Consider the following 55,457-nt stretch of genomic DNA (forward strand, 5'->3'; position numbering starts at 1 on the left):
CTGCACATGGGCCATGTCGCCCCGCATGAAATCGAAGTTATAGGTTCGCTGGCAGTCGTGTACGCGCCGGCAGATGTAATCCCAGGCGGCATAGTTGGGCCGGTCGAAGTCAAGCTCCCATTTTTCGTTATTGTCTTTCGACTCGTAGAAGCGGTACCGGGCCAGCGGACCAAACACCCTCGACATCGGCTGCGGCCGGTCGAACGCGTACTGGTACCAGCGCTGTCCGAAGTCATCGATTACGAAATCGATTGGGTCGATATGCAGGCCCCGATACGGCGGTCCCATGGTCATGGGCAGGGTTTCGTATCCCTGTGCGACCAGATGCCGGATCAGCGCCAGTCGGCGGTTCAGGCGCCCGCCATAGTCGGCCGGGTTACCAAATAGCATCCGCACCCGCTGCTCATCCGTCAGCAGCAGATGGGGTCCGTCGGGCCGGTTGGAAGCAAAGAACGCATCTTTGGCAAAGTTCAGCGGGCTACCATCAGCCGCTCCCTGATACCGCAGAAACTGCCAGATGGCTTCTTCCACGTATCGGTACACGTTACTGGTATGGTCAACGATGCGCGCCTTGTCGCGGTGTACCCACTCGAACAGCGACGGGTGGGTCAGCACCATCTCCGAAAACCGGTCGGTATGCGGAATAACGTCCATCCCCACCGTGCGCCCCGTAGCATGGAGAAGGTTAACAACGGCCTTCAGCTGTTTCTCTACCGTATTGAGCGCGGGCACATACTGGGCCAGGTCGGTATCGAAAAACTCCGGGTTGATCTGCCAGCTGACCATGCCGTACAGGCTCCCGACCACGCCCGGCTCCCAGATCGGCAGCAGGTGGATACTGTCGTGGCAGGCGGGCAGGGTCAGGGTATACTGCACCGTTTTCCAGAACGACCCGATCGTCCGGACGTTTACGCCCACCATATTGCTCTGTTTCAGCCAGCTGCCATCGGTTTCGCGGGCTACAGGGCTGGGTATGGTCTCGGCGGGGTCGAGCGCCCGACGCAGCAGGTCGGTGCCCAGCCGCTTGTGTAGCAGGTCAAGGGTCTGATAGACCGAAAACTGAACGGCGGTCTGGGGTAATAAACCGGGTATGAATGACGATCGGCCCGACAGGTAGGCGTCCGTATGGGTGGCATGTTGTTGTTGCCAGTCGGCTATCAGTTCGCTGAGGGTTGTAGGCATGGGGCAAATGTAAAACGGTTTTCACAAAACCAAATGTCAGCTTTGTTTGTCATGCTTAGTATGCAGGATGTTATCGTAATAGGCGGAGGGCTCGCCGGACTGGTCAGCGCACTGGAGCTGGCGCGGGCTGGCCATACCGTCACACTGATCGAACGAAAAACATATCCTTTCCACCGGGTTTGTGGTGAATACGTCTCCAACGAAGTCAGGGCCTACGTCGAATCGCTGGGCATCGATCTGGCGGGGCTGGGCGCGGCCGACATCCGGCGTTTCGAGATTTCGTCGCCCTCGGGTCGGCTACTCAGCAGTCCGCTCGATCTGGGCGGTTTCGGCATCAGCCGCTACACACTCGACTATGAACTCTTCCTGCGGGCGCAGGCCGCCGGGGTAACCTTCCTGCTGGGCCAGTCAGTCGAGGACGTCTCGTTTCAGGACGATGCGTTCACCGTTACCCTCAGCCACGGACAGATCCTGTCAGGCCGGCTCGTGATCGGCGCCTTTGGCAAACGGTCGCGGCTCGACAAAACCCTCGACCGCCCCTTCATGCACCAGCCTTCGCCTTACATCGGGGTGAAATACCATGTTCGGATCGATCTGCCCACCGATGTTATTGCGCTCCACAACTTTTCGGACGGCTACTGCGGCATGTCGGCCATCGAAAACGATGCGTACTGCGTCTGCTACCTCACCACCCGCGCCAACCTGCGCCGGTACGGGAACATTCCGGCTATGGAGCGGGCGGTGCTTCATCAGAACCCGCACCTGAAAGCCGTGTTCGACCGGGCCACGTTCCTGTACGCCAAACCTGAAGTGATCAACGAGATTTCGTTCGCGCCCAAACAGGCGGTTGACCAGCATCTACTGATGGCGGGCGACTCGGCCGGGCTGATAACGCCCCTCTGCGGTAATGGCATGGCCATGGCCATTCACGGGGCCAAACTCGTCAGTGAATTGTCTGACGCTTATCTGCGCGGTCAGCTCAGTCGCCCGGCGCTGGAGCATCAATACCAGCAGGCCTGGTCAGCGCAGTTTGCCCGGCGTTTGTGGGTCGGCCGAACCGTGCAGAAACTATTTGGCCGCCCCTGGCTGACCGAAGCGGGAATCCGGGCTTTTGGCGCGTTCAAACCGGCCCTGCGCACGGTTATGCGGCAAACCCACGGCCAGGTCATTGCCTGATCGGCACGCTTCATACGGGCAATTCATCCGTTCAGAACCGCTTTTATGCACTTCGTATAACGCCCTAGTCTGTAGCGGTTTAGGCCACCCTACCTTTGTTGTGTTCAAATTAAACAACAACCAGAAACTACTGAACACAACATGAAAACTGTAGCCAAATCAATTCTGCTGGGCCTGCTTCTGCTAGGTTCATTCTGTGGGCTGATTGCCCTCACGGCCAGTGCCGCCCAGGCCGGCCCGACCGACGACCACCTCGTAAAATCCGCCGTTCGTCATCGTATGTATTCGTCACCTTCGGGAGAGGTCATTAACGTAAACGTAGAGAAGCCCGCTGGTCAGCTGGTCCGCGTGTTCATCGCCGACGAAAGCGGCCGGGTGCTGGCTCACCAGACGATCGGGAAGAAAGGGGAAAAGTACCGGCTCCGCTTCAACGTGGCCGATCTGGAAGACGGCGCCTATAGCCTTCGTATCTCAGGCAAAAACACGCACGACCAGTATGACTTCAAACTAAGCACGCCTAAAGCTGAAAAGCCCGTTCGGTCGGTAAGTCTCCAATAAACTACCTATCAGCCCCCTACGGCTCGGGCGCTCTTTCAAACGACTCAGTTCACTTTACAAACCCTTCATACTTACCCCGGTCTGCTTCGGCAAGCCGGGGTTTAGTTTTGCTCCGTAACCAACAAAAACAATGACCATCAGACATACCCTGGCCCTGGCGGTACTCTCCGCTCAGGTCGCCCTCGCCCAGGACGATCCCATCCGTCCACCAGCCCGCCCACTAACGATCTCGCTCTTCTCCGAGTCGGTTAGCCTACCTACCTTCAAAGGGTTTTTGCGCCGACCCAACCTCGGCGTTCGCATCGGCACGGAGTTTTATTACCGCAACCGGCCGGGTTCGCAGCTGGTTCAGACGCTGAATGTCGGTTTTTACCACCACCGGGGCCTGCAGAACGGCCTGTACCTGAATACCGAGCTGGGGTACCGTAAATTCATAGGTGGCTTCTTTGCCGAAGGCTTTATTGGCCTGGGCGCGCTGGGACTGTCGCAGCAGCTCCGTCGATACGAACGAACCGAAACCGGCGATTTCAGGCCGGCGTCCCGCTGGATGCTGCGCGCCATGCCGTCGGTCAGCGCGGGTGTCGGCTACCAGTTCGGGCGGCAGACAACGATGCCGGTCACCCTCTTCACCCGCTACGAAGCCTTCGGCGAAACACCCTTCAGCAACCGGGGTATTCCGGTGCTTCCCCACTCAGCCCTGCACATAGGTACCCGATTTCCGGTCAATCCGTAACCCTTCCTCATCCCAATCATGAACTTATCTGCTTACTGGCCCGCTCTGCTGGGCCTGCTCATGGGCTGCGAGCCCCTGGCCGTTCCGCAACCCACCCCTCTCCCCTGCGACCTGTCGGCCTACGCCCGACACCCGCGCCACCAGACGTACCTGACCGAACTACAGCAGTACCGACAGCAATCGGTCGCGCCGGGCAGCATCCTGCTCATTCAAAAACCGGGCGAACCGCGCTGGATCGGTGCCGTCGGGAAAGCGAATCTGGAATACCAGACCGACATACTGCCCTGTAGCCAGTTCCGGGTTGGGAGTATCACCAAGATGTTTGTAGCCGTAGCGGTCCTTAAACTGGTGGAGCAGGGCAAACTCCGGCTCGACGACCGGCTGGCGACCCTGCTGCCCCATACCGCAGGCCATATCCCACAGGCCGACCAGATCACCCTGCGGCACCTGCTGTCGCATACGAGTGGTATCACCGACCCGCCCAACGAGAGCATCCGGTATCAGCTCCGCATTGTCGATAACGCGCCAGAACGGTTCAACCTGACCACCGATCAGTTGCTGGCTACCTATGTATACGGAAAACCACTGCACTTCAGGCCGGGAACCGGCTGGAGCTACAGCAATGCCAACTACTGGCTGCTGGGGAAACTACTGGAGCAGCAAACTGGCAAACCCCTCCAAAGCGTACTGAACGACTGGATTTTCAACCCACTCGCACTCAACGACACCTACCTGGAAGTACGGGACGATAGCCAGCTGGTACGCGGCTATGCCGACCTCTACGGCGATGGACGCCTGTTCGACGTCAGCCACTGGGACCGGGCCGACAGCGATGGCGAAGCCGACGGCGGTATCATCTCGACAGCGGCCGACCTGGCTACGTTTGCCGAAGCGCTCTTTGGCGGTAAGCTGCTCAGCGACACCTGGCTGACGGAGATGCTCAAGCCCACCCGGCTCCCCAGCTGCCCCGACGGCGACTGCGAGTATGGGCTGGGCGTAGAACACTGGAAAACCGGGCTGGGACTGGCCTATGGACATAACGGCGGCTCGGTAGGTATCGAAGCCAACCTGCTTTATTTTCCCCACAACCGGGGCGTATTTGTCCTGTACAAAAACAACGGCAACGGCTCCGACAAACGGCTCATGGACCGACTCATGAAATGACAGCATCCCGCTCATCGCTTCAGATCTACGCCGGTCTGATTGGCTTCTGCCTGATTACGCTCGGGCTGGGCCGCTACCTCGACAGCCAGGGCGTGGCGAATCTCCGGCAGTTTGGCTGGGATGGCGTCGGGCTGGTAGCCCTCGGCACGGTGGGCGTCTGGCTGGCACCCCGCACGGGCTTCGCCGACCTGCTCGATCGGCGCGTCACCAACTGGCAGCGCCTGGGTCGCCCCCTGGTCGTCGGGCTCATCTTCGCGCTGGCCGATGTACTGGTTTTTGTCTGGGTTATCCATCCCGAACCGGTTACCGCGCTCATGCCTTTCATGCAGCCATTTCCCTATTCGATACTGCTGTACGGATCGGGCGCGTTGTATGTCGACGTGCTGTACCGGCTCCTGCCCATTCCGGTTCTGATGTGGCTGGTTGGCCGGTACGCGCTTCACAATCCCCGGCATACGGGCCTGTTCTGGCTACTGGCAGGCCTCTCGTCATTGGTTGAACCGCTTGAGCAGCTCATCACCGACTCACCGGCCCTGATCGCGTATAGTTTTGCCAGTGGGTATCTGATGAATCTGTTGCAGGCCTATTTTTTCAGGAAGTACGGGTTTCTGGCCGGGCTCATGATCCGGCTGGGTCATTATGCGCTCTGGCACGTCGGGTTTGGGCTGTGGGTTGAGCTGAGGCTATAAAACGAACCATGAACGGACTAAACGATAAGACCCTGCGCCTGGCCGGACCGCTCATTCTGTGGGCGGTGGCCACGGTATTCTTCAACCTGTCTACGCTGGTACACGCTACCGTAAGTCCCTGGCGATTTGTGCCGTACGGAATCGTAACGCTGTACATGACCTGGTTTACGGTACGGTGGCTGGTTATGCAGGCCCAGCGCCGATATGCGGGCCTGGAGCGCACCCGGCAACGGCTGATCTGGCTGGTACTGGCTGGCTTGCCCGTAACGGCTCTGCTGGTCGGCGCCCGGATTATGCTGGCGCGCTACTGGGTTTTCGCCAACCAACCGGACTGGGATACCGGCGACGTTCCGTTCATGTTCGGCATCGGCCTGTTCAATCTGGCCATTATCGTATCGATCTATGAATCGCGCTACTTTTTCAGGCAGTGGCTTCGTACCAAGCGGGAGGCCGAAGAGCTACAGCGGGCGCAGCTCGAAATGCAGCTCAGCTCGCTCCGCAGCCAGGTGCAGCCGCATTTTCTGTTCAACAGCCTGAACACCCTGCAGGCGCTGGTGAAGGCCAACGAGAATCCGAAAGCGATGCAGTTCATCGGTGATCTGGCGCAGGTGTACCGCTACCTCCTCCAAAGCAACGACCAGCCCCTGATTTCGCTGGAGAGCGAGCTGGCCTTTACGCACGCCTACATCAACCTGCTCAAGACCCGTTTCGAAGACGGCCTCCAGCTCGATATTGCCATCAATCCGGCCTATCGCCACTACCGACTGCCTCCGCTCACCCTGCAGCTTCTGGTCGAGAATACCGTAAAGCACAATGTCGTCAGCACAACCCAGCCCCTCACGATCCGGATTTACGATCGGGACGAAGCGTTTCTGGTCGTCGAAAATAATCTGCAGCGCCGGCCCCGCTCCGATGTGGCGTCGGACAAAAAAGGGTTGCTGACCATCAGTCAGAAGTACCGGCTGCTCAACCAGCCCGATGTGGAAATTCACGAAAATGCAACCACCTTCGAGGTAAAAGTGCCGCTTATCAAGCCTCTCCAGACCCCCTGACCCAGCCCATGAACGTACTGATTATTGAAGATGAGCCACTGGCCGCCCGGCAGCTCCGGACCATGATTCAGGACTTCGATACCGCCATCAGCGTGCTTGCCGTACTCGACAGCGTGGTCGGCGCGACCCAGTGGTTCCAGACGCACCCGCAGCCCGATCTGTTACTGGCCGACATTGAGCTGGTTGACGGGCAAAGCTTCGAGATTTTCGACCAGGTGGAAGTACGATGTCCGGTCATTTTTACGACGGCTTACGATGCCTTTGCCCTCCGGGCTTTTCAGGTGCATAGCGTCGATTACCTGCTGAAACCCATCGACGAAACAGCCCTGCGCCGGAGCCTGGATAAGTTCCGCGACATGCAGCGGCTCTTCGGGGCGGCCCGCGCCAGCACCGACCTGCGCGAGCTGATCGCTAGCCTGCGCCCCGAACCGACAGCCCAGCCCGATTACCGCGACCGGTTTTTGCTCAAACAGGGATCACGGCTGCTGCCGGTCGACGTGACTGAGATGGCTTATTTTTCGACCCGCGAGCGGCTCACGTTCGTACACACCTGGGATCAGCGCGCGCTGCTCATGGATTACACCCTCGATGAACTTGAAAGCCGGCTCAACCCTAACCTGTTCTTCCGGGCGAACCGGCAGTTTATCCTGCATGCGCAGGTTATCCAGCGGGTGCATATCCACTTCAACGGCCGGCTGAAACTGGACCTCAAACTTCCCGTCGATGAAGCAATTTTTATCAGCCGCGACAAAGCCGGTGAGTTCAGAGCCTGGCTGGGCGAATAAGTCTCCGGCCTGCTAGAAAGCGCCCCGGCTCGTGAAGGTGGTGATGGAGCTGGGCGCCGTGGGGGCCGGCTCGCTGGGGGCGGGCGGGGCCGACTGTATGCCGGGCGTTGGCCGCCGGACGTTGAAGATCCGGTTGAACGAACGGGTATAGAGCACGCTCAGTCCGCCACCCGTGGTAATGGTGCTGTTGATACTCCCCTGCCCCAGTATGCTTTGCTGATTGCGGTTGTACATCTTGGCGCGCAGTCGGCCATCAGACGTAATGAAGTACTCGAGGGTCCACTCGCCGAGCAGACTGGCCGCGTTGTACTGGCTCTGGCCGTAGGTAAACCCACCGTCGCGGCTGATCCGGAGCCGGTCGTTCAGGAGCCGGTACGAGAAGCGAAGTTGCAGGTTGTTGAGCAGGTTTTCGTTCTGCTGCGTACCGAAGCCCGTAAAGCCGCCAAACGACACCCCCACATCCAGGTTCTCGTCCAGGTTGGAGGCCAGTCGGCTGATCTGGTTGGAGAGCAGTTCGCTCACGCTATTGGCCACGCCCGAGTTGACCTGGTTCTGATCGAACAGACTGGTGCCTTCGGGCAGCAGCTGGTTGAACAGGAGAACACTGCTGACCTGCCGGGTCAGTTCCTGCTCGTTGCTCTGCAGCCGCGACTCGAAGCTGGTCACCGCCTGCCGAAAATCCGACGAAGCCGGGTATTCTTTCACATCGAGGTCGTAGCTGATGGCGGGCGCACCCAGCTCGCCGTTTAGTTTGATGAGCAGATCGACCGGGTACCGACGCGACTGGTCGGCGGTTCGGTTAGTCGTGCCGTTTACCGCCAGCAGCGGGGCCAGCGAGGTATACTGGGTATAGGCCGCCGTTACGTCGAGCAGGGCCCCGTAGGGATCGCCCGTCCAGGTGATCCGGCTGTTGGGCTGTATCTGGAATCGTTTGTTGATCACGTTCTGGAAGGTGAACGTATAATCCCCTTTCTGGATCTCGTAGCTGCCCGTCATGGTGAAGTCGCCTTTGGTGTCGACTTTCATACCAAGCCGACCCTGGCCGTAGGCTTTGATGATGTCACCCGTTTGCCGGTCCAGCTGAATTTCGCAATACGCATCGGGCGTAATGTCGAAGTTGAAATCCATCTGAATCCGCGACAGGTCAACGTCGCCCGAGGCTGGTGTGGCGTCGGTAGGTTTGGCAGGCTGGCCAGCCGTCAGCGCGTTCCGGTTCACGAACCGAATCCGGTCGTCCGACGCGACCGACGTGGCTCCATCGAGCGGAATAAAAATACGCGTACCTTTATTACTGGTCGCGTTGGCCCGGATGGTGAGGTTGTTGAGCGGTCCGTAGAGTTCGGCTTTACCCGTCACGATAGCCTGACCGTAGAACAGATCGTTGTCTTTGGCCGTCGTGTTCAGGATTTTAAAGTTCCTGAAATCAGCATCGAATCCCAGGGTGAAATACCGGAATCCGTCGTGATACACCCCACCCCGCAGCTGAGCGGTATTGCCGTCGGTATCGCGCAGGGTCAGTCGGCGGGTAATGATCTCGTTCTCTCCGAAGTAGATAATATCGTCGAAGGTAAAGTCGGTTTTGAGGTAGTCGAAGCGGCCCCGGCCCCCTTTTACGGCCAGCTCTCCCTTGAAAACGGGTGCCGATGGCTGACCCGTAACGGCAATTTTACCGCTGGCCGTTCCGCCCAGGTTGGAGAAGAGGCCGGTCGTAAACGCTTCCAGCACGTGCAGATCGGCATCGTTCACACTAGCGCTGAGGGCCAGCGGACTGGCCTTCTGCTGGGGCGTGTAGTTACCCGTCAGGGTCAGCACACTGGCTCCGTTGCGGTTAACGTCGGCGTTGACGTTGAGCCGCTGGGCCGACTGATCCCAGGCCAGGCGCCCGTGTACGTCGCCGATCAGGGCGTTATCGTACGAGAGGGCGTTGACAGCCAGCTCGCTCTCGACAATGGGGGTTTCGTAGATGTCACGCAGCGACAGGCTACCGTTGAGGATCCCGCCCAGGCTGGTGAGCAGCACCGGATTCAGTGACGCCAGCCGGAAGTTCTGCGCCACCATGTCGAGATGCTGCGTGGTGTCGGGCGAAATCTGACCCGATACGCGGATGAGCTGATCCTGGTTCTGCACCGACACGTTGCGCAGGGTGTACTCGTCGCCCACCTTCCGGATCAGGCTGGCCGGATTCAGTACCCAGTCGCCGTTGAGTACGCGCAGCCGCGACGGGCGGAAGGTCAGGTCGATGGCATCGCCTTTGAACCGCAGCTCACCGTTCAGGTTGGCCCGGTTGGTGCTGCCGACCTGCTCGATACTGCTCGTAAACTCGATATGATCGACGTCCCACGAGGCTTCGGCCTGCAGCTGCCGGGTGGGCAGCAGCGAGCTAAACGTCTGCCGGTCTGAGCTTAGGACCGCCGAGGCCAGCACGGCCTGATCGTAGGTGTATTTGGAGCTGGTCAGGTCGAGTTCGCTCCGGCCAAAGGCCAGCGAGCCGAGCCGCATGGAATCCGTTTTGAGCGTAGCCGTCAGAAACGACAGGCTATCGACCGTAAACCGGCCTTCGAGCCGCGACGCGGGTGCCACGTGATAGGTCGGCGCCAGAAACGCCAGCAGCGGTCGGGTATCTTTGGCCGTAAACTGAAAATCGACGCCATAGCGCGACGCGGCAGCCTGGCCCAACCGGCGGGCGCGCAGCCGCTTCTGCTCGTAGTAGGTTTTCATCCCGGCGGCATCGCCCTCAAAATAAAGCTGGTATTCGCGCGCCAGCCGGGTCAGATCGTCGAACGTGTGCTGAAGCTGGAACGCCCCCTGCAGCCGGGCCGTCAGAAACTCCGAGTCCAGATCGAAATACCGCTGGTTGCTGACCGAATCGCGGCCGGGCAGCGCGGCTGGTGCGCTGGTCCGCTCAACCGTCGATTGCAGCGTCAGCGCGCCTACGCTCAGGTTGCGCCGGTTCAGGCTTAGTTCGGCATTCTGCAGGGCGATACTCCCGACCAGATCATCGAGCTTGTTTCCGGTCAGCTGCACATCCAGATCGGCCTGCACCACGAGCGAGTCGCTCAGATAGCCCAGTGCCCGCAGGTCGGCCTTTTTCACAGTGCCGTGCAGATCGAACCGATTGCGCGCGCCCTGCAGGTCAAACTCGCCATCAACGGCCAGTACCGCGTTGGGATCATTCAGGCCCAGCTGCCCGTGAAAAAACGCCTTTTGCAGATTGCCGCGCAGGGTCAGATTCCGGTACTCGTAGCGTTGCCAGCCGAAACGACCCAGCCGGGCGTCGACATCGACACTGGCCCGGGCCAGGTCGGTACCACGCCCTACGATGCGCCCTTCGCCGTCGAGCAGCCCAAACTGCTCGGGCTGGTCGATGAGCTGACCGAGGTTCAGCGCAGTCGCTTTCAGATTGGCGACATAGGTAGTCGGGTCGGCCTGTTTGCCGAGCTTCAGGGCCAGATCGCCCGTTACCTGACCCAGCGCCGTGCGGAAATCCCCTTTGGTTTTGAAGTCATCGAAGGCCCCCGCAAAGGTGGCGTTGAAGGCTACGGTTCCGAGCTTCTGTACGGTCTGGTTAAAAGCCGGGTCGGGGTAATACTGCCGGATGTCGGCCATGTTCACCACCGAGGGCGTGAAGGTAAAGGCCACCGTGGTGCGGTCAATATCGGGCAGTCCTTTCCAGGCCAGATCGCCCGCCAGGCGGCTCCGCCCCCCCGCTCCGAACCGCAGGTCGGTCCGGCTCAGCCGGAAATCCTCAACGGTCCCTTTAAACTGGCCCGAAAGCAGCCAGGTTTCTTCCAGGCCGCGCAGGTAATCGGAGAAAAAGCCCAGGTCTTTAGACCGCACCTGGCTGTTGCGGAAGTTGGCACGCATGGTCACCTGGCTGTTGAAATGCCCGAATGCCGACGGTTTTTTGTACTGAAAAACCAGTTCGTTGCGGATAATCGAATTGCCAATGTGTGCGTACAGCTGCGCCAGCTCCAGCTTGGTATTGCAGTACAGAAGTTTGGTATCCAGCTGCCGGATCTTCAGCCGCGAGTCACGATCGACGCCCGACAGCCCCTTGATATCGAGCGCCACGGTATCGCCCAGAATGAGCAGGTTACTGACATCGGCGTTGATGTGCTGAATCGTGAAGTGATCGTAATCGAAGCGATTCGGATTGTTGAGGAGCGGCTCGCGCGGGTCGTAGAGCGTATAGGACCCGTCGGCCAGCGTAACCCGGGCCACCGTGAACGGCACGTTCTGGTTCGGGATGCTGGGTTTGGTCGGGTCGGAGGTCAGCTCTTCGATGCGCGCAATGAAATCGTCCAGGTTGGTGTCTCCGTTGGCCGGGTTCTTGATCATCTGCACATTGGGGCGGTAAAGCACCACCTCATCCAGATGCAGATTATGCGCCGACGAGTCGATCAGGTTGCGGAGGTTGTAGTTGGCATCCAGTCGCCCGACCCGGATCATGGGCCGGTTCTGCAAATCGCGGATGCTGACATCTTCGAGGGTGATGGAGTCGAACCACTTGACCGATACGCCCCCGACGGTAACGGGAAACTTAAGTTTGTCGGACAGGTAGGTAGCGCCCTCCTGCGCCAGCCGGGTTTGTACGGCCGGAATCTGAAGCCCCAGTATAACGCCAGCCAGCAACCCTATCGCCGTGAGGAACAGATAGAGAAGTGTCTTGAGAAATATGACGAGAAACTGACGCATTCGGTCCGGAAATGCCTGATCGGGTAGTGTATGCGGGAAAAGCTATGCGTTAGACGTCTTTTTGAGGGAACGGTTTAGCCGCGACTTTCCTTATACAAGCTACAGAAAACATTATCCTTTTGTTTTTACGGTGAATATACTGGCAATTGAATCGTCCTGCGATGAAACATCGGCGGCTGTCCTATCCAACGGTCATCTTCTCTCAAACATTATTGCGACGCAGTTAATTCACGAGCAATATGGGGGTGTGGTACCTGAACTGGCCTCGCGGGCGCATCAGCAGCACATTATGCCAGTAGTGGAACGGGCCTTGCTCGACGCAAATATAGCGAAAACTGACCTGTCGGCGGTAGCGTTTACCCGGGGCCCGGGTTTGCTGGGGTCGCTCCTGGTCGGGGCTTCCTTTGCCAAGGCACTGGCGCTGGGCCTCAACATTCCACTGATCGACGTCAACCACATGCAGGCGCACGTGCTGGCGCATTTCATCGAAGCCCCTCGGCCGCCCTTTCCGTTTCTGTGCCTGACCGTAAGCGGGGGACATACCCAGCTCGTCCGCATCGACGGGCCGCTCAGCATGACCGTAATTGGGCAAACGCAGGACGATGCGGTGGGCGAAGCCTTCGACAAGTCGGCCAAGCTGCTGGGCCTGCCCTATCCTGGCGGGCCGCTTATCGATCGCTATGCCAAAGCTGGTAACCCGCTGGCGTTCCGGTTTCCGCTCGGCGAAATGCCGGGGCTCGACTATTCGTTCAGCGGCATCAAAACGGCTATTTTGTATTTCCTGCGCGACAACACGAAGACAAATCCTGATTTTATTCAGCAAAACCTCCCCGATATTTGCGCCAGTATTCAGCACACGCTGATCCAGATGCTGCTGACCAAGCTGAAACGGGCGGTTCGCGAAACGGGCATTCGGCACATCGCCATTGCCGGGGGCGTATCAGCCAACAGCGGCCTCCGGTCGGCGCTGACGCAGCTGGGCGATGAGCAGGGCTGGACGGTTTACATTCCGCGCTTCGAGTACTGTACCGACAATGCGGCCATGATTGCGATGGCTGCCCAGTTCAAGTACGAAGCCGGTATTTTTGCCGACCAGACCATCAGCCCCCTGCCGAGACTACACGTCTAGCCAGCCGTCATGGGTATGTTCCTGCTGACGTTCTGAGTACGTATCGACTAACTACCGCCCTCTATGCCAACGATTTCAGCGCTGTATCTGTACCCCATCAAATCGCTTGGCGGCATCGCCGTTCAGGAAGCGACCGTTACGCCCAGAGGCTTTCGGTACGACCGCCGGTTCATGCTGGTCGATACCCATGGCCTGTTCATCACCCAGCGGTCGAACTACCACATGGCGCTGATCGACGTCGCGATCCGCAACGACCAGCTGCTCGTCTGGCACCGCCACCGGCCCGACCAGGTACTCGAGCTGCCCCTGACGCCACCGGCCGACACCCTGATTCCGCTGCCGGTAACGATCTGGGACAGTGAGGATGTACCTGCCCTGGCCGTCAGTGGCGAAGCCGACCGCTGGTTCACCAACGCGCTGGGGAAACCGTGTCGGCTGGTTTATATGCCCGACAGCACCCATCGGTCGGTAGAACCCGGCTATGCCCGACCCGATGAAGCCGGTCGGCTGCCCGCCGTTAGTTTTGCCGACGGTTACCCGTATCTGCTCATCGGGCAGGCTTCCCTCGACGAGCTGAACCGGCGGCTGCCGGAGCCGGTGACCATGCAGCGGTTTCGCCCCAATATCGTGGTAAGCGGTAGCGAGCCGTACGACGAAGACAGCTGGAGCCAGTTCCGGGTTGGTGAACTGGACTTCTACGGCGTCAAGCCCTGCGCCCGCTGCGTTCTGACCACCATCGACCCCGCTACCGGCGAAACCGGCAAAGAACCCCTCCGGACCCTGAGCACCTTCCGCCAGTGGAAACATAAAATTCTGTTCGGCCAGAATGTACTTACAGCTACTGACGACCTTTCCGCATCAGCGCAACTAAGCGTGGGGCAGGCCGTTGAGGTAACAAGCCGTACAACGCCCTGGCTGGCCGCTCCCGCACCCCTGTCATCATCTGAAAACCTGACCGCCTGAAATCTGTTTACTGGCTACTGACTACTGCCTGTTTTGATTACACCTATCCGCAACGCCTATTACCTGAGTTTCCCCGTCGTGATGGGGGCCGTTCTGTCGAACCGAATGGCCGCCCGCCTTTCCGATGTCGATCCCGTTCACTGGGCCACGCCGATCGTGCTGGCGCTGGTGGTGTTTATCATCTATACGACAGACCGGCTGCTCGATATCCAGAAGCCTGCGCAACCCGCAACGCCCCGACACCGCTTTCATCAGCAGTATGCCCCGCTGCTCTGGCGCGTGGTGGCGGGGTCGGCGGTGCTGGCCCTGATCCTGACGTTCTTTCTGCCCGCTCCGGTGGTCAAGTTTGGGATCGTGCTGGGGGGCGTGTGTGCGGCTTATGTGCTGGCGGTGTACCGGCTCCCGTCGGCCCACCCGGCCCTCTACCTGAAAGAGCCAATGATTGCGGTGCTGTACTCCGTCGGCATCTGGGGCAGCGTCTGGGCGCAGCGGCCCACCGTTCGCGGTATCGAACTGGCCGAGTTTGGTATGTTTCTGGGTATCGCCCTGCAGAACCTGCTCCTGTTCGATGTGATGGAACAGCGCGAAGGCACGGCCCGGCCCGAGTCATCGCTGGTTACCGTGCTGGGCGCGGCCCGCTGCGATACCCTGCTGCGCTGGCTGACCTTTGGTATTGTCGTGACCGGTTTTGTGGTATGTTTCTCTACCGACGATCGGTTTGCCCAGCGGTCGGCGCTGATTCTGGCGCTGATGAGCGTGGTGCTGTACGGCATCCAGCGGTATCCGGCTTATTTTCTACGCAACGAGCGGTACCGCTGGCTGGGCGACGGCGTATTCTGGATGCCGGCTTTAGTTCTGTGAGGCTACCGGAGCCAGGGTGGTCAGCATCCCGGCTTCACCCGCGGTTTTTGGCTTAGGGACATCCCCGGCTTTCCCCACCATCGATTTGGCCTTTACGGCTTCTTTTACATCGCGCCGGGTCAGGATGTCGAGCAGAATTTCAGTCATGTATTCGCGCTTGTTGAACACGATATCGTGCCGGTTTTCGGGCAGCAGAAACTGCTTGACCCGGGCGTTGACCAGCTTCTTCTGCGCAAAATCTACATTGGTCGGGTAAACCAGTTCGTCGCGCTGGCCGTGCAGCATCGTGATACTGGCCCGGATTCTGGCCCAGTCGGGCAGGATGGCTTCGAGTGCGCGCTGGTGAGCCAGTTTTTCATCGTTGGCCAGCCGCAGCAGCGTCGGCACGCACCAGCGAATGAGCGGACTATCGGCCAGGTAGCTGATCGGATAGGTACGCTCCAGCCCGGGCCCCAGCGCCGATGATACGAACACCACGTGATCGACCAGGCCGGGGTTGTTCATCGCCAGCCGCGCCGATACCGACCCACCGTACGACGAGCCGACAATCATCAGATACGGGGCATTGCGGTATCGATCGATGAGCGGTTGCAGAAATTCAGCCTGCCGCACCACCGATGTTTCGACCCGGCCAAAGTCGGAAAAGCCATAGCCCGGCCGGTCGACCGCTACCAGCTGGGCGCGGTTCAGCAGCAGGGTGTCTTTAAAGAAAGCGTTGAAAAATGACAACGAACTTGGGGCGCCATGTACAAACAGAACCACCGGTTTTGCGACTGTATCTGACCGGTCGGCCCGGGCGGGTGTTTCCATAAACCGAATGGTTCGGGGTGTACCGTTGGGGGTGTCGATCTGGTACCGGTGTACCGTTGGACGAATGCGCTGTTCCTGAAATTCGGCGGCCAGTTCCTCATCAGACTGCCGGAAATCAACAAACCAGGCAACTGATAAGGTGCCAACTACCAGCAGCAAAAGGACAAGCAGAGACCAGCGAAAGACAATCAAAAAACGTTTCATAGCAGCAATATGTACAGTAATAACTGCAAATAATCGGCCAATAGTTTTGAAAAAACCGAAACCTGCCTGAGCGGTAAACATTTCGACAGGGAGGCCGTTCTGCCAGTAAACCAAAACCACGAAACGCTATGAAAGAACGAGCCGACGCCCCGGCGCAGGTCAGCGAGACCGACCTGGACCGCCCTAACCCGCAAAATCCCGGCGATACCGACATCAGTTCATCGGCCACGCGCCCGGAGACCCAGCAGGCGCTACAGGCCAACGACGCCGAGAAAATGACGCCCGACGACGCCAACGAACTCGACGACTCGGATTAGACGTACACCGACAAACGAAACAGCCCGGCCCTTCGCTGCCTATAGCAAAAGGACCGGGCTGTTTCATGTATCGATTTACCTACCGCTTGTTTGACGGGCGATATGGGTGCATTCTGTCGGTGCCGGACTAGGCCGCCACTTCGCTCTCTACCGCCAGAAAGTGCGTCAGCTCGTTCTGATTGTTGTAGAGAGGGTCAATATGCACCCGGCAGATATACGGTTCTCCGTTTTTCCGGTAGTTGAGCAGATCAGCCTCTACCGAGTCGGCCCGGTCGAGCGAATCGCGCACCTGTTGCAGGGTATGAGCATCGGTACCTGGCCCCTGAAGCATTTTGGGAGTCCGGCCAAGGGCTTCGGTATGGGCATAGCCGGTCATGGTCAGAAAGTTTTTGCTTGTCCACAGAATTGTTCTGGACAAATCAGTCAGCACGAGGGTATGCCCGTTCTGTAGTTTCCGCAGGTAAGCGTTGCGTTTCCGGCGGGGCAGGTCCCAGTCGAAGATATCGGCCAGTTGCCTGAACAGAGCCGCTTCTTTGTTTTTAGCTCGTTGCTGCGCCTGGCTTAGCAGAAAAACTTCATAACAGGCAACGGGATAAGGCCGGCTTCCGTCCTGTTGAGACCGGCTGTATCCCCGGTTCACTAATTCGACGTACGATTCTGACGTGAGCATGGCCATTTGGGTTATCAGGATAAATGTACTACCTGCGTCTGGTCTTTGCAACCTTCGCCGGTTAACAAATGATGAAGAGGGGCTGGCTGTCGAAAAAATTTTTTAACAGAAACCAAACTGATTGTCAGCCAATAAATCGGCATTCTGATCAGCTCCGGCAAGTTTTTTTGGGAGCCCTCTTGTGTATAACACCAAAAGCCTCTACTTTTGTGCCACGATAAAGGAAAACGACAACGGTCGGCCCTTCATCGAAAATGGTTCGGTAGTTCAGTTGGTTAGAATACCTGCCTGTCACGCAGGGGGTCGCGGGTTCGAGCCCCGTCCGGACCGCCAAGAAGTAATCGAGTATCGACACAAGGCTCTAAGCCCGCCCGTATCTAACGGCAGCGGGCTTTTTGCTTGTTTAGCCCAGCCCCGCCAGTCTACCCCGCAATTCGCTAGCCCGCCAGCGTGACACGCCACCCGCCCACCAGGGACTATTCGGGGTTTGCGATTTTCCCTTTCGCTAGCATCACCAGGGCCGGGTTCGTGGTCTCTACGCGCCGGTATAGCTTGTGAATCTGAAAGGACACGCCAGGGGTCTCACAGTTTCGGATGTAGTCGAGGCAATTATCATAACTCGAAAACTCAAGGTTGACATGACCACCTTGCGGATCAGGCTTCCACGTTACCGGGTTGTAATCGTCGCTCGGCCGCGCTTGTGGCGAGTCGTTTATCTGTGTAATCAAATAGTACTCTTGCAGCTTGAATGCTTTAGCTTCCATTTCGATACGCTGTTATTTTGTTTTCACCATAATATACACAAAACCAATGACTTACGCAAACCACAGTCAACCTTTTCGCGTGTTGCAATTCGTGTAGATACACCGTTTTGTTTAACGCGGGCTGTACAAAAATCTACCAAGCGGCCTAAGCGCTTCAACGCGAACGGGATTACCTGAGTATTTTCCGGGTCTATGATACGTCATAGAATGATGAGTAGATGAAATATGATTAATATCAGTTGCGCCCTAACTTTCTACATGTAGCTTTCGGGTCATAACTCCTCCCTATTCACGCTACTATGTCAAGAATTTTCTGGTCGCGGCTATCCCGCCAGCCGATGGATCTGTATTTCGAGTTCCGACCCGTCCGGGTCACTTCCGCCGTTCGCTTGTCCACCGCCGACGGTCAGCGCCCCTACAATGGCTACATCTACGTGCGCATCAAAATCAATAACATTTTTTACGGGGGCTACACCACCGAAATCCGCACGACCCGCGCGGCCTGGGATGGGCGCATCGCGGTCAGAAAGTCAGCCGAAGCCAAAGAGCTGATCAATCAGATAGCGGCTTACGAAGCGCTGTTGCGTGAGGCTCACGATGAGCTGAGCCGCCAGGCCAGCCAGGAGCAGAAGCTACTCGACGGTGAAGCTGTCCTCAATGCAGCCCGCTGGCTCAAGATCAACCAGGATAAAGCCGATATGGCCTTTGCCCAGGCAGCGGGCGCGCCGTCGCCCTTTGAGCTGGCGACGTTTCCGCGCTTGTACGACGAGTTTATGGCGAGCCGTAAGCGCCTGATCGAACCCGATGGCCGCAAGCGTCAGCCCGACCAGATCGGCCCCTCGACCTACGAGACGTACCCCAAGCGGTGGGCCTTGTTGTTTTCCTACCTGCAAGCGATCAAACGAACGCGCATGCCGGTGCTGAACGTAGACGCCCCGTTTGCGTACGATCTAAAGGACTGGCTGCTCGATCAGCACCAGTCGAACGGTACGCGCTACAGCATGGCGACGATCAACAAGGTACTTTCATTCCTTAAGCAACTCATGGAGTACGCCGTGCAAAAACGCTACGTGAAAGAAAACTACGTGCGGGACGTATCGTGCCGGGGTGGCAGTCCACCGAACCCCAAACCCCTATCCGAACGTCAGTTAATTCTACTGGAGGAATGCGAGCTGCCGCCCATGCTGCGCTGGGTGTGTGATAGCTGGCTGGTGGCGGGAGAGCTGTGTCTGCACTACTCCGACTACATGGAGCTGCGCACGATGCGCGTGGTGACGACCGAGAAGGGCAACCGCTTTTATACCCATGAGCGCAGCAAGCAGACGGGGCGCAGCCTGAAGCAGACGGTGAACATCACCCCGCGTGCCGAGCGGCTGATTGAGAAGTGGGGCGGGGTGCGGGGGCTGTACTTTCGCCACAGCGCCCTGTTCAGTAAGTACCTCAAGCGAATCGCTGAGGTGGCCGACCTGCGGGATAGCGACGGTAAACTGATTGGTTTGCAGTTTGGCCAGGGGCGCGATACGGGCCTGACGAGTCGGACCATTGCGGGCGCGAACGAGGTGCAGCTGATGATGATGGCGGGCTGGTCATCACCCCGCCACGCCCGGCATTATATCGACCGGGCTACCGAGGTGGTAGAGGGTTTCCTGGAAGCTCGGCCGATCGCCAAAAATGACCAATCGCCGTCAGAGCGTATCCCGCCTGATGCAGCGTAGCGAGTTGTTCGGCCGAGCCGCTAAACGAAAGCTGATCGTTGTGGTGAATGGAAAGGACCAGGTTCTTATTACGCACCTCGACGGTCAGCTTTATGCTGTCGTGTCCGGCGTTGACGTAGAACACTTGTTTATCGGGCGTTACGTCAGTTACAATCGAGACGCTTAGTTCGTCCTGGGTGTGGGTATACGTATAGGCTTGCTGGTCGGCTTCGTTGATGGTGTGCTGTGTATCGAGGGGCATGAGAGTAGGTATTTGCTGCAATGTGCGAAAAAGGCAGCATACGCGCAAATGTGTCCGGTATTTGCCATTACGTCAACGTGCAGGGGCTGGACATGTAGACGGAAATCCGGCGGATCAAGCAGCAGGGCGCGGGGTGAAGCTACGGGTGCAATCTATTTATTGTACTTAATCAAGAACTTACCACTACAAAAGAAAGAATATTGTACATAATGATTGACATTACAAATTTACCTGTTATCTTTGTTATGTCCTTAACGCAGAGGGCAACACAAACACATAACGATCATGGAAACGCTTAGCTTTAAGAATATCTCATTTTCGGCTGAAGTAGAAGACGGCGAGCCAATTGTAACCATTAGCCTGCTGATTGACGGAGAAAAACAAGGACAATTAGTGATTGCAAGGACTGGCACCTATAATCAATACGCTATTGATGGCGTTGAAATTAATCCTGCCTTCCGTGGCATGGGGTTCTATCGCCAGTTGTTAATGAATGCGCTCAATATGGTTTCGGGCTGCGATTCTCTTTTGTCTGCTGAGCGTAATATTGATTCCAACCCGGTGTACCAATACTGGACAGGGAAGGAGTTGGCAGTGTCCGATAAGGTTGAGATTTCAATTTACCGTGACACATTAGAGTTCGATGTTATTGAAGGATAGTGGCTATGAAAAAAGACCGCCCTACCAGCACCGGGGACTACCAACTAAGACCATGCAAAATACAGATAATTTCGATCCCGACGCCGACCCGATGATTCAGGCGTCAAGGCGTTCATTCCAGACCCGTAAGCGCATCGAGCAGGCCGAAGCCCTCGTTCGCTTTCAGGGCTCCCCGCTGACATGGAAGGCCCGCTACGACCGGATGAAAGCCTACTACGGCATGGCCGATCAGCAGGTGGCCGACATTACCGGGCTGTCGGCTGGTAGCATCCGTACGGTCGTTAACTCGAAAAAGCAGGATTTCCCTCGCTGGCTGAAGCTGGTTATCTGGGTGTTCGAGACTGAGACGGGCCTTAACCAGGGCGCGACGGTAAATCTATAGCCGGGTGATCCGTGCAGAAAAGGCGCACGCTATCCCCGTATCTTACGCCCACTATCAGATTTATCGGCGCAAAAGAAAGAAAATGTTGTACTTTATCAAGTATTTTACCTTGTGCTATTGACAAAGTATATACTTTATTCGTATCTTTGATGCAAGCAAACGGGAGACAAACCAACCCATGCTGACAGAAACAATGGCAAGCGCATTCATCACCAATCAACTGGCAAGCTCTTACGGTCAATACTTGGATCGTGGCATGAAACTGCAAATCCGCGAAACAGACGCAACGGGTTGGCCTAATACAAAATCTGCCGGCTATACCGACCCTCACTACAATGATGACTACAATCAACTGATTGAGTCAATCGCTCAGGTTTCCGGAAAGGATGTTGAGTTTGTAAAATCACACGTTGAACTGGTATGACCAATGCTGAAATTCTGCGCGACGAGGCCGAGAAGGCCCGTCGCGCCAACAAGTTGACCGAGTACGAAGCCAAATTTGTTTGGGACACAATCCGAAATGCAGACAAAAAGGCACTAAAACGGTTGACCTCTGCTCAGTATGATTTACTACGAATCTGCGCTGATAAAGCCCCAAAGCGCCGAGCCGGCAACACAGATAAGCCTGTAACCCAAACGGCTATACCCCTAAAGCTCGACAATGACTTGGTGGCTTGGCTTAAAGATTATGAGGGAGAAAAGCGTAATACCTTTATCAATAAGGCGGTTAAAGAGCGCATTGATCGTTTACAAGCCATGCTAGATGAATCGCAGAGATTAGAGGATTTAGACGACGATTCGATATTGTAAGAGGTCGCTGTAACCGAGCGGCTGGACCGGCTCGAGCATCTGGATGAGGACGCGCAAAACGCGGAATAATTTACCGACCGGGCTTGGTTAAGTCGTTGGTAGTAAGTATATTACGGTATGGAAACAAAGCAGATGGATTGAAACTGCAAAAGAGCAATGAAGGAATTATTCGACGCAACCCAAGTGCCTCAACGATGCTACGATTACCTGCTATTTTGGCATGACGACAACAAGGCGAGCGCGAAAAATGGCGTAGTGGTACTTGGCTATAGGTATGGCAAACAAAGCCTATCCGCACTTACAGGTGAACAGTTCTGGGATTTTTTTCATTATGCTACCCAAAAAGATGTTGAACGACATGGCTTACACTTGGTATAACTTCACAGATGAGATAACTAGGATGGAGGTCTATACAATTGACGGACACCAATTGTACGGCGATTCTGATTTTGTTGTCAGAATTTTTCGGGAGCGAGTCATAAAATATTCGTTCGGTACTCAAACCGAATATCGGTTTTTTCCCCAGATCGATAATGAGCGATTAGAGGAGCGTTGGGAAATTGGCGATGCTGTACAGGGCTACAGGAAAATCAAGGAAGCGATGAAGGCGGCAGAGGAGGAGCTTGAAAAATTAATAGCTCAATACCCAGATCATACGTGAGCCTGACTCTTCACCCAGCCAACCCTCAACTATTGATAATGCCCCGCAAAGCCAAGACCCTCCCGCCCCTGACCGACGCCGAACGGGCGCGGCAGATCGCAGAGTTTGAAGCAGTGTTTTACTTTACATCAAACCAGAACAATGAGAAAACTAACGATAGGGCAGAGAGTGGGTTACACCCCGATACCAAACGAGACGTACAAAGTGGTAGCGGTTCGTAGAGGTAACAAGCACGGTCGAAACGTAAAGATCGCTGGCGACTTTTCGGGCGGATACCAATATCCGCAAAGCGATTGGGTACGCCGGGACACCCTAACACCCGCGACTGCATGACCACGACCACACCCACCTTGTCTGCGGCCCAGCTGGGGCGGCATATCGGGCAAACTGTACAGGTTGACGCGCCGGGAACGCCTGAGCATGAGCAGCGCGGTACGCTCGCTGCTGTGCTTTTTTTGCCCGGCGATGCATCTCTCGCAACAGTCGGCTTTGGCCCTCGGTTGCTATACCGCGATTATCCCCTGTCTGCTATCCGCCCCGTGCTGCGGTTGGTAACGGACGTGACGGATGCCGAGTGGCGGGGGGTCTTTGGGGCGGACGCAAAGTTTATTCGGAGCGCAGAGCAGGTAGCTATTCGATACTACGCTGCTATTGACGTTCAGGTAGCGACCATTAATAACGATGGTGATATATGGCTGGACAATAACCACGGAGAAAGCGCACACCTGAAAGCCGCTGACCTGATCGACTACCTCGACAGCCTGGGTATCGATTCGCGGGGGCTGATTCAAAAAGGGCTCGCGGTGCGGGCTGAAAATGGCTAACCCCTTGCGTGGGGAATTATTTTTTTGTACTTTTACTTTGAAAATAAAAGTACTTTGTGTATAGAGTACCCACCGCAATATGGCAGCACATACCGGCAATACATTCGCAGAAGGCAACGACGGCGGACGACCTTCCAAATACAAGGAGGAGTACGCTGAACAGGCGTATAAGCTCTGCTTGCTCGGGGCAACCGATGAGGAGCTAGCCGATTTCTTTGGGGTTCACAAGGATACGATCTACGCGTGGCGCGCTGCTCATCAAGAGTTTTCCGACTCCATAAAGGCTGGCAAAATATCAGCCGATATGAATGTAGTTAATGGCCTGTATAACAAAGCGATAGGTGCTGAATGGGAAGAGGAGCAGGCTTTTAAGGTGAAGCGCGGGCAATTTGAGGAGGAGATAGAGATTGTCAAAGTAAAACGTGTCGCCCCTCCCGACTTTCAGGCTATCTCTTTGTGGCTCCGAAACCGACAACCTACAAAGTGGCGGGATAAGGTCGATCACGAACATTCGGGGCCGGATGGCGGGCCGATAACCTTCTTTGAATTGCCCCGCAAAGGATCGTGAGTAACCGCACCGTCATAAGGCCGCAGCATGGATACCAGCTCAAGGCGATGGCCTCTGACGCTGATATACTCATTGGTGGCGCATCGGCGGGCGTGGGCAAATCGTACGTACTATGCCTGGAAGATCTGTACCACGTCGATAACCCACAGTTCGGCTCGGTCACGTTTCGACGCACCAAGCCGCAAATACGGGCCAAAGGCGGGCTATGGGATACCTCATCGGAGATATATCCGCACCTGGGAGCAACGCCCCGGCAGAATGAACTGGAATGGGTGTTTCCCTCCGGCGCTACGGCTAAGTTTGCCTCCCTGCAATATGAGCAGGACGTACTAAACTGGCAGGGGTCGCAGATACCGTTGATCAAATTCGATGAGCTGACCCACTTTACCAAGTCGATGTTTTGGTACATGATTAGCCGGAACCGTTCGACCTGTGGCGTAAAACCCTACGTACGGGCGACCTGCAATCCCGACTCCGAGAGTTGGGTATACGAGCTGATCAAGTGGTGGATCGACCCCGAGACGGGTTACCCGATACCCGAACGGGACGGGGTGATTCGGTACCTGGTCAAGCACGGCGACGACTACATATGGGGTGACACCAAACAGGAAGTCATCGAAGCCGCCTGGTTTTTTATCGGCCCGTTGGTCGAGAAGTCGGGGCAAGCCGCCGAGGACTTCGTTAAGTCGGTTACGTTCGTTTCGGGTAGCATCTATGACAACCGGGCGCTGCTGGGTAAAGATCCCGGCTACCTGGCTAACCTGGCCGCGCAGGACGAACAGATTCGTTTACAGCTACAGGACGGGTGCTGGAAGCCCGCCCCCTCTGATTTGGATATATACGACTATGCATCGTTTTGCGGGCTGTTTGATAACCTGCGGAACGTCGATGAGGTTGGGCGATACATCACGGCTGATATTGCTGGAAAAGGCTCCAACAAGTTCATCGTCGGCGCGTGGCACGGCTGGAAGCTGGCGGATATTGCAATCCTCGACAAAAGCGACGGGCCTAAAGTAGTGGAAACGATCGGCAATATGGCCAAACTGCATAACGTCCCGAACCGGCATATTACGTTTGACGCGGACGGCATCGGCGGACTGTACGAAGGCTTCGCCCCCGGCGCTATTGCGTTTCATAACGGGGCCGCGCCTTTAGAAGCCCGCGACGATGCCGGAAAGAAGGTAAAAGAGAACTATTTCAACCTGAAAACGCAGTGCTTTTACCGCACCGCCAACCGCACCAAGCAAGGCGATATGGCTATAGCTGAACACGTCGCCAATCAGATGTACGACACTAAAATGACCGTACGCCAGCGGTTTATGCATGAGCGCAAGGTCATTAAGCGCGACAAGCCCGATAGCGACGGTAAACTGCGCGTTATCCCAAAGGATCAAATGCGCGTCAAACTAGGCGGCAACGGGGAAAGCCCTGACCTGATGGATATGTTCTGCATGCGTGAAATCTTCGACCTCAAACCAAAGGCCCGCCAATGGGCTGTCCACTGATGCTTATCCTGCTGATTCTCCTGCTGGTCCTCAACGCCGTGGTTACGGCTATCGTCACGCTGCTGTCGCTCGACAGTAAGGCCCCCGCCCAACGGCGCTATGGCCTCGCCCTGGCGGCTGTGCTGCTGCTGAATACCCTTGTCTTTCTCACCGTATACGTCTCTTACGCCCATGGGTCTCTTATCCAACATTAAGGCCGCGCTGCCTACCAGCCGCGACCGCTACCTACCCGATCCGGCCCTTATCGCCCGGCAGACGGGTATCAACCGCTTTGGCCTGACGGGCTGGGCGTCGCTCGAATTGTTCCCGGCCGAAAATCCGGTCCTGCTACAACAAGGCTACATGGAGAACCATTACGTGTTCACCATTGCTGACTGGAAAGCGCAGCGCCTGGCGATGGCTCCCCCGATTCAGTACGAGGTGAAGGATCAGAAATCCTACCGCAAGTTCAAAGCCTATACGCCCTACCAGAAGGCTAACGAGTACGTCTTACGCAGTAAGGCACTGGCTGAAGTAGAGGACGAGCGCGACGTAGTGAACCAATCGCTGGCCCAGCCCAACCCATTGCAGACGTGGGGTGAGTTGATGTACGCCTTGTCGGTATATTGGGACTTCGGGAACGCCCTGCTCTACGGCCCCCAGGTTCAGGGTGGCCCAAACGATGGCTTTGCCCGTCAGCTGTTTCTACTCCCTACGGGGCAGTACTCGGGCAAGAACGCAAGCATATCGGGCTTTGAGTATTTTGTTGACGTACTTAGCTCGACGCCACACCCGCTGTCGCAAATCGAAGGGCGGAGCGTATTGCACTTACGCCGGTTCAATCCCGATCCGACGTTGCAGGGTGGTCAGTTGTGGGGCATGAGCAAGTTAGCCCCGGCGCGTCGGCTGCTCACCAAGTCAATCAACGCCCTTGACGCCGAGGCCGAGGCCATGCAGAACCGGGGGAGCCGTTCGATCATTTTCCCTAAGTACTACGAAGGCTTTGAGCCGCCAGCGGGGTCCGAAGCCGAAAAAGCTGGGGAGGATATGCGCCGAAAGCTCAAACAGGCCGGCTCGGGCGGTATCGCTACCAACAGCATTGAACTCGGGAGTATCAACATCGGCGCTAGTCCGGTAGACCTGAACATCCTGCAAAGCAACATTGGCACCAAAGAGGAGTTTTGCGCCCTGTGGCACCTCGACGCCAATAGCGTATTTTCCTCTACTACCGAGGGTAGTTTGGGCGGCAACAAGCAGGAAGAAGCCAACAAGGCCAGCCTGCGGGGCGGAGTATTGCCCGATCAGGCGCTTATCTACCAGAAGTTATCCGAGTGGTGGCTCGGCCCGTATAATGCCCGCAACAAATACGAACGGCATATCGAAGCCAACACGGACGTATACCCCGAGTTGCAGCAAGACAAGAAAGAGCTGTTTAGCTGGCTGTCTATGGTGCCGCTGACGGGCGACGAGATGCGCGAAGCCGCCGGATACGAAGCCATCGGTACGCCGGAAATGCAGGTGCCGCTATTGGCTACCGGACGCCAGCCGATTACCGACTTTGCCCAGCCCGATCCGGCTGCTGACCCGGCATCTGACCCCGCCAACGACGGCACGTATTAACTTGCATAAGTCGTTGTTTTTGTGTATGTTACGCTAGAAACAAAACGCAAAACAGATCATGACAACACAAACCGTACTGGCCGAAATTGTGGCCATATCGAAGGACCTGGAGAAGCCGGAACTGGCCTACCAGCACGACGCCTTGTTAGCGCAACTGAGCGCCCTGAATGAATATATCGGGGCTAAACGTCTTGTGCAATGACGACGATTTATATCAACGATGTATTTAGCCTGACCATTCACCCGATTGGTATGGCTATACTCCTTGTGGTGGGGGCATACCTCGTCATTCGGCGGTATCGACGGAAAGGGCCGGGTATGCCGCCTCACTGGCTAAACACAAAGAGTAGCCGCGAGTACTACAAGGACTACAAGCGGTTGCGGCTCGAAAATAACGAAGTAAACAAAGCAGATACTCGTAAGTGATGGAATGGATAGAGCAACCGTGGCCAGCTGACGCAGAGCCATATGAGTGGTACGCGACCGCTACCGCGCAGATACCGTTCGGAACTGTTAGTATACTTCACCCTGTAGAAGCCAACGAGTTTGTAGTGCACCTAAACGGCGAATGCATTGGATGGGCTGACACGAAAGACGAATGCAAAGAGGTTGCCCGGCGCTGGATATGGGTTCGCGCTAGTCTCCTGGCACAACAGACGGCACCAGCTACGCTATGACCCCCAACCAGCGCCATACGCTCCACCAGTCGTTTTTACGCTGGCACGCCGGACAGGAACGCTACGCCAAGCGCGTAACGCTCGTCCGGCTTCGGGCTATGGCGTTGGCGGTCATTGCCCAGGTGCGGGCGGGTAGCGAGTGGGAAGAATCCGTTAGCCCCGAGGCTCACGCGGCCCTGCTCGCCGACATCTACGGCGAAGTGGGCATGCAGTCGGCGATCCGTGAGTACAGCCGGTTACTGAGCGTCAAGAGCGCGCCGGTGCTGATGCTCACCAAAGACCGCGACGGGCCTGGCTTATCCGAACCCGCCAGTGACCCCGGATTGCTGACCATTCAGCGCAGTAGCCCGACGTGGCGGCAGCGCATGATGCTGTTGGCCCGGAGCAGCGAGAGTGCCCAGCGGGTGACGCAGATGAGCGCCCACACCAAACAGTTGATTCGCGATGTGCTGACGCGCGGAGCCGAGCAGGTATGGGACATTCGCAAGATAGCCCGGCGCTTGCGTGAGGTGATAGCTGACCCGGTGCGGGCCTTGCTCATTGTCCGGACAGAAACGACCCGCGCGGCTAGTGTGGGGGCGGAAATGGGAGCCAGCGCGACGAATTTGATCCTGAACAAAGTATGGATTGCGACTAACGACGCCCGTACAAGAGCGAGCCACCGGGCCATGCTGAGGAGCAAACCCGTACCCAAAGATGGCGTGTTTATCGTGGGTGGCAAAGCGATGCGCTATCCGGGCGACCCGGCCGGCGGTCCCGCGCAGGTGTGCCGATGCCGATGCAGTGTAGTCTACGTGCCGAGCGTGAATTTGTTTGATAATTAGACAGAAAACAGAACATGAAAACAGTAATAACCCTTGTATTGACCCTCATCGTGTCCGCTTCGTTTGGGCAGGCTATTGATAATCCGGCGATGGCCGAGCGTGTGGTGCGGTTGTTTGAAAAGTACCCGCAAAAAGCAGAGATACGAGAGTCCAGCCCGGAAAGGTTGAAGCTGTTCATAAATAAGCCAAACGTTTACGCGGTTGGGTACGAAAGTGATTACAAAGTCGCTACTGTCAGTTATGCAGAAGGTGGCTACACGACTCATGTAGAGTGGTACAAGTTAACCCCAGCGCAATTTGCCAGGGTAAACCGCATCTACCTGGCTGCATACGTGAAGTTTAAGAAGTCTAAGGCGGTTAACACTCAACGGGTAGCCAAAGAACTCGACACGTTCTAATCTTGCTTAATTAACTCATTTTGTGTATATTACGGTAGAACACAGACAAATAGAATCATCATGGAAACAAAAGTAGTAGCCCGAAGAATAGCGCCCCAAATGCTATCCCAGACCACACGGCAAACCACGCTAGTATGGCTTGATTTTGCGCGGGTATGGGAAAGGGTTGTTCCAGCGGATAGTCCTTTTTATGCGCAAGGCTATCGTATCGTATCACGTTGGGAGTTAGGCGACATTCAGGTAAATATCTATACGCTGAACATTGGCGACCTGGCCGATAAAGCGGTACTGGTTGGCAGTTCGGCTCCCATCGACACGATCGGGCAATTACACGCCATTATTTACTCTGGGCAGTAGAACACAGACACGGAAAGAGATGAAAGAATTGGCAATGAAGTATGGGGCGGTATGCCGATTTAGCTTATTGGGCTATCAGGTAACGCTGAAGGATACGAGCCGTCACGCGTCGCTGTTTAGTCAGCGCAATGGTTACGGCTGTAAGCGATATGTTATAGGGAAATATCTCTTAATCGTAGCTCATAGCAAATGAAACCAGCGACAGTACGAGTATCTAGAGAATTCCACGACGCTATGGTAGCTTGGCAGGAACGGGAAGAACGCGAGTGGCGGGCTAATATTCGTTCAATGAACGCGCAGATGGACGCCCGTATGGGGGTGCCAAAGCCGCGCCCTGCGCTAACTAAACAGGATCGAGCCGACTTAGGACTGCGCCGTTTTGCTTAATAGAACACAGACACGATGAAAACGATCATAGAGCAGATTAAGAAGGCGCTGAAACGGGCAGAGGTTACTCACCCTAAGCGTATATCGTTAGAGGTTGCCAAAGAGCGGCTTCGTTGGGCGGTAGAGGGGACAAGTTTAGAGCCCCATACAGACCGAATTTACCGCGCTTTTTCGACCACATCACGGTATCTATTGGTAGAGCCTGAGCGGTTACCCGATGGCATGTTTGTGCTGTCTACAATGATTGCAGTTGGATATATTAGCCAGCATGATTTACATGCACTTGGCGACTACTTTCCCGGCGCATCACGGCTGTTTGCACTTGCCCTGAGCATGTCCAAGGAAGATTTCATTAGCGCCGTAAATAGCAACAAACTACACACCGATGATGTATTGATGTACGCAGTCGAGTACATCGAAGCCCAGACCCGCTCATGACCCCCAAAGACCTACGCGATATTGCCGCCTACTGGGGCGCTACCTGTAGCTACGAACTGCTGTGGGGTGATGAGTGGCGCGCGTTTACCGAACCCGTGGCACAGTTCCTCTGGGAAGTATACGGCAAAGAAACGCCGTTTGTCTACGGTCAGGACGTGCGGGGGTTTAGGTTGCATCTGCGTGAGTCGGTCTTAACTGAAGAGGAAAGAAACCAGGCTTTGACGTATGTTAATCTACCCCCGGAATTTGTAAAAGACTGGCATATTGGCTTGCGTTACAAAGGCGTACCCCTAACAGCAGCTACCGCAACGCTTGTCTCCTACTTGCAATCGATCGGCGTGTATGTGCCAGGAACCATAGACCCCCAATTTGTGCAGTTGAGTTAATCCCCCATTACCCACCACCGCAACGTATGAACACCGGAACTGAAGCCCCCACCATTCATCAGGCAGCGGTCGAACTGGCCCGCGAGAAGCGCAAGGCCGACCCCAAGCTGTCCATGCCCGAGACGTTCGAGGCGGTACAGGAAGCCTTTCCGCCCAAGTACGGCCTACGCTACGATTCAGCGTATCGCACGTTTTTAAATCACTATTACAGTAAACGGGCGTAATTATTGCCAAATTGGCAATGAATCCTTGCAATTCCTGCAACAATGCAAATGAGCTAATGTAGCAACTTCACGGCAACGAACCCCATCCATTCGCTGCCCGTTTCCGTGAAGTACAAACTAACCGACGCCCCCGGTCAAATTAAAGACGCTGACCCCAAGACCGGCGTCGTAACGGGCTATTTCTCCTGCTTCGGCAACAAAGACTCTGACGGCGATATTATCCGCCCCGGCGCGTTCACCAAGACCATCCTGGAGAACGGCCCCGATTCTGCCAAGCCCCGCATCAAGCATTTATTGGATCATCGCACCAATCAATCGATTGGGCGGCTCACTGTGCTCAAAGAGGACGGGTTCGGCCTGTATTACGAGTCCCAGATCGGCTCTCACGCCCTGGGTATGGACTTCCTCAAAATGGCCGAATCCGGCCTGATCACGGAGCATTCGATCGGTTACAGCGTCATTAAGGGCAATCCGACCCAGGACGCCTACGAGCTGCTCGAACTCAAGCTCTATGAGGGTTCCAGTCTCCAGTTCTACGGAGCGAACCCCAATACCCCCCTGACGGGCATCAAGTCCGAGGGGGATCTTCTGCATTACCTCCACCTCGTCGATAACCAGCTCCACAAAGGCACCCTGACCGACGAGACGTTTGCCCAGCTACAAGCCCATTACGATGCGATTTCCGCCGTTTTGAAGGCCCACAAGCCCCCCACTGAGCCGGAACCCTCCACTCAGCCGGACGCCGAAGCCGCCCGCAAAAGCGCCGAACTCATCGCCCAGTTCATCAAAGAATCATTCACGCTTTAATCCAGCCGCTGCCCACCGTAGCGGTACTCCCATGAACGAAGAAGAAGTTAAAAAAAGCATCAAAGAAGCCGCTGAGGCTATCAAAGCCAAGCAGAACGAGATCGAGACGGCCGTTGGTAAGAAAGCCTCGCAGGAAGCCGTAGACGCCCTGTTTTTGGAGCTGAAAGGCAAAATGGAAGAGTTCGAGAAGAAGTCGGACGAAGCCCAGAAGCAACTCGACGCCCTATCCACCAAGCGGCCCGGCCTGAACGGCAACGGCGAAGCCCCCAGCCTGAAGGGTGAGATTTCGCAGTTTATGACCAAAGGCCGCGTCGAAGAAATCCGCGCCGGTCAGAAAGCCTCGTTTACCGTGAAGGCTGCGGCTAACATGGTAGCCTCAAACACAAACGGCGGTGGCCGCATTCCGGTATGGGATCGGGAGCCGGGCGTAGCTAAGCAGCCCGACCGTTCGCCCTTCCTGCTCGATCTGATCTCGGTGGGCGCGCTTAATAGCGACACTATCAGCTGGGTAGAACGCACCGACCGTCAGGGTGGCGCGGCTCAAACGGCGGAGGGCGACAAGTACAGCCAGTTCTCGGCGACGTATACCGAATACAGCCGGGCTGCCGAGTACTCGACCGTCTACAGCAAGGTATCGAACAAGAACCTGGACGACATCGATTTCCTGGCCGACGAAATCGGCGGGGAGCTGGTTAACTCGCTCGAACTGCTCATCGACACGCAGCTGCTGTCGGGTACGGGTACGTCACCTCAGCACAAAGGCATACTGACCTACGCGACGACCTTCGCTAAGCCGACCGGCTTTGAGACCAAGGCGGCTCCGAAGAAATACGACGTAATGTGCGCAGCTGTCCTGCAAGTACAGAACGCCCGGTACTACCCCTCGGCTATCGTGCTGCACCCCACCGACGCGGCTAACATCATGCTTGACGTGAACACGCAGGCAGATTACCTGAAGCCGTATTTCGTGACACAGGATCAGTCGGGCGTCGTTCGCTTCATGGGTATTCCGATCATCGAAAACCTGGGCATGACGGTAGGCTCGTTCCTGGTAGCCGACTTCTCGAAGGCTAAACTGTTCCTGCGCCGGGGCATCTCGGTGAACATCTGGGATCAGAACGAAGATGATGCCGTGAAGGGCTTTAAGACCATCACCGGCACCGCCCGCGCTGCGTTCCGCGTGAAGGGCGTTGAGGCCCCGGCCTTTGTCAAAGGCGCGTTCTCAACCGCTGTTACCGCCATCACGACCGTCTAGTATGCAGCACATTAAGTTCCTGGAACCCGTTGGCCCACACGCTGCGGGTTCCAGTGCACTAGCCGATTACGATACCAGCCACGCGCTGGTTAACGGCGGAAAAGCCCTGCTGATCGGCTACGAAGACGAACTACCCGCTGGTCATGCTATCCCCACATTCGGCACTGCACCCGCGCTGGTAGAGCCGGAAGTCCCCGCCGAGCCGGATCAACCAGCTGAAGGAACTCCCGAGGTTGAAGAGGCTCCCGAAGTCGAGGAGAAGGCTGAAGACCTTGTTGAAGACGATAAGGTTGACGAAACCGCAGCCGACGAAACCACTAAAGAAGACAAGCCCGCACGAGGGCGCAGAACCAAGTAATCATGCAGACCACCGCCCCGAAAGTTACCGTCACCCGTAGCGCGCCCGACCCCAACGAGCTGGACGCGCTGCTTGACCGGCTGAAGGGGCTGCTGGCTATCGATTTTCTCAGCCACGACCCGCGCTTACAGCAGTGTCTCTCGTCAGCCCGTAGGCAAATCGAAAAACACACGGGAGTACTCGTAGACGCGGGTCAGGTTGAGGTCTTTTGGCGGGAATGCTACGATTACGTCGAGCTGCCCTATGGCCCCGTAACGGGGACTATCACAGCTACCAACGGCGCGGGAACGGCGCTTACGCTGCCCGCGCTCGGCACTGGCTTTGTCACGCTCACGGGCGATTACACCGATGGGCTGAAACTCAGCTACGCAGCGGGGTATACACCGGACACGCTGCCCGATGATCTGGCGGAGGCTATTCTGAGACTCGCGGCCAATCTGTTTGACGACGGCGTACGCAATTGGAAATCCCTGGCGCGAGCGCATTCACGCTACAGCTGGGCCATATGAGAACCGAACCGATTCAGTTTCTCGAAACCCAGCGCGTGCCGGACGGTGCGGGCGGCTTTACGGGCGCTCAGGAGGTGATGCACACCACGCACGGCACGTTCGAGCCGCTCAAGGGCTCACGCGATCTGGCAGGCAATCAGGTGCGGCTCAAACAGGCGTATAAGCTCACCATCTGGGCGAACCCCGCCTACACGGTGAAAGCCGGTACGCTGGTGAGCGTCGCGGGCGTACGGGCGACCGTGCAGCAGCTAAGATACTTAGACGCCATGCGCCGGAGACTTGAAATCATCGCCGTGGAAAATGGCTAAGAGCGCGGTCACGGTCAAGGGCGTGAGTCAGTTACAGGGCTTTTTCCTGCGGTTAGCCCCCCGCGTTCGACGCGAAGTGCTGACCATCACGGAGACTACCGGGCGATTGATGGAAGCCGACGCTAAACAGCGCGCTCCGGTCGATACGGGCAAGCTGCGCCAGTCGATCACCTACGAGCCGACCAATGGCGGCTTTGGAGCGGGACTCTCGGCGAACGTCGCCTACTGGGCCTGGGTCGAGTTCGGCACGGGTGGCCTGGTCGAAGTGCCGCCCGGGTTTGAAGACCTCGCAGCGGGCTACAAGGGCAAGGGTAAACGCACGATCAACCGCGCGGCCCAGCCGTTTTTGATTCCCGCTTTTTTGAAGTATCGGGATGCGTATTACGAACAGATCAGCGCAGCCCTAGACCGATTACTACGATGAAACTAACAATCCAGCACAACCAAACCACCATCACGATTGAGGGCGATAACGTCGCACAATCAGTCATTAATCGCTGCGTAGCCGCCTTACACGGAGAGGATGAGACTATACAGCTATCAAGCAAAATCAAAGGCAGTGACATCGTTGCGGTACTGAACCGGCAAACCAATGCCTTTGCGCGCGGAGCCTTGCAGTCAGGCGTAATAGCGCAAAAAGTCAACAAAGAGACGGGTAAACTCGAGTGGGTTAGCCCTGTCACTCCACCACTCGCTTAGTCATGAAAGACGCCGGTTTTGCTCTCGCCCAGGCGTATACAACGCTACTCGCTAACCTGACCTATCAGAACCAGCCAGTACCGCTGTACAGCCTGAAAGCGCCGGACGACGCGGTAAGTCCCTACGTGATTCTCGGCCCCTGGCAGGGACAACGGGACAATACCAAGCAGTCGTTCGGGCAGACGGGCGAAATTAACCTCGATGTCGTCACCCGCTTTGCCGGGGACGTCGTGAGTAAGAAGGCGGCTAGTGACATCGCCGACCTGATCACCAACCTGATTACCCCCACCCCCGGCGCGACGCTCAGCGTCCCCGGTTTTTCGTGCTGGCTGACGGTCGTCAGTAGCACCCAGGACATTTCAATCGAGACAGACACTGAAACACTGATACGTAAACTAATTACCGTCCAGCATTCACTTACGCTTTAACCGGGCTAACGCCCTTATCCAACTATGGCTTTTAACGGCACATTACTCCGGCTGAAAATGAAACCCACGGGAGCACCCGCATTCCTGTTGGTAGCCGAAGAAACCAAAACCAACCTCGACCTCAGCAAAGACACGTTCGAGACCACTAACAAAGACTCGGGCGCGTGGCGTAGCCGGATCTCCTCGTTTAAGTCGGGCGAGATTCAGTGCGAAGCCTACATCAACTATACCGCTACATCGGGCCATCTGACGTACGCGCAGCTGTGGGCCATGTTCAACGGGAACGTCTCGGTAGACTGCGAGTTCTCGACCGACGCCGTGGGCGACTTCAGCCTGACGGGCAAATTCCACGTAACCAAATTGACCAACGACGCTCCGACCGAGCAGGGTGCTACGGTATCGTTTACGCTGCTGTCTGACGGCACATTGGCCGGGGCTGCTGAATCCGCTTAGTACTAACCTGCCCGGCTCTGATCAACCGGAGCCGGGCTTACTTATCCAACAATGAACAAGTTATCAGGCTACAAGGCATTTACGCTGCCAGACGGAACAGAAATCGAATTAAAGTTTGGGATGGGTGCGCTGGAGCTGTTCGGCAAGTCCATTGGCGCTAAAACGGTTGACGAGGCCATGACCCAGCTCAACGTCAGCAATGACGAAAACGGGCAGCCCGTCGTAACGTTCGAGTTTTTAGGCGTAGTGCGTAAGCTGCTGTTTGCGGCTGCTCAGTTTGCGGCCCTTTCGCAAGGCAAGCCCGTCACGTTCAACGAGTACCAGGTATCCGACTGGATCGACGCAGTTGGACTAGAGGAGATACTTTCCGTACTCGACCTGCCCGACGCAGCACCCGACTCCGATGGGGCTAAAAAAAAGAAGATGAAAGACCGCATCCGGCCGACCCAGTAGCTCCGCCCACGTTTAGTGCGCTCAAACGGCGGGCTTTACGTGAACTGGGCATTCTACCGGAGGCCTATTACGCCCTGACGATGGGTGAGCTGGACGCGCTACTGACCGGATGCCGGGACCGATCGCTTGATGACTGGCGACGCACCCGTCACATTGCGGCCCTGCTCTACAACATCAACGTAGACAAAAAAGACCGCAAGAGTGAAGCGGAGTACATGCCACTGTGGGGTGATGAGGCTCCGAAAGAGTCAGCCCCACTACCGCCCAAGGTCATGATGGAGCTACTGGCTTCTACGTTCAATCTAACCAAAGTTCCCCGTGCTGCGTAACTTAACCGTACTGATCGATGCCGACATTGCCCGTTTCCAGGCGGCACTAGCCAACGTGTCGGGTGGGCTGCAAGGCTTTGCGCAAAAGGCTCAGACGATTGGCACGACGTTGTCTGTGGCTATCTCGGCTCCGCTGGCCTTGTTGGGTAAGCGGGCTATCGAGACGTTCGGAGAAATGGACTCGCTGCGCCGGGGGCTGGCCACGCTCGAAAAAGACGCCACGGCCCTGCAAAACCGGCTCGGTAAACTCAACGAGATTGCCAAGCTGCCCGGCCTAGGCATGAAAGAAACCATCGCGGGCGACATCCGGCTCCGCACCGTACTCAACTCCATCTACGGGGTTGAGAAAGCGGCTGACATGTCGGAACGCACACTGAAGGGTTTCGGCAACGCCGTGGCGCTGGTAGGCAAGGGTAAAGTCGAGTTTGGCCGCGCCCTCTACGGCGTGCAGCAGCTGGCCAACACCCCGTTTCCGCTGGGAGAAGACCTCAACATCATCAAAGATGCCATTCCGCAGGTGACCCCCTTGCTGAACGCGGCTTTTGGTACGTCCCGCTCGGACGACTTTAAGAAGCTGGGCGTTAGCAGCAAGCAGGTCATGGAGGTAATTCTCGACGGCCTGGAAAAACTACCCAAAGCCAGCGGGGGCGCTAAGAACGCCTTTGAGAACTTCGGCGACACGACGACCCGCGCCTTTGATGGGGTCGGGCAAACCCTCTTTAAAGCCCTGCATATTGAGGGTTTTCTCAATGCGGTTGGCGACGCCATTACCAAGCTGGCCGACAAGTTCAACAATATGCCCGCCACTACGCAGACGCTGGTGTCGGCGTTTGGGCTTATTGCGATCGCCTTGCCGCCCTTGATTGCCGGGATTGGCTTCTTTACCACCACGATACTGCCTGCCCTGAGGGCTGGGATGCTCGCCGTTCGAACGGCATCCATGCTCATGCTCGGGCCGATTGGCCTGATTGCGGCAGCCATCGCGGCGGCGGCTATCCTGATCATTATGCACTGGGACAAGGTGAAGGCCGCGCTGGTTGATTCGGGCGTATGGACGCAGCTTAAAGGTATCGTTTCGTCCGCACTTGGGGTCATTACCTCGATTTTTGGCGCGTTTGCCAACCTGTTTCAGGGTGATTGGGAGAAGGTGTGGGAGCACCTGAAGAACGTCGCCAAATACGCCTGGAATGGCATTGTAGCCGTTGTCGGCACGGCTATTCTAGCCATGGGCGGGCTGGTCGCCAAAGCCTTGTCCCTGTTTGGGCTAACCGACTGGTCTACCGCCGTCAGTGACGAAATGGACGAGGTAGAAAAGCGCCTGAAAGACCGCAAATTCGACATTGCTGCCCCTAAGTTCGACTTGTTTCAGGGCTTTAATTTCGGAGGTGAAGAACCTGCCAAAGGGAAAAGCCGCCCGGCCGCGTTAGCTAAAAAAGGAAAGAAAGAAAAGGTCGATGAGGATTACAGTTACATCGACTACCTCCAGCAGCGCATTGGGGAGGTACAGAAAGAAATCCAGTCGCTGAGCCTGCTCGACCCCGACTCTAAAAATCTTGACGACCTGCGCAAGTCGCTACGGTTCTTCTCCGACGAGCTGGCGCAGGCTGAAAACTCGATCAAGAAGGTTGACCTGGGCAAGCTAAAGGAAATGACCGGCATCCGGGTCAATAAAAGCTCGCTGGGCGACATGCTCAATCAGTTTAAACAGACCGGCCCGGTCAAGCTACCCGGCTTACTGAGTTTTCAAACTAACATGGCCGAGCAGGCGCGCGCGCAGCGGCTGGCCATTCAGAAGGAACTTACCGAGCTAAAAAACAACCTCAGCGACATTCCCGTCTTTTTCGGCGGACTGCGTGATTCGCTCTCCTCGGCCGGTAGCGATATGTTCACCGACACGGCATCGAAAGTGCGCTCGTCGGTAGCTGTTCTCGCTGAGGTGTTCCGCCAGGCCAAAGAAGCCTTGCGATCGGGCGCGGTAGACGCGTTCGGCGGGCTGGCTGAAGGATTGGCTGCGGCTACGGTCAACGTCGATAGCGGCAAGGAAATCTTACGCTCGGTACTCAAGTCGATCATTGACCTGCTGGCGAATCAGGCCATTACCATCGGTAAGGCGATGATCCTAACAGGTATTCCTTTCCTGTCCAACCCGCTTACGGCCGCGCTGGGCACCAAGCAACTATTGACCGGGGGCGCGCTGGTCGTCGCCGGGGGCGTGGCCAAAGGGCTGGCCTCTACGGCCTTTGCTGAGGGGGGTCTGGTCTACGGGCCAACAAACGCCCTGATCGGGGAAGGTATCGGTACAAACGCCCGTAACCCTGAAGTTGTCGCCCCGCTGGATAAGCTAAAATCGTTTATGGCCGATAATGGCGGGGGTGGCGGCGTGCTAACCACCCGCGTATCGGGTGCCGATCTTGAATTGATATTAACCCGCCATCAGCGGTCGAAATACACCTATGGAATCTAACACCGTCACTGTAGAGGAAGCCGGAACGCTGTTGACCCCGTTCTTCTATCAATATTGGTTCAACATTTACCGCACCCAGGACGTAACCCGCGAAAAGGCGTACGAACTGACCGAAGCGGTACACCAGCGCGCCCACCCACTCGGTAAGCGCAAGTACCAAGACTTTTCCGGCTTCGAGCCGCGCATCTCACAATATTGCCCCAAAGCCAAGTCTCTATCGTCCCTGTAGTAGTCTGTTTTCTGTGTTTACTGGAAAGGCCGTACCCATTGGATACGGCCTTTTTTTATGGGCATGAAAAAGCCCGGTCACAGAGTAGCCGGGCTTAGCAGAGAGTATTGGAATCGAACCAAATACCTTGCGGTACGAACGCCTTAGCAGGGCGTCGCTATTCCAAATAGCTTTACTCTCTATGGTTGCCGGACGTGGAATCGAACCACGATAATCAGAGTCAAAGTCTGATATAATAACCGTTATATCATCCGGCAGCGTGGGAGCAGAAGGATTCGAACCTCCTACCCGTGCGGGTTACCTGATTTACAGTCAAGCGCCTGGCCAATTCGTGCATTACTCCCATTGCGTTTGGGCTAGGACTCGAACCTAGATCGAATAAGTTAACAGCTTATCACTTTACCATTAAGCTACCCAAACATTGCACGCCCGGATGGATTCGAACCACCATCAATAGTTTTGGAGACTATCATGCTACCATTGCACTACAGACGCGTATAACAAAAAAGCCGCTCATCGAAAGACAAGCGGCTTAAATGGCTGTGAAGTTCAGGCATTAGCTATCCGCTTGCTCTTTCGAGCAATACAGACTCTGCCAATTTTGCGCCATTCCTTTCATATCACAAGTATACAACGAAAATCCGTCTAAAACAATTGCTTATCAGTTAAAATCAACCACTCAACGAATATATTTTTGCTTGTATACGCTTTGTTACTTTATTTACTGCAAACATTCACATCATGAAGGCTATACTGTTACTCTTACTGTTGCCCTCGCTAGCGCTCTGCCAGGGACGGCGCTACAAATACAGTGAGACGCCCGTACAGATCGACTCCGCAACGGGTGGCATGATCTATTCTGAAGTGATCCCGGTAGAGGGCGCATCGGCGAACGAGTTATACAGCCGGGGTAAGGCGTTTATCGCTAAGGTGTTTACTAATGAAAGCGCGGTAACACTGTTCGACGATAGCGGCCATAACGCCGTGGGTGGCCGGGGTAAGCTGGTAATGAACCTGGGACTCGGCACGGCCCTACTAACCGGGCAGCTGCAATCTTACTACGAAATGGCGATCGAGATCCGGGCGAAAGATGGGCGATACCGTTACGAACTATCCGATATTGAAGTGGTCAACGGCGGCTACCGGATCAAGGTAGATGACGCCATACGCAAGAATAAGAAAGCGCAGCAACTCTATCAGACGGGCGATATGTCACAGAAGGAATACGACAAATTGATGAGCGACAAAAACCCGGTTATGGCCGTAATTCGCCAGCTAAAAAACAGCATGTCTGCCGCGTCGGCCAAGAACGACTTCTAAGCGAAATCCTAAATTTCGGTAAACGAGATAGCCCGCTAAAAACGGGCTTTTTTATGCCCTACCCCTACGGAACCGTACTGTTTTAGCATAGGTCTATAGCCGTACTTGTGCACGCCGAACCGCTTGGTTTTCTGCCCGTTCGCGCGTCCCAATGGCCTACGGACTCCGCTACCAATACTCCTTCCTGCAAGCTATCCAGACCGAAGCGTTAGCCCCGGCCCGGTATCGCGTGTCGATCTACCGGAAGGATTATACCGGACCCGTTACCGAGCTTCTGCCCGGCGCTAAGCCGCTCGTCATTCGCATCGATGGCTCACGGGATAGCCGGTTTGAGCCGTTCGCACCGACCGAAATCAAGCTCTCGCTACTTTGTCAAGACTACTGGGAAGCCGAAGACCTCTACGCCAGTGAGGAGGATACATTAAAGGTTATTGTCGCCCGCGTCAATGACTTTACCGGACTGAGTACAGCGCTGTATAGTGCCTGGGTGCAGCCGACCGACCTAAAGACCGTTTACGGCCCCAAGCCCTTTCCGGTTCAATTGTCGGCCACCTGTGGGCTTAGCCTGCTAAAAGACCGGCAGCTATTAGGCTCGGATAGCAAGCGGCTGACCGGATCGATTAGCGAACTGGCCGTTATCACCAACGCCCTGCTGCTAACAGGGCACGATCTACCCGTTAATACGGCGTTTAACCTGTTTAACGTCGTTGATCTAGGGTATATCGAGCGTGATCCGCTGGCCCGGCACACCCTCAACGCCGAAACGTTCGTCAACGACGACTTCACCCTACAGACGGCCTACGAAGCCATTGAGCGCATACTGCTACCTATCGGTGCGCGGGTAAAGCAGTGGCAAAATGAATGGTGGGTGGTTCGCGCCAATGAACTCGCGGGCGGCTTTGACCCCTTAGCGGCCTCTCCCACCCCCACAACGACACGCGTACGCCGGGAGGGTTCGGCGTCCCGCTCGATTGACTTCAACGTAACGACGGACCGCTACGGCGCATTACGGGTCTTAGAGGGTGCAAAGCCCTGGCTGACCCCTACCGCGCCGGGCGTACTCATTAAACAGTCATTCGGTCGCTACCTGTCCAACCTGCCCAATGCTGATTTTTCGCAGGTCGATTCGACGGGATTGCCGGTTGGCTGGGCGACCAATAACCTACAGACGCAAAACCGATTCCGCACCGGCACGGGCTTACCCGATGATCTGTACCGGCTGGTGATCTACGACGCGGGGGACAATAAGTTCAATAAAGATACGCCCTACGTAGCCAAGCGGGTTCAGTACACGCCCGACAGTAAAGAATACAAGAAATTCATCAAACGCAGCTTCAAGGGTGAGTTTCGGCTCACCAACCTACGCAGCGCCAAATTCGCGTTTCTGGCCGAGCGGGACGACGAAATCTATTTCTACAAGTGCGCGCCGGGCAGCTCGTCGGGAGCCTGGACGGCCATGAGTAAGATTAAGTCGAACGATATGTACGGCGCGCTGGTCGGTAACGTCAGCACCATCAACGGCGTACAAAAAACCAAGCCCGGCTGGGCCTCGTTCAATATCGATCTCGGTACGCTCGATAAAGTCAAGTCGCTCATCGTGTGTCTCTGCATGGGCGAATCGCTCGACCAGCCCGAAGCAAACGTGCGCCCCAAGATCGAATACCAGAACATTAAGCTGGTCACCGAAGAGGAGGGTTTCGAGCTAAACGGTACGGAAGTTACGATTGTAAAGCCCGGCAAACGGGTAAAAAACGCGACCGTATCGCTGACGCTGGGCTATATCCCCGACGCCGGACGCCCCACCGAACGGACGGGCGCGCTATTCTATACCGGCTCGGGGGCTAGTAAGCTACTCTACCGTGCGGGAGCAAATCCCTTGGCCCCAACCGGCCCCAACGACGCGGGTAAAAGCCTGATTCAGTGGCTGGCGGAAGACTACGCCCGGCAATTGATGTACCCGGCTAACGTGTTTGAGGGTACGCTCGTGGGTGACTTGCCGTACGGCCCCTTAACCGTCCTGCGGGTCGAAGATATTGGCCCTAAAGTCTCAAACGTCGTGCAACCCATCGCCCACCAGATTACCGGCTGGGAGTGGGACGTACGCACCGCGCAGCACACGGTTACGGCGGTTGAAATGTTAACCAGCTCAGCACTGACCCTACCCGATTCAGACGGCGCGTGGCAAACGCCGAACGGCACGATTCCCTTTACCGCCAGCGAAGAAGGTGAGATACTCGAACCGGCCGAGCAGGTCAAGCCCCGGCTCGAAGAGATACTGCTAGGCAAAATGGCCACCCTCGGCGGGGTTCAGTACCCTACCCTACAGCGCTACATACCCGGTACGGTGCCCATTACCGGCCCGGCCAATCAGCGCCCGATGCTGCAACGCGCCGACGCCAACGGGCAACCTGTCGGCCCGGCAATCGGCCCCGTGGCCCGCTCCAAAGTAAACCTTGACTTCTTAGACGCGATCCTCTAATGGCGAACATAGACGGTGTTATTTTTACGTTATCGGGCAACGGCTGGCAATACGGCCAGGCGGGCACCGCCACGGCGGAACCGGCGACCTACACCGAAAACGCCCTTTTTACGCAGGACTACGCGGGTAACGACTACCAGCCCGGCGTTCGTTACTACGCCCGCGCCAAAAACCCATCGGCCGGACTCATTGAGTCGGACCTGTTCATTTTCACCTTCAACGACGCGGGCGACCCGGTGGTGCTTTCCGGACCAACGACGCCCACGACGCCCGGCAGCGGGGGTAATACCGCTACGCCTACTACCCCCTCCTGGGACGAAACGTTAGCGGTTAGCCCGGCTGCTACCCGCCCCGTTACGATCAACGCGGGGCTAACCCTCGGCCCGGCCGGTACGGAACTCGCCCCGGAATCCGCGTCCAACACGTTCCCCGCCCTCATTGTCGATCAGCTGGGCAAGATCTGGAAACGCCGTGTCGGCTGGAAACTCTCGGACCTCATCGAGTACACGACCAACAAGATTATTCAGCTGACCGAAAAGGGGCGGCTGGTCTTTGTCGAGTCGGAGACGGAAGAGGACCGGGTAGACCGGGGCATTGAGTACTACAACGAATCGGGCTTTCTGGGCGGCTTTTTCAAGACGGTCGATAACCGCTTCCGACTGCTAGCCAAAAAGCGCGACCAGGCGCGGGACGATACGTATTTCGATGTATTCAGCCCCGGCGTATCGACCAACGCGGAAGTTTTTGGCGCTGAGCAGACCGACACGTTTTTCAAGAGTGTAAGCCTGCTCGAGCTTGAAGCGTCCGACTCCCCCCTGATCCTCGTCGCTGAATCAGCCGGACCGGGGGGCTTTCAGAAAATCAAGGCGGGCAAGGTGTCGGTGCTGGCTGACCGAATCAAGGAGCTGGTTTCTGATGACTGGCTATGGGGTAAGGTTAAAGCGCAGGCGCAGGCGATGGCGACAACAACAGTCAACGCGGCCCTGCAAAATCTACCCTCGACCGGGGGCGGGGGTACGGTCATCATTCAGCCGTTTCCGTCCGGTATCGACCCCTACGATCCGCCCCCGATCACGCAGATTAAATGCCTCACGCGCCCGGTTAAGGCGCAGTCCGAGCAGTTTATGACGATTCTACCCGCCGACTACGGCGTGGAGAAAACGCACAACCTACAGGTAACGGCTGATTTTATTTTCTACGACATCCGAACCGATAATAACGCCCCGGCTGACGGCCTGGTGACGGTCGCATTCACTAGCAACTATGGCATTACCGTCACGCCCATCGACAGCGCCATCACCGACGCTACTTTCAAAATCCGACTAAATAGAACCACCGCTTTATGAGGTACTTTCTGATTTTTTGCTCCCTGCTTTCGCTCTCCGTTCAGGCGCAGTTTAGCCGGACGCCCCGTGATCCGGGCATTTCGGGCGTGTACAACCTGGGGCGCGACCCGTCCGGCGTTTGGGTCGAAATCACCAAAAACGGGGCAATCAAGGCGGTCGATATGCCGGTCTACATGGCCGTGTCGGCAGTCCGCTCCCTCTCGCTCGTTGCCGCCCGCGCGCCCAAGATCATCAACCGCACCGACACGGGGGGCGGCATCTACGTACTCGACGCAGCCGACACCAGCTCGCCCGACAATACCGGAACGGTCGTCGTGACAGCTAACGGCCTGCGCTACAAGCTCACCCAGCCCGGCCCGGTCGGTATCGAGCAGTTCGGCGTGGTGTACAACGATTTCGGCAGCGCAGCGGCCAACACAGCCGCGCTCACGAAGGCTATTGCGTCAGGCCGCGCCCTGACGGCGCAACTGGCGAAAGCCTACACAGCGGGCAGCGTAACGGCCGTAGCGGGTACGACAATACAGCTCGACGGCAACGGAGTCACCTTCGAGCACATCACCCAGAACGACCTGTTCGACTTCAGCAACGGCGTGTCGGGCACGATTACGGACCTGAATATCAACGCGGGCATCAACATGACAGGCCTCGACGCGGTAGGGCTGCGCATCAAGTGCCAGCCGGGGCGACTACCGGGTATTGTCCTCGATAAAATCAAAGTCAGCCGCGCTGGCGGTGACATCGAATGGGGTAAGGGCATCGTACTAATCGACCCCGACAACGCGCAGGTTCACGACATCACGATCGATGGGCGGGGCGACGCCAGTCTGGGCGCTACGACGCCTACGTTCGTGGGTCTCGACGTGTCCTGTACACGCGCGGCCGTGTCCGGCGTGTTTCGCAATATAAAAGTCTACTCGGGGGGTCTATACGGCGTCTACCTGCGTAGCTCGACCCAGGCGGGCCTGGAAGGCATGGAGTGGACAAAATGCGATATGGTCGGCATGGACTACGGCTATGATTTCGAGTCCACAGCGGACTACAATACCTACATCCCGACTCAGTTCACCTTCACCAACAACCACGCGGAGGTGAAAAAAACGGCATTCAAGCTGCGCAACTTCATTCAGGTCGTGGCCTCGAACAACCTGTTCTACGTCAAGGCGCTGGCCAACCGGCTCGGTACGGGTATGCAGATTGAAAACTGTTCCCAGTCCAGTTTCGTGAGCAACAAGGTCTTCAACACCGGCGACGGCCCCTGCTACGGGGCGATCTTCGGCGGACAGGGTATGATCGAAATGAGCTTGGTTGACTTCACGGTGGGCATGGGTACGGGGTCGGGCAGCAATGCCGCCGTGATCCTGTTTTCGACCTGCAACAAATCCTTCGTCGATAATATCAAGCGCACCGGGGGCGGCAACACGGTCACCAACCTCGGCACAGACAACGTAGTGGGTCGAACCTTTAACGCGGGCGTGCTCGAATAATCCTATGGCTATCCCAACCGAAACCCGGCCCCTGATTGGCTTACTGGACGACAACGGTACAACGCACTGGTATTTCGTGCCGGACGAGTACGAAGAGGTCGTGCGCGTGGGTCTGAAGATGGCGAACATCCTTAAGTGGGAACGCTACGAGGGTGATCCCGCCCTGCTGAGCGACGCCTGCGCGCCCGCCCTGCCGCCCACGGGTAATCTGCCGACCTTTCCGCCCTTCAGCGCTGGAACGTATCTGGTGGGCGAAGCCTATAGCCGCATCCTGACGGGTCTGGCTAGTCCAGCCAGCGGGCAGACCATCACGCAGTACCAAAAGATATCCGGCCCCGCGTTCATGCAGGTCATCCGCGACGATGGCGTCTGGCACCTGCGCGGCACCCCCACCCCCGGCAGTACGGGTACGATTACGGTGGTGCTGGCAGCGGTGCAAAGTAATGGACTATCGGCTCAACAGACAGCGAGTATTGCCCCACGGGGTACGGGCGAGATATACGCCTATCTACGGGTCAACGCGACGACGCGAACCGCTACGATCTATATCGGCCCGTCATCGTCGGGACAAACGCCCACGGTGACCCATACGCGCCCCGGTGGTGTGGTAGACGGCCCCGCCCTGGCTACGGCCGCTACTACGGTGATTTTTTCCAACACCTACGGCTATCAGCGTACGATTACAGGCCTGGAAAACAACACCCACACGGGTCGGATTCAGTTCCTGGGTCAGACGCTCTACTATTCGTTCGTGATGACGGGCATCAACATGGACGAGGTGCTGCCCCTCTCGACAACCGTGCCCGGCACGTCGGCGGCTTTCGTAATTGACGGCGATAACGCGATTAGCGAAGGTAATTCCCGTACCTACGCACTCAAAGACGCGGGCACGACGGTAACCAACCGGACGTTCTCGCTGACCGGCGCGCAGGAGGGTACGACCCTTAACGCCCTGACGGGGGCGATTACGGTAGCGAGTAACGCAGTAACGGGTGACAGCTACGAGGTTACGCTCAACGCATCGGTGAGCGGCACGATCGTAGCGAGCAAGAAGATTCTGATTACCGACGCGACCAGCAACCAACCGGAGGTAATCGTTCGCGCCCGCTCGCGCCGGTTCAACGATAGCCAGGGACGGCGCATCTCGGTACTCGCGCAGGGCAGCAAGGGCGGCACTATTCAGATTGCCTACCGCTTCAACAGCGACTCAACGCCCCTGTCTGACAGCGAATACACGAACATGACGTTGCAGTCACCCCCGGCCGAAGACTGCAACCAGATCACCAGCCGCAACTACACGGCCAGCGATACCCAGGTGCGGGTGTACCTGCGCCCGCTAACTAATCCGAGCGCGGTTAAAACGTTCCTCATCAACTTTCCCGGCACCGATACGGGCTTTGTGGCTGCGCCCCTGGTCGATGCGGAGGTGGTGCTGCCGCCCGTCATTACCGGCGTCTACCGCGCCCCGATTCCGGCCGCGTCGCCCGGCCTCTACCGCTACGTGTACAAGACCACCTACGAGGGTGACGACGTGGCCCGCCGTCCGGTCGTCCGCTGGAAGCTGGAGGGCGAACCGGTTTGGCGCAATGAGTTCGGCCAAAGCAACATCGTACTGAGCTATCAGACGGTATTCGAGGGCGAAGAGTTCGAGCTAATCAACGGGCAAATGCCCTACCAGGCAGGCTACCGCTGGTGGTCATTCCTGCAAGTGGCCGATGGAAGTGTGGTCGTCATGCAGGTAAAGCCCTACCTGAGCGCACCCGACGAATACATCATGGAGTTCGTGACCGATGGCTACGAACAGAATGGCGAGCTATACGGCCCCGGAGATTGGGTCAAAAACTAACGTAACTTGTATGAAAACGCTATTATCCACTATTCTTTTGACGCTGCTTAGCCTGGTTGGCTGGGCGCAGAATACGCAGTCGTATTCGATCAAGAAGTTTCCCCTGCCCTCGGGCATCGTGACCGGCGCGGCTATCCGCAATACGGACGCCTACCCCGCTGGCTACCGGGGCGACAATGCATTCATCGCCACGCTCAAAACGGGCGCGGTAACCGTTACCCTGGCCAGCGGTCAGGTGGTACTCGGTACGAACATTACCGCACCGGCTGACCTCTCGGTACGTTACCGAATGATCGGCGCGTACGTGCAGGTGCAGGCGGCTATGAGCGCGACGTATACCATGAAGCTCGACCGCTTCGATGGCAAGTCAGCGAGTCTCAATAACCCGCAAAACCCCAACCTCAGCACGGGTGTATTCTACCCCAATGGCCCGCTAACGGGTCAGGGTAGCTATACGGCGGAATGGACACTCGGCCCGATCCCGGTCAACGTGCCCATTCGGTTAACGTTCCGTAAGTCCGGCGCAACCGACTACTCGTTCGTGTTTACGCCCGTTCGCACGGTCACGACGCCCGCTATTCTCTTTTTGGCCTCGGGCAACACCTCACCCCCGCCGACCTCAACGACGACTGTGGGGTCCAGCTGGTACAACGTCGCCCGTGTGGGCTTCCGCTCCGATCGGGGCGCGCGGGATCTGTTCGTATACGCCAACGTCAACGACAACCAGCCGTATCAGGCGCAGCTCGTCGCCCTCAGCGGTCAGGGTAGCCCTTCGCCGAGTGCGTATACCGCGATGGAGTCGGGTTCCTTCACGATACAGGGGCGCAGCGAGACGTTTAACCGGCGCTTCAATTATCAGCCCGGCTTTGCGGGGGGCGCGGATATTAACCCCGGCACGTTCGAGTTGCGGGTCAGGCCATCGACCGCCACCAGCAACGTCGTTAGTCAGACGTTTGTCATTGCGGGCGTATCCGGCTCACAAAGCAACGTATATACCGCCCCGTCATCCAATACCATTGTCGTGACGCCCCCGCCGAGCGAGACGCCCGTAACGCCCGTAACCCCGGGTGGTGGCACCTTCGCGTACGAGACGCCCAACGGCGGATGGACGGGTAATTCGAGCTTCGTTGTGCCGCCCTACAGCATTACGATCGGCAACACGCTTACCCAGGAATCGGGCGATCTCAAACTTGAACTCCGGGAAGGCTTCGGGGCCGCTTTGCAGATTTTCCGCAAAGTAAACGGGCAGTGGGTCAGCACGATCAACTTCCGCGACCAGGGGCGACTTCAGGGCGTGTGTCCCTACGCTGGCCCGCTGAACTTTGCCGCCGACCAGGGGGGCATGTGGGGGCAAATTGGCTATAACCCACTTTGGGGGTCGGTTAACGGCAGCTCGGGGCCGGTTCTCCAAAAGGGCATTACGTCCGATGGTTACCTCTACAGCAAGACGCGCTTTTTGTCCTGGCCCCATAATTCAAGCCTGCAACTGCCTATCCACGTCGAACAGTGGATCAAGATTCTCGACAGCAAAACCATCGATGTCAAGTACCGGCTGACGCACTTCCGGGGCAGCTCGGCAGCGGGCAGCTTACAGGACAATACGCTTTATGAGGGGCGGGAACAGGAAATTCCGTTCACAATGATCTGGCCGTCTACTACGGCGAAATTCTACAACGGCAACGCCCCCTTTACGAATGCCGCCAGCACCTCAACCGGCGCGGTCAACTGGTCAATTTCCAGCTTTCCGGTCAGTGAGCCGTGGTTAGCTGCGGAGCTACCGGAGGGCAAGCTATTGGGCATCGTGGGCACCGATATGTACAACGCCAATCTGAACTTTACCAACCTCGACCCGGGCGAGGCATCGGGCGAGTTCACGGACCGCTTTATGTACATGGGGGGGCGACAGTGGAGTCATTTGGACCCCAACCAGACGTTTTACTACAACTACCAGTACATCTACGGCACGGAGTCGGACATCCGGTCGGCGGCTTACGCCCTGCCCCGCGCAGCTAAGCCTGACTGGCGATTCACCACCACGACGGGCCGCGCGGGTTGGGTGGGATTAGATGGCGTACAGGACAAGAAAGAGCCGTTTGGCTCGGACAACTGGAACCCCACCTTCGTCGGCAAGACCGAAACGATCGGCGGCAACACGGTCACCCACGCCAGCACCACGACGCTGCAAGGCCCCTACGGCTCGTGGAAAGCGTCGGATGTGCCGGTGTTCTACATCCGCATGAAGTACAGCGGCTCGCCGGGTAAGCTCGGCGTTCGCTTCCTCAAAGTCGGCCAAAAGTTCTCGGGCTTCGATCCCAATAACGCGGGCAACAGCGTGCAGTATCCGGGCGGGGTGGTCGATGAGGGCGCGCATACCGTCTGGTTCAACGTCACCTCGGACGGCAATTTCCGCACTTACGCGGTGAACCTATCGAGCAACGGCAACTATAATGGCATTATCGTTCGCTACTCGATTGTCAACGACCGTACGTGTTGCGGGCTGATTGCGCCGGGTCAGTCGATGGAGATTTCCTACATGGGTGGCAATAACCCCGACCTGGTGGTAACCCCACCCCCGGTCGTGACGCCCCCGCCGACTTCGACACCGCCCACCGCGCTCTGCTCGACCTGTAGCTATCCAGCCTACGCGCGGGTATTGGTCGTGGGTAACAGCATAACCTACCACCCGGTGCTGGCGGGCACCTGGGCGAACGCCTGGGCCATGGCAGCGAGCGCAGCCGATAAGACGTTTATATCGCTACTGACCACCGAGCTTTCCACCCAGCGCCCCGGTATTCAGGTGCGCGGTTTTCACAACTTCGAAGGTGACGGAGGTACGGTAACCAACGGTACCGGCCCGGATTGGGAGGCTAATCACGGCACGTTCGATTTGTCCCGGCTCAATACGGTAGCCGCCTGGGCACCGGATCTGATCATTCTGCGCCTGGCGGAAAACATCAGCAATACCTCGGGCCTGGCAAATGACTATAAAGCCCTGATCGACAAACTCCGCTCGTTCAACTCGAACGCCCGGGTGATTGTCTCCAATAGCGTATGGGGTCAGGCTGAAGTAACAGGCATTCTCAACGCGGTAGCCGCCGAGCGGGGCTATACCCTCGCCGATTTGGCCGACATGTGGAATACGCCGGGCAACTACGTGAACAAAAACGGCACGGCGGTCGAAAAGCACCCCAACGATACGGGGCACCGCGAGATAGCGCGCCGTCTGGCGGTCGCCATCGCCTCAACGCCCCCGTCTACCTCGCCCGTGTCGCCCACGGCAACGTCACCCGTCACGCTGGCCAACGGCTTTGCGGAGGGGACATTGGAACAACTCATGGCGCTGGCCCCCTTCCGCCCGCAGACGAACCAGTTCTCGAGCTGGCCCTACGGCAACAGCGTACAGTACTTAGAGCGGGCGGGCACCAAAATCGGGTACTTAAAATCCATCACCCAAACGATTTACCACCACTCGCGGGCTGATTTCCGGGGCGGGGAGAACATCATAAACACCGAACTCGAAAGCAAGACCAGCACCTACCAGGGACAGTTTCAGCCGCTCGGGGGTCGCTCGGGTACGGGCTGGAGTACGTACGGCACGCCCTTCGGTGGCCCCGTCAACTGCGACAACCTGACGGGCACGGACCCGTATCGTGAGTTTTATAACGGCGTGTGGCACAGTACGTCAGAATTGTGCGATGATACGGGCTGGAACCCTGTACCGGGCGGTAGCGCTAATTTCTCGGTTAGCCCCTGGCTGTGGTGGGAACGGCGCAATGTGGAAGGCTACGGGGAGGTGATTTACTCGAAAACCCAGCCCGTCCAGTGGGGCATGCAGGACGTACCCGGCAAGTGCTATATCCACCGCTGGGACTGGATCGACGCAGCCGGGGCGCACCGCTGGTTTTTCATCTACGAAAACTTCCGCGACGACAACCAGCGTCGGTATCGGGGCCGGGTGCAGGAATGGCCGTTCGTGTACCCGATCGGCACGCTGTACAAGAAAACCCTGTATTCGGGCGCTGATCCCTGGACGAATGGCGGCATTACGGAAATCACCTCACCCGAACCCAACGAAGGCGGTGGCGCGGGTAACCAGAACGATACCGGGCGCAAGTTTGGCACCGAGAACTGGGTGGGCGCGACGCAGGCGGATGGGAATGGCATGTACCTCTGGACGCCCTACAACACGGTGTTTCGGGGTAAGCAGTTTCAGGGGCACTACGGCAACGCCAACAGCAACGCCAGCAGCTACATCAACGCCGACGTTATCTCCAACGGGGGCGACGTCAACGTAACGTATGCCTATACCGGCGCTACGTTCGTGGGGAGCCTGTCGCAGTTTAGAACGTGGCTCTACGCACAACCCCGGCCGAACAACACTTCGTTCGCCTTCAACTTTACGGGCGGCAAAACGCAGGGCTGGTGGTCGGACGACGCCCCGGCGCAGATCGTTTCGGACCGCTATCGCTTCCAGATTGGCTACATCCGCAACAACGGACAGCCACTCGAATACAATATCGGCTTCGGTAAGTTCTGGTCACCGGCCGGGGCGTGGAAAGCGAGCGGCATTACCCGCGTGTATGTCAAGGGCAGGTTCTCGGGGCTAACGAACGTAACGCTCTGGTGGAGAAAACCCGGTCAGGACGAAACGCAGGGCGACGCCAACCAGCAGAATTTTACGGTCATCGGCGACGGGCAGGAACGGACGTACGAGATTACCGTCAGCGGTAACGCGCAGTGGTCGGGCATTATCACCTACATCGGCGTGGGTAACCCCTACAACAACGTGACGGGCCAGCGCCCGGTACGACAAGGCACCGAATGGTTCGAGCCTACCTACATCGGTACGAGCAACCCGGATTAAGGGCCCTACCCCTCCGTGTCAATCCCGGCGCGGAGGGGCCTAATTCCAGCCGGTTTCGTAGGTCGAGTCTACTTGAACTCGGGTTGTGTCCTCAACGTAGCCGCCAACAGGCGTGCCGTAGATCTGCCATGCTGCGGGGTCGTACCAAAGGAGCGGACCTTGGCCGGGTTGCTCGGAATACCAGCTTACCGGCTCATCGTCGGCAAGCTCGGGCGCGGGCTGAATCGGTTGAGGTTGACAGGCCGCAAGGGTGAATAGGCAGGCGATTGTGAGTAGTGCTTTCATCGGTTAAATAATTAAAAGCTGCGACGCTGTAATCATTTGCTTTGCCACATCATAGCCGATCAAATCGTCTTTGAAAAAGAGGGTAAACTTGGTCCAATAAGAACCTTGAAAAGCCCTCGAGTAGGCGTCAGACGTATAGAGGTTTGCGTCTTTAAATAGGGTTAAGACTTCTTCGTAGTTTATGTCTGACAAAGACCAATCATACCAAGCATTAAACTCAATTCGTTCGGGCGAAAGATGTGTGCATTTGTCCAGTATAGGCTCGAAAAACTCCGCGTACTTACGTCTGATTTCGGCCTGTGTTGTTGCTAATTCATTTCCCATTTTTTGCCTGTGTTTTTATACCTCAATCTACAAAATTTAATTGGCTTAATCAATTGATTGTGTGTATATTATGGTAGAAACAAAAGCTAAACAAAGTCATGACTGAACACGAAAAATTACAGCAGATCAATGACCGCTACGCAGCGGCAACGGGCATTCCTAACGAAGCCTTTGTATTGAAAAACTCGCTGGGCTGTTACACCGTAGAGGTGTCGCTAAAGACGCTTGATTTCTATGGGTACGGTACGCCAATTACACTCGGACGCTTGGATTTCGGGCGGGGGATGTTCACAGAACACTTCACGCTGGAAGAGTTTGAAGCTATTGAAAAGGAACGCAACCAGGCCAAATCATGCAAGTAGCAAAGTGGGTAAGTATCAACGGGGGTTCAACGTATGAGTACCGCATTGAACACAGCCCCAATGGGATCAGGTTTGATTGTGGGTATAACATCGGCGCATCCAAGCGCGCCCGCAACCTACGACCCGACACCAGTAAACAGGCTAAATACAGCCAACGGCGCGCCCACTAACACCCCCGCTTTATCCAACTAACATGAACCGTAACTTGCTATTTGCCCTCTGCCTGCTCACCCTGCCTATCGCGGGGTGGGCGCAGAACAATCAGCCGCCCAGGCTCGCGGGCAGTCACTACCCCGGCACGCCCTACAGCTTCACCGTGGCGGTCGTCAACACCGGCGCGCCCGTAACCCTGACCGCCGTTGCCAGTACCGCGCAGTCGCTGAGCAAAGGGCTGCTTACTTCTGCCGATCAGCCGACTGTTACGCTGGTCGGCAACACGGGAACGATTAGCTGGTCGGCCCCGCAAACATCGCGCATTGCGACCAAATACGGGCGGGTGTGGGTGACGCTGCTGGCCAACACGACAGCGATCGGCGCGGGCTGGTTCGAGTTCGTAGCCAGCAACCGGGCGGTAAATTCATCTGACGCGGTGAGTACCATTCGCGTAACGGGGGGTATCAGCCCGGCCGAGCTAAGCGCGGTGACGGGGCCGCTGAGTGCGTCGGTTGCTCAACTGACTACGGGGCTGAACGGCAAACTATCGGTGTCACTGTTCGATAATTTCACGGCGACCCAGAACACGACCAATACGAACCTGACCCTTTCGCTGAGTCAGAAGGCCGCGCAAAGCAGCGTCGATGCATTGAATACAACAGTAGCCGGACTGGCCACGGGTGTACAATCCGCTACGGCACAGGCCGCTACGGCGCTCACGGCCGCACAGAGCGCCACCGCTACGGCACAATCGGCTCTGACGGCAACGCAGGCTAATAGCGTAGCGATCGCCAGCTTTCAGGCGACCTCGGCGGGTAGCGTGCTGGACGGCTCACTGACCCGCGCCAAACTCGATGCCAACCTGCAAAACGTGCTGAAGTCGGGGTCGAACCTGTTGGATAAAACGCTGCTGGTGAACGGCTCGGTCTGGGGTAACGGCAGCGGGTCGATCATTACCGACGCCAATACGACGGTCTACAAGCGCTATCCGCTGTTGCAGCTCAAGCCCAATACCACCTACACCCTGGCGGGTATCAATACGTCGTTTATGGGCTGGCTGGGCACATCTGGCGCGGCTGTGTCCAGGCTCAATACGATTGTCGGCGGGGTGCAGTACACGACGTTTACGTTCACGACCGACGCGACCAACTTCTACCTGCGTCTTAACCCCAGCAGCGTAGAAACGACGTTCCCCGGCAGCGTGGATAATACCATGATGCTGGTCGAGGGATCGACCGTTCCAGCGTCGTACATACCTTACCGGGCGGTCGAAGTCAACAGTGCCGTACTCTACCCACCCGTTGCGACAGCTGCGGAGCTATCGAGCGCGACCGCAACGGTAGCCGAAAACTCAGCGCAGATCAACTCTTTGGCGGGTGACTACAACAAACGCTACTCGTTCGGCAGCACGAGCGCGGTTAACCTGCCCGTATCCTACACGCTCAATAACGTAGGTGACTACATCGAATGGAATGGCGCGCTGGCCAGTACGGCGACCGCCCCGAGTGCGGGGCTGGGTTTGTTCGGTAAGTTCACGAGTGGCACCCTGTCTAACAAGCTGGGCTATTTTTCCGCTACCCAGGTCGGACTGCGGGGCGATGCGCTGGATACGTACATTACGTGGACGATTCCGGGCGGGGTGTACGAGACGAAAACCTACCGGCTCGAAGTGGTGTCGGGTGGCTGGCAGCTATCGGTGAACGGCGCGCCCATCTCAACCCAGGCCAAACCCAGGGCGCTAATCATCAATAACATCGGCAGTAGCTACAGTACCCCTTTCCTTGGTACACTCAACAGCTACGTGATCAGCACCTCAGCCGCGAGCACGACGGTAGTTAACCCCAAGACGACCAGCGGGGCGGTGAACGTAGCGGAGGTGCTGGAAAAAAAGCAAGACGGCACGTTTGCCGCTGGTCTCGCGCCCGTTTACGTAACCTACAATCCTACGGGCCTAGCCGGGCGGGAACTGTTTACCATCTACGTCAAGTACTCGCCCACCAGTTTATTCTACGCGGGTTATCAGGTCGCTCACGTGGTCGATACAGGCATCCGGGCGGACGTGTGGCGGATCTATCAGGCCGATCTTTACAAGTACGTCTCAGGGGCGATGATCGCTCAGGGGCGGGCGCTGCAAACGCAGGGCGAATCCGAATTTGTGTACCAGGTAGACGGCAAGACCGACGCGACATCGGGCTTCCACGGCGACGAAAAATTAACGTCAGCTTTTTTCTACATCGACGGGCAGCGGCTCACCTCGGGCCAGCTGGCCAGCGCGTTCACGCTCACGCCCGCGT

At 57.0% G+C, this 55,457-nt stretch carries 59 protein-coding genes and 6 tRNA genes (2 of these 65 cut by a window edge); 52 read left to right on the forward strand and 13 right to left on the reverse strand.

Annotation, left to right across the window (positions count from 1 at the left end; translation table 11 throughout):
• Positions 1–1,182 carry the 5' portion of a hypothetical protein gene (locus tag B1C80_RS07150; RefSeq protein WP_077920376.1) on the reverse strand. The gene continues 807 nt to the left of window position 1, outside the view, so the window shows 1,182 of its 1,989 coding nt (coding positions 1–1,182); its start codon is at positions 1,180–1,182; the stop codon falls past the left edge of the window.
• Between the two features lie 60 nt (positions 1,183–1,242).
• On the opposite strand from B1C80_RS07150, the gene B1C80_RS07155 reads away from it, so the two are divergent.
• The 7 genes from B1C80_RS07155 to B1C80_RS07185 all read left to right on the forward strand — a co-directional run bounded on the left by B1C80_RS07155 (position 1,243) and on the right by B1C80_RS07185 (position 7,339).
• On the forward strand, positions 1,243–2,358 hold the full coding sequence (locus B1C80_RS07155) for an NAD(P)/FAD-dependent oxidoreductase (RefSeq protein ID WP_236648678.1): 1,116 nt from the start codon (positions 1,243–1,245) through the stop codon (positions 2,356–2,358).
• 141 nt (positions 2,359–2,499) lie between these two features.
• Positions 2,500–2,916, forward strand: coding sequence for a hypothetical protein (locus tag B1C80_RS07160; protein WP_077920378.1), 417 nt, complete (start codon positions 2,500–2,502; stop codon positions 2,914–2,916).
• 130 nt (positions 2,917–3,046) lie between these two features.
• The gene (locus B1C80_RS07165) at positions 3,047–3,649 is read left to right on the forward strand and encodes a hypothetical protein (protein ID WP_077920379.1); all 603 of its coding nucleotides are present in this window, start codon (positions 3,047–3,049) and stop codon (positions 3,647–3,649) included.
• An 18-nt stretch (positions 3,650–3,667) separates the two neighbouring features.
• On the forward strand, positions 3,668–4,813 hold the full coding sequence (locus B1C80_RS07170) for a serine hydrolase (RefSeq protein WP_077920380.1): 1,146 nt from the start codon (positions 3,668–3,670) through the stop codon (positions 4,811–4,813).
• Positions 4,810–5,502 carry a hypothetical protein gene (locus B1C80_RS07175; RefSeq protein WP_077920381.1) on the forward strand — a complete coding sequence of 231 codons (693 nt, stop codon included), beginning with the start codon at positions 4,810–4,812 and terminating at the stop codon, positions 5,500–5,502. Before B1C80_RS07170 ends, B1C80_RS07175 begins: the two co-directional genes overlap by 4 nt.
• An 8-nt stretch (positions 5,503–5,510) precedes the next feature.
• Complete coding sequence (locus B1C80_RS07180) at positions 5,511–6,554, forward strand: sensor histidine kinase (protein ID WP_077920382.1); 1,044 nt, start codon at positions 5,511–5,513, stop codon at positions 6,552–6,554.
• An 8-nt stretch (positions 6,555–6,562) separates the two neighbouring features.
• Positions 6,563–7,339, forward strand: coding sequence for a LytTR family DNA-binding domain-containing protein (locus B1C80_RS07185; protein WP_077920383.1), 777 nt, complete (start codon positions 6,563–6,565; stop codon positions 7,337–7,339).
• 12 nt (positions 7,340–7,351) lie between these two features.
• Here the strand turns inward: B1C80_RS07185 and B1C80_RS07190 are convergent, their stop codons facing one another.
• Positions 7,352–12,034 (reverse strand): translocation/assembly module TamB domain-containing protein, encoded by a 4,683-nt coding sequence (locus tag B1C80_RS07190; protein ID WP_077920384.1) that lies wholly within the window; start codon positions 12,032–12,034, stop codon positions 7,352–7,354.
• A 130-nt stretch (positions 12,035–12,164) separates the two neighbouring features.
• Between B1C80_RS07190 and tsaD the strand changes: the two genes are divergently transcribed.
• The 3 genes from tsaD to B1C80_RS07205 all read left to right on the forward strand — a co-directional run bounded on the left by tsaD (position 12,165) and on the right by B1C80_RS07205 (position 14,987).
• Entirely contained in the window at positions 12,165–13,163 is a 999-nt protein-coding gene (gene tsaD / locus B1C80_RS07195; RefSeq protein ID WP_077920385.1) for a tRNA (adenosine(37)-N6)-threonylcarbamoyltransferase complex transferase subunit TsaD, read from the forward strand.
• A 63-nt stretch (positions 13,164–13,226) separates the two neighbouring features.
• Positions 13,227–14,126: an MOSC domain-containing protein gene (locus B1C80_RS07200; protein WP_077920386.1), complete on the forward strand. Its 900-nt coding sequence runs from the start codon at positions 13,227–13,229 to the stop codon at positions 14,124–14,126.
• A gap of 33 nt (positions 14,127–14,159) precedes the next feature.
• A complete protein-coding gene (locus B1C80_RS07205; RefSeq protein ID WP_077920387.1) occupies positions 14,160–14,987 on the forward strand; it encodes a hypothetical protein in 828 nt (275 codons plus the stop codon).
• Here B1C80_RS07205 and B1C80_RS07210 read toward each other — a convergent pair.
• The gene (locus B1C80_RS07210; RefSeq protein WP_077920521.1) at positions 14,976–16,001 is read right to left on the reverse strand and encodes an alpha/beta fold hydrolase; all 1,026 of its coding nucleotides are present in this window, start codon (positions 15,999–16,001) and stop codon (positions 14,976–14,978) included. The genes B1C80_RS07205 and B1C80_RS07210 overlap by 12 nt on opposite strands.
• Before the next feature lie 128 nt (positions 16,002–16,129).
• On the opposite strand from B1C80_RS07210, the gene B1C80_RS07215 reads away from it, so the two are divergent.
• On the forward strand, positions 16,130–16,318 hold the full coding sequence (locus B1C80_RS07215) for a hypothetical protein (protein ID WP_077920388.1): 189 nt from the start codon (positions 16,130–16,132) through the stop codon (positions 16,316–16,318).
• Between the two features lie 127 nt (positions 16,319–16,445).
• Here B1C80_RS07215 and B1C80_RS07220 read toward each other — a convergent pair whose 3' ends face one another.
• Positions 16,446–16,988 (reverse strand): PAS domain-containing protein, encoded by a 543-nt coding sequence (locus tag B1C80_RS07220; RefSeq protein WP_077920522.1) that lies wholly within the window; start codon positions 16,986–16,988, stop codon positions 16,446–16,448.
• Positions 16,989–17,244: 256 nt separating this feature from the next.
• Here B1C80_RS07220 and B1C80_RS07225 point away from each other — a divergent pair.
• Positions 17,245–17,321: transfer RNA gene (locus B1C80_RS07225), tRNA-Asp, on the forward strand.
• Between the two features lie 143 nt (positions 17,322–17,464).
• Here the strand turns inward: B1C80_RS07225 and B1C80_RS28680 are convergent.
• Complete coding sequence (locus B1C80_RS28680; protein ID WP_077920389.1) at positions 17,465–17,752, reverse strand: hypothetical protein; 288 nt, start codon at positions 17,750–17,752, stop codon at positions 17,465–17,467.
• Between the two features lie 299 nt (positions 17,753–18,051).
• On the opposite strand from B1C80_RS28680, the gene B1C80_RS07235 reads away from it, so the two are divergent.
• Positions 18,052–19,467, forward strand: coding sequence for a phage integrase SAM-like domain-containing protein (locus B1C80_RS07235; protein WP_139361601.1), 1,416 nt, complete (start codon positions 18,052–18,054; stop codon positions 19,465–19,467).
• Here the strand turns inward: B1C80_RS07235 and B1C80_RS28070 are convergent.
• Complete coding sequence (locus B1C80_RS28070) at positions 19,376–19,708, reverse strand: hypothetical protein (protein ID WP_139361602.1); 333 nt, start codon at positions 19,706–19,708, stop codon at positions 19,376–19,378. The genes B1C80_RS07235 and B1C80_RS28070 overlap by 92 nt on opposite strands.
• Before the next feature lie 285 nt (positions 19,709–19,993).
• Between B1C80_RS28070 and B1C80_RS07240 the strand changes: the two genes are divergently transcribed.
• The 31 genes from B1C80_RS07240 to B1C80_RS07395 all read left to right on the forward strand — a co-directional run bounded on the left by B1C80_RS07240 (position 19,994) and on the right by B1C80_RS07395 (position 38,700).
• Complete coding sequence (locus B1C80_RS07240) at positions 19,994–20,368, forward strand: hypothetical protein (RefSeq protein ID WP_077920391.1); 375 nt, start codon at positions 19,994–19,996, stop codon at positions 20,366–20,368.
• Between the two features lie 52 nt (positions 20,369–20,420).
• Positions 20,421–20,750, forward strand: a complete 330-nt coding sequence (locus B1C80_RS07245) for a hypothetical protein (protein ID WP_077920392.1) — start codon at positions 20,421–20,423, stop codon at positions 20,748–20,750.
• A gap of 178 nt (positions 20,751–20,928) precedes the next feature.
• Positions 20,929–21,174 carry a hypothetical protein gene (locus B1C80_RS07250; RefSeq protein WP_077920393.1) on the forward strand — a complete coding sequence of 82 codons (246 nt, stop codon included), beginning with the start codon at positions 20,929–20,931 and terminating at the stop codon, positions 21,172–21,174.
• Positions 21,171–21,560 carry a hypothetical protein gene (locus B1C80_RS07255; RefSeq protein WP_077920394.1) on the forward strand — a complete coding sequence of 130 codons (390 nt, stop codon included), beginning with the start codon at positions 21,171–21,173 and terminating at the stop codon, positions 21,558–21,560. The genes B1C80_RS07250 and B1C80_RS07255 overlap by 4 nt, the downstream gene beginning before the upstream one ends.
• A 274-nt stretch (positions 21,561–21,834) precedes the next feature.
• The gene (locus B1C80_RS07260; protein WP_139361603.1) at positions 21,835–22,221 is read left to right on the forward strand and encodes a hypothetical protein; all 387 of its coding nucleotides are present in this window, start codon (positions 21,835–21,837) and stop codon (positions 22,219–22,221) included.
• Between the two features lie 329 nt (positions 22,222–22,550).
• Positions 22,551–23,045, forward strand: coding sequence for a hypothetical protein (locus B1C80_RS07270; protein WP_139361604.1), 495 nt, complete (start codon positions 22,551–22,553; stop codon positions 23,043–23,045).
• Positions 23,046–23,124: 79 nt separating this feature from the next.
• Positions 23,125–23,613, forward strand: coding sequence for a hypothetical protein (locus B1C80_RS07275; protein WP_077920398.1), 489 nt, complete (start codon positions 23,125–23,127; stop codon positions 23,611–23,613).
• A gap of 47 nt (positions 23,614–23,660) precedes the next feature.
• Positions 23,661–25,118, forward strand: coding sequence for a terminase large subunit domain-containing protein (locus B1C80_RS07280; RefSeq protein WP_077920399.1), 1,458 nt, complete (start codon positions 23,661–23,663; stop codon positions 25,116–25,118).
• On the forward strand, positions 25,103–25,312 hold the full coding sequence (locus tag B1C80_RS07285) for a hypothetical protein (RefSeq protein ID WP_139361605.1): 210 nt from the start codon (positions 25,103–25,105) through the stop codon (positions 25,310–25,312). Before B1C80_RS07280 ends, B1C80_RS07285 begins: the two co-directional genes overlap by 16 nt.
• Positions 25,290–26,717 (forward strand): phage portal protein, encoded by a 1,428-nt coding sequence (locus B1C80_RS07290; protein WP_077920401.1) that lies wholly within the window; start codon positions 25,290–25,292, stop codon positions 26,715–26,717. The genes B1C80_RS07285 and B1C80_RS07290 overlap by 23 nt, the downstream gene beginning before the upstream one ends.
• A gap of 58 nt (positions 26,718–26,775) precedes the next feature.
• On the forward strand, positions 26,776–26,919 hold the full coding sequence (locus B1C80_RS28370; protein WP_161492725.1) for a hypothetical protein: 144 nt from the start codon (positions 26,776–26,778) through the stop codon (positions 26,917–26,919).
• Positions 26,916–27,143, forward strand: a complete 228-nt coding sequence (locus tag B1C80_RS07295) for a hypothetical protein (protein ID WP_077920402.1) — start codon at positions 26,916–26,918, stop codon at positions 27,141–27,143. The genes B1C80_RS28370 and B1C80_RS07295 overlap by 4 nt, the downstream gene beginning before the upstream one ends.
• A 247-nt stretch (positions 27,144–27,390) precedes the next feature.
• Positions 27,391–28,218: a phage minor head protein gene (locus B1C80_RS07305; RefSeq protein WP_077920404.1), complete on the forward strand. Its 828-nt coding sequence runs from the start codon at positions 27,391–27,393 to the stop codon at positions 28,216–28,218.
• A gap of 14 nt (positions 28,219–28,232) precedes the next feature.
• On the forward strand, positions 28,233–28,616 hold the full coding sequence (locus B1C80_RS07310) for a hypothetical protein (RefSeq protein ID WP_077920405.1): 384 nt from the start codon (positions 28,233–28,235) through the stop codon (positions 28,614–28,616).
• A 60-nt stretch (positions 28,617–28,676) separates the two neighbouring features.
• Positions 28,677–28,973: a hypothetical protein gene (locus B1C80_RS07315; protein WP_139361606.1), complete on the forward strand. Its 297-nt coding sequence runs from the start codon at positions 28,677–28,679 to the stop codon at positions 28,971–28,973.
• A gap of 402 nt (positions 28,974–29,375) precedes the next feature.
• Positions 29,376–29,798 carry a hypothetical protein gene (locus B1C80_RS07320; RefSeq protein ID WP_077920407.1) on the forward strand — a complete coding sequence of 141 codons (423 nt, stop codon included), beginning with the start codon at positions 29,376–29,378 and terminating at the stop codon, positions 29,796–29,798.
• Complete coding sequence (locus B1C80_RS07325) at positions 29,795–30,184, forward strand: hypothetical protein (RefSeq protein ID WP_077920408.1); 390 nt, start codon at positions 29,795–29,797, stop codon at positions 30,182–30,184. The genes B1C80_RS07320 and B1C80_RS07325 overlap by 4 nt, the downstream gene beginning before the upstream one ends.
• Before the next feature lie 26 nt (positions 30,185–30,210).
• A complete protein-coding gene (locus tag B1C80_RS07330; protein WP_077920409.1) occupies positions 30,211–30,408 on the forward strand; it encodes a hypothetical protein in 198 nt (65 codons plus the stop codon).
• Positions 30,409–30,513: 105 nt separating this feature from the next.
• Positions 30,514–31,215, forward strand: coding sequence for an HK97 family phage prohead protease (locus B1C80_RS07335; protein WP_161492726.1), 702 nt, complete (start codon positions 30,514–30,516; stop codon positions 31,213–31,215).
• Between the two features lie 31 nt (positions 31,216–31,246).
• Positions 31,247–32,470, forward strand: coding sequence for a phage major capsid protein (locus B1C80_RS07340; protein ID WP_077920411.1), 1,224 nt, complete (start codon positions 31,247–31,249; stop codon positions 32,468–32,470).
• A 1-nt stretch (position 32,471) separates the two neighbouring features.
• Entirely contained in the window at positions 32,472–32,828 is a 357-nt protein-coding gene (locus B1C80_RS07345; protein ID WP_077920412.1) for a hypothetical protein, read from the forward strand.
• Positions 32,829–32,830: 2 nt separating this feature from the next.
• A complete protein-coding gene (locus B1C80_RS07350; RefSeq protein WP_077920413.1) occupies positions 32,831–33,337 on the forward strand; it encodes a hypothetical protein in 507 nt (168 codons plus the stop codon).
• Complete coding sequence (locus B1C80_RS07355; protein WP_077920414.1) at positions 33,334–33,645, forward strand: hypothetical protein; 312 nt, start codon at positions 33,334–33,336, stop codon at positions 33,643–33,645. Before B1C80_RS07350 ends, B1C80_RS07355 begins: the two co-directional genes overlap by 4 nt.
• The gene (locus B1C80_RS07360) at positions 33,638–34,069 is read left to right on the forward strand and encodes an HK97-gp10 family putative phage morphogenesis protein (protein ID WP_077920415.1); all 432 of its coding nucleotides are present in this window, start codon (positions 33,638–33,640) and stop codon (positions 34,067–34,069) included. The genes B1C80_RS07355 and B1C80_RS07360 overlap by 8 nt, the downstream gene beginning before the upstream one ends.
• Complete coding sequence (locus B1C80_RS07365) at positions 34,066–34,344, forward strand: hypothetical protein (protein ID WP_077920416.1); 279 nt, start codon at positions 34,066–34,068, stop codon at positions 34,342–34,344. Before B1C80_RS07360 ends, B1C80_RS07365 begins: the two co-directional genes overlap by 4 nt.
• 2 nt (positions 34,345–34,346) lie before the next feature.
• A complete protein-coding gene (locus B1C80_RS07370; protein ID WP_077920417.1) occupies positions 34,347–34,772 on the forward strand; it encodes a DUF3168 domain-containing protein in 426 nt (141 codons plus the stop codon).
• Between the two features lie 24 nt (positions 34,773–34,796).
• Positions 34,797–35,225, forward strand: coding sequence for a phage tail tube protein (locus B1C80_RS07375; protein WP_077920418.1), 429 nt, complete (start codon positions 34,797–34,799; stop codon positions 35,223–35,225).
• Positions 35,226–35,276: 51 nt separating this feature from the next.
• Entirely contained in the window at positions 35,277–35,678 is a 402-nt protein-coding gene (locus tag B1C80_RS07380; protein ID WP_077920419.1) for a hypothetical protein, read from the forward strand.
• An 80-nt stretch (positions 35,679–35,758) separates the two neighbouring features.
• Complete coding sequence (locus tag B1C80_RS07385) at positions 35,759–36,007, forward strand: hypothetical protein (protein ID WP_077920420.1); 249 nt, start codon at positions 35,759–35,761, stop codon at positions 36,005–36,007.
• On the forward strand, positions 35,997–38,471 hold the full coding sequence (locus tag B1C80_RS07390; protein ID WP_077920421.1) for a tape measure protein: 2,475 nt from the start codon (positions 35,997–35,999) through the stop codon (positions 38,469–38,471). Before B1C80_RS07385 ends, B1C80_RS07390 begins: the two co-directional genes overlap by 11 nt.
• On the forward strand, positions 38,461–38,700 hold the full coding sequence (locus tag B1C80_RS07395; RefSeq protein ID WP_077920422.1) for a hypothetical protein: 240 nt from the start codon (positions 38,461–38,463) through the stop codon (positions 38,698–38,700). The genes B1C80_RS07390 and B1C80_RS07395 overlap by 11 nt, the downstream gene beginning before the upstream one ends.
• Before the next feature lie 98 nt (positions 38,701–38,798).
• Here the strand turns inward: B1C80_RS07395 and B1C80_RS28270 are convergent.
• From B1C80_RS28270 to B1C80_RS07415, 5 genes are all read right to left on the reverse strand, one after another.
• A tRNA-Ser gene (locus B1C80_RS28270) sits at positions 38,799–38,881 on the reverse strand.
• A 1-nt stretch (position 38,882) separates the two neighbouring features.
• Positions 38,883–38,957: transfer RNA gene (locus tag B1C80_RS07400), tRNA-Gln, on the reverse strand.
• Between the two features lie 3 nt (positions 38,958–38,960).
• Positions 38,961–39,044, reverse strand: a tRNA-Tyr gene (locus B1C80_RS07405).
• Between the two features lie 4 nt (positions 39,045–39,048).
• Positions 39,049–39,120 (reverse strand) — tRNA-Asn (locus B1C80_RS07410).
• A 4-nt stretch (positions 39,121–39,124) separates the two neighbouring features.
• Positions 39,125–39,195: transfer RNA gene (locus B1C80_RS07415), tRNA-Trp, on the reverse strand.
• A gap of 246 nt (positions 39,196–39,441) precedes the next feature.
• Between B1C80_RS07415 and B1C80_RS07420 the strand changes: the two genes are divergently transcribed.
• The 6 genes from B1C80_RS07420 (at position 39,442) to B1C80_RS07445 (ending at position 52,039) form a co-directional block, all read left to right on the forward strand.
• Complete coding sequence (locus B1C80_RS07420) at positions 39,442–40,020, forward strand: DUF4468 domain-containing protein (protein WP_077920423.1); 579 nt, start codon at positions 39,442–39,444, stop codon at positions 40,018–40,020.
• 151 nt (positions 40,021–40,171) lie between these two features.
• Entirely contained in the window at positions 40,172–42,499 is a 2,328-nt protein-coding gene (locus B1C80_RS07425; protein WP_077920424.1) for a hypothetical protein, read from the forward strand.
• Positions 42,499–43,845, forward strand: coding sequence for a hypothetical protein (locus tag B1C80_RS07430; protein ID WP_077920425.1), 1,347 nt, complete (start codon positions 42,499–42,501; stop codon positions 43,843–43,845). The genes B1C80_RS07425 and B1C80_RS07430 overlap by 1 nt, the downstream gene beginning before the upstream one ends.
• Complete coding sequence (locus B1C80_RS07435) at positions 43,842–45,329, forward strand: hypothetical protein (RefSeq protein WP_077920426.1); 1,488 nt, start codon at positions 43,842–43,844, stop codon at positions 45,327–45,329. The genes B1C80_RS07430 and B1C80_RS07435 overlap by 4 nt, the downstream gene beginning before the upstream one ends.
• 4 nt (positions 45,330–45,333) lie before the next feature.
• Positions 45,334–47,175: a hypothetical protein gene (locus B1C80_RS07440; protein ID WP_077920427.1), complete on the forward strand. Its 1,842-nt coding sequence runs from the start codon at positions 45,334–45,336 to the stop codon at positions 47,173–47,175.
• Positions 47,176–47,185: 10 nt separating this feature from the next.
• Complete coding sequence (locus B1C80_RS07445) at positions 47,186–52,039, forward strand: SGNH/GDSL hydrolase family protein (RefSeq protein WP_077920428.1); 4,854 nt, start codon at positions 47,186–47,188, stop codon at positions 52,037–52,039.
• 39 nt (positions 52,040–52,078) lie between these two features.
• Here B1C80_RS07445 and B1C80_RS07450 read toward each other — a convergent pair whose 3' ends face one another.
• On the reverse strand, positions 52,079–52,324 hold the full coding sequence (locus B1C80_RS07450) for a hypothetical protein (protein ID WP_077920429.1): 246 nt from the start codon (positions 52,322–52,324) through the stop codon (positions 52,079–52,081).
• Positions 52,325–52,327: 3 nt separating this feature from the next.
• Entirely contained in the window at positions 52,328–52,648 is a 321-nt protein-coding gene (locus B1C80_RS07455) for a hypothetical protein (RefSeq protein ID WP_077920430.1), read from the reverse strand.
• Between the two features lie 98 nt (positions 52,649–52,746).
• Between B1C80_RS07455 and B1C80_RS07460 the strand changes: the two genes are divergently transcribed.
• Both B1C80_RS07460 and B1C80_RS07465 read left to right on the forward strand, forming a co-directional pair.
• Positions 52,747–53,010 carry a hypothetical protein gene (locus B1C80_RS07460; RefSeq protein ID WP_077920431.1) on the forward strand — a complete coding sequence of 88 codons (264 nt, stop codon included), beginning with the start codon at positions 52,747–52,749 and terminating at the stop codon, positions 53,008–53,010.
• Positions 53,011–53,203: 193 nt separating this feature from the next.
• On the forward strand, positions 53,204–55,457 hold the 5' portion of the coding sequence (locus B1C80_RS07465; protein ID WP_077920432.1) for a hypothetical protein. 512 nt of this gene lie beyond the right edge of the window; 2,254 of the gene's 2,766 nt are visible here — the first part of the coding sequence; the start codon lies at positions 53,204–53,206; its stop codon lies beyond the right edge, outside the window.

Origin of the sequence: Spirosoma sp. 209, assembly GCF_002006735.1 — a bacterium.
Classification (GTDB): Bacteria; Bacteroidota; Bacteroidia; order Cytophagales; family Spirosomataceae; genus Spirosoma; species Spirosoma sordidisoli.

Excerpts from the sequence above, each read along its gene's own strand:
- B1C80_RS07260 (WP_139361603.1), top strand. The coding sequence starts at position 21,835 with ATGGCAAACAAAGCCTATCCGCACTTACAGGTGAACAGTTCTGGGATT.
- B1C80_RS07250 (WP_077920393.1), top strand. The coding sequence starts at position 20,929 with ATGCTGACAGAAACAATGGCAAGCGCATTCATCACCAATCAACTGGCA.
- B1C80_RS07180 (WP_077920382.1), top strand. The coding sequence starts at position 5,511 with ATGAACGGACTAAACGATAAGACCCTGCGCCTGGCCGGACCGCTCATT.
- B1C80_RS07360 (WP_077920415.1), top strand. The coding sequence starts at position 33,638 with ATGGCTAAGAGCGCGGTCACGGTCAAGGGCGTGAGTCAGTTACAGGGC.
- B1C80_RS07290 (WP_077920401.1), top strand. The coding sequence starts at position 25,290 with ATGGGTCTCTTATCCAACATTAAGGCCGCGCTGCCTACCAGCCGCGAC.
- B1C80_RS07440 (WP_077920427.1), top strand. The coding sequence starts at position 45,334 with ATGGCTATCCCAACCGAAACCCGGCCCCTGATTGGCTTACTGGACGAC.
- B1C80_RS07385 (WP_077920420.1), top strand. The coding sequence starts at position 35,759 with ATGGGTGAGCTGGACGCGCTACTGACCGGATGCCGGGACCGATCGCTT.
- B1C80_RS07215 (WP_077920388.1), top strand. The coding sequence starts at position 16,130 with ATGAAAGAACGAGCCGACGCCCCGGCGCAGGTCAGCGAGACCGACCTG.
- B1C80_RS07270 (WP_139361604.1), top strand. The coding sequence starts at position 22,551 with ATGACCACGACCACACCCACCTTGTCTGCGGCCCAGCTGGGGCGGCAT.
- B1C80_RS07185 (WP_077920383.1), top strand. The coding sequence starts at position 6,563 with ATGAACGTACTGATTATTGAAGATGAGCCACTGGCCGCCCGGCAGCTC.
- B1C80_RS07370 (WP_077920417.1), top strand. The coding sequence starts at position 34,347 with ATGAAAGACGCCGGTTTTGCTCTCGCCCAGGCGTATACAACGCTACTC.
- B1C80_RS07315 (WP_139361606.1), top strand. The coding sequence starts at position 28,677 with ATGGAAACAAAAGTAGTAGCCCGAAGAATAGCGCCCCAAATGCTATCC.
- B1C80_RS07235 (WP_139361601.1), top strand. The coding sequence starts at position 18,052 with ATGTCAAGAATTTTCTGGTCGCGGCTATCCCGCCAGCCGATGGATCTG.
- B1C80_RS07220 (WP_077920522.1), bottom strand. The coding sequence starts at position 16,988 with ATGCTCACGTCAGAATCGTACGTCGAATTAGTGAACCGGGGATACAGC.
- B1C80_RS07365 (WP_077920416.1), top strand. The coding sequence starts at position 34,066 with ATGAAACTAACAATCCAGCACAACCAAACCACCATCACGATTGAGGGC.
- B1C80_RS07160 (WP_077920378.1), top strand. The coding sequence starts at position 2,500 with ATGAAAACTGTAGCCAAATCAATTCTGCTGGGCCTGCTTCTGCTAGGT.
- B1C80_RS07445 (WP_077920428.1), top strand. The coding sequence starts at position 47,186 with ATGAAAACGCTATTATCCACTATTCTTTTGACGCTGCTTAGCCTGGTT.
- B1C80_RS07375 (WP_077920418.1), top strand. The coding sequence starts at position 34,797 with ATGGCTTTTAACGGCACATTACTCCGGCTGAAAATGAAACCCACGGGA.
- B1C80_RS07275 (WP_077920398.1), top strand. The coding sequence starts at position 23,125 with ATGGCAGCACATACCGGCAATACATTCGCAGAAGGCAACGACGGCGGA.
- B1C80_RS07190 (WP_077920384.1), bottom strand. The coding sequence starts at position 12,034 with ATGCGTCAGTTTCTCGTCATATTTCTCAAGACACTTCTCTATCTGTTC.
- B1C80_RS07460 (WP_077920431.1), top strand. The coding sequence starts at position 52,747 with ATGACTGAACACGAAAAATTACAGCAGATCAATGACCGCTACGCAGCG.
- B1C80_RS07175 (WP_077920381.1), top strand. The coding sequence starts at position 4,810 with ATGACAGCATCCCGCTCATCGCTTCAGATCTACGCCGGTCTGATTGGC.
- B1C80_RS07425 (WP_077920424.1), top strand. The coding sequence starts at position 40,172 with ATGGCCTACGGACTCCGCTACCAATACTCCTTCCTGCAAGCTATCCAG.
- B1C80_RS28680 (WP_077920389.1), bottom strand. The coding sequence starts at position 17,752 with ATGGAAGCTAAAGCATTCAAGCTGCAAGAGTACTATTTGATTACACAG.
- B1C80_RS07210 (WP_077920521.1), bottom strand. The coding sequence starts at position 16,001 with ATGAAACGTTTTTTGATTGTCTTTCGCTGGTCTCTGCTTGTCCTTTTG.
- B1C80_RS07450 (WP_077920429.1), bottom strand. The coding sequence starts at position 52,324 with ATGAAAGCACTACTCACAATCGCCTGCCTATTCACCCTTGCGGCCTGT.
- B1C80_RS07155 (WP_236648678.1), top strand. The coding sequence starts at position 1,243 with ATGCAGGATGTTATCGTAATAGGCGGAGGGCTCGCCGGACTGGTCAGC.
- B1C80_RS28070 (WP_139361602.1), bottom strand. The coding sequence starts at position 19,708 with ATGCCCCTCGATACACAGCACACCATCAACGAAGCCGACCAGCAAGCC.
- B1C80_RS07395 (WP_077920422.1), top strand. The coding sequence starts at position 38,461 with ATGGAATCTAACACCGTCACTGTAGAGGAAGCCGGAACGCTGTTGACC.
- B1C80_RS07325 (WP_077920408.1), top strand. The coding sequence starts at position 29,795 with ATGACCCCCAAAGACCTACGCGATATTGCCGCCTACTGGGGCGCTACC.
- B1C80_RS07240 (WP_077920391.1), top strand. The coding sequence starts at position 19,994 with ATGGAAACGCTTAGCTTTAAGAATATCTCATTTTCGGCTGAAGTAGAA.
- B1C80_RS07380 (WP_077920419.1), top strand. The coding sequence starts at position 35,277 with ATGAACAAGTTATCAGGCTACAAGGCATTTACGCTGCCAGACGGAACA.
- B1C80_RS07310 (WP_077920405.1), top strand. The coding sequence starts at position 28,233 with ATGAAAACAGTAATAACCCTTGTATTGACCCTCATCGTGTCCGCTTCG.
- B1C80_RS07170 (WP_077920380.1), top strand. The coding sequence starts at position 3,668 with ATGAACTTATCTGCTTACTGGCCCGCTCTGCTGGGCCTGCTCATGGGC.
- B1C80_RS07345 (WP_077920412.1), top strand. The coding sequence starts at position 32,472 with ATGCAGCACATTAAGTTCCTGGAACCCGTTGGCCCACACGCTGCGGGT.
- B1C80_RS07285 (WP_139361605.1), top strand. The coding sequence starts at position 25,103 with ATGGGCTGTCCACTGATGCTTATCCTGCTGATTCTCCTGCTGGTCCTC.
- B1C80_RS07165 (WP_077920379.1), top strand. The coding sequence starts at position 3,047 with ATGACCATCAGACATACCCTGGCCCTGGCGGTACTCTCCGCTCAGGTC.
- B1C80_RS07340 (WP_077920411.1), top strand. The coding sequence starts at position 31,247 with ATGAACGAAGAAGAAGTTAAAAAAAGCATCAAAGAAGCCGCTGAGGCT.
- B1C80_RS07350 (WP_077920413.1), top strand. The coding sequence starts at position 32,831 with ATGCAGACCACCGCCCCGAAAGTTACCGTCACCCGTAGCGCGCCCGAC.
- B1C80_RS07455 (WP_077920430.1), bottom strand. The coding sequence starts at position 52,648 with ATGGGAAATGAATTAGCAACAACACAGGCCGAAATCAGACGTAAGTAC.
- B1C80_RS07435 (WP_077920426.1), top strand. The coding sequence starts at position 43,842 with ATGAGGTACTTTCTGATTTTTTGCTCCCTGCTTTCGCTCTCCGTTCAG.
- B1C80_RS07255 (WP_077920394.1), top strand. The coding sequence starts at position 21,171 with ATGACCAATGCTGAAATTCTGCGCGACGAGGCCGAGAAGGCCCGTCGC.
- B1C80_RS07420 (WP_077920423.1), top strand. The coding sequence starts at position 39,442 with ATGAAGGCTATACTGTTACTCTTACTGTTGCCCTCGCTAGCGCTCTGC.
- B1C80_RS07295 (WP_077920402.1), top strand. The coding sequence starts at position 26,916 with ATGACGACGATTTATATCAACGATGTATTTAGCCTGACCATTCACCCG.
- B1C80_RS07320 (WP_077920407.1), top strand. The coding sequence starts at position 29,376 with ATGAAAACGATCATAGAGCAGATTAAGAAGGCGCTGAAACGGGCAGAG.
- B1C80_RS07430 (WP_077920425.1), top strand. The coding sequence starts at position 42,499 with ATGGCGAACATAGACGGTGTTATTTTTACGTTATCGGGCAACGGCTGG.
- B1C80_RS28370 (WP_161492725.1), top strand. The coding sequence starts at position 26,776 with ATGACAACACAAACCGTACTGGCCGAAATTGTGGCCATATCGAAGGAC.
- B1C80_RS07200 (WP_077920386.1), top strand. The coding sequence starts at position 13,227 with ATGCCAACGATTTCAGCGCTGTATCTGTACCCCATCAAATCGCTTGGC.
- B1C80_RS07305 (WP_077920404.1), top strand. The coding sequence starts at position 27,391 with ATGACCCCCAACCAGCGCCATACGCTCCACCAGTCGTTTTTACGCTGG.
- B1C80_RS07330 (WP_077920409.1), top strand. The coding sequence starts at position 30,211 with ATGAACACCGGAACTGAAGCCCCCACCATTCATCAGGCAGCGGTCGAA.
- B1C80_RS07245 (WP_077920392.1), top strand. The coding sequence starts at position 20,421 with ATGCAAAATACAGATAATTTCGATCCCGACGCCGACCCGATGATTCAG.
- B1C80_RS07355 (WP_077920414.1), top strand. The coding sequence starts at position 33,334 with ATGAGAACCGAACCGATTCAGTTTCTCGAAACCCAGCGCGTGCCGGAC.
- B1C80_RS07280 (WP_077920399.1), top strand. The coding sequence starts at position 23,661 with ATGGCCTCTGACGCTGATATACTCATTGGTGGCGCATCGGCGGGCGTG.